Source organism: Duganella vulcania (assembly GCF_009857655.1).
In the GTDB taxonomy this organism is placed as follows: Bacteria; Pseudomonadota; Gammaproteobacteria; order Burkholderiales; family Burkholderiaceae_D; genus Rugamonas; species Rugamonas vulcania.
The window spans coordinates 1-42,031 of the sequence record NZ_WWCX01000055.1; the positions used below are offsets into that span (position 1 = coordinate 1).

The 42,031-nt window shown below is 65.3% G+C and carries 38 protein-coding genes; 6 read left to right on the forward strand and 32 right to left on the reverse strand.

All coding sequences use genetic code 11. From position 1 onward, the window contains the following. The 3 genes from GTP90_RS23480 to GTP90_RS23490 form a co-directional block, all read right to left on the reverse strand. Nucleotides 1-6,085, reverse strand: a 6,085-nt coding sequence (locus tag GTP90_RS23480; protein ID WP_161085813.1) for a YDG domain-containing protein, incomplete at its 3' end; no start/stop codon positions are given. Nucleotides 6,086-6,331: 246 nt separating this feature from the next. Beyond that, complete coding sequence (locus GTP90_RS23485; protein WP_161085814.1) at nt 6,332-8,611, reverse strand: CHASE2 domain-containing protein; 2,280 nt, start codon at nt 8,609-8,611, stop codon at nt 6,332-6,334. A gap of 9 nt (nt 8,612-8,620) precedes the next feature. Beyond that, nucleotides 8,621-10,240 carry an HD family phosphohydrolase gene (locus GTP90_RS23490; RefSeq protein ID WP_161085815.1) on the reverse strand — a complete coding sequence of 540 codons (1,620 nt, stop codon included), beginning with the start codon at nt 10,238-10,240 and terminating at the stop codon, nt 8,621-8,623. 193 nt (nt 10,241-10,433) lie between these two features. Between GTP90_RS23490 and GTP90_RS23495 the strand changes: the two genes are divergently transcribed. Together GTP90_RS23495 and GTP90_RS23500 are read left to right on the forward strand one after the other, a co-directional pair. Then, nucleotides 10,434-11,330, forward strand: a complete 897-nt coding sequence (locus GTP90_RS23495; protein WP_161085816.1) for an MBL fold metallo-hydrolase — start codon at nt 10,434-10,436, stop codon at nt 11,328-11,330. 10 nt (nt 11,331-11,340) lie between these two features. After that, nucleotides 11,341-13,698 carry a GspE/PulE family protein gene (locus GTP90_RS23500; RefSeq protein WP_161085817.1) on the forward strand — a complete coding sequence of 786 codons (2,358 nt, stop codon included), beginning with the start codon at nt 11,341-11,343 and terminating at the stop codon, nt 13,696-13,698. Here the strand turns inward: GTP90_RS23500 and GTP90_RS23505 are convergent. From GTP90_RS23505 to GTP90_RS23530, 6 genes are all read right to left on the reverse strand, one after another. Next, nucleotides 13,581-14,174, reverse strand: coding sequence for a hypothetical protein (locus GTP90_RS23505; protein WP_161085818.1), 594 nt, complete (start codon nt 14,172-14,174; stop codon nt 13,581-13,583). The genes GTP90_RS23500 and GTP90_RS23505 overlap by 118 nt on opposite strands. Before the next feature lie 130 nt (nt 14,175-14,304). Further along, entirely contained in the window at nt 14,305-14,763 is a 459-nt protein-coding gene (locus GTP90_RS23510; RefSeq protein WP_161085819.1) for a GNAT family N-acetyltransferase, read from the reverse strand. 10 nt (nt 14,764-14,773) lie between these two features. Further along, nucleotides 14,774-15,631 (reverse strand): metallophosphoesterase, encoded by an 858-nt coding sequence (locus GTP90_RS23515; RefSeq protein WP_161085820.1) that lies wholly within the window; start codon nt 15,629-15,631, stop codon nt 14,774-14,776. A gap of 86 nt (nt 15,632-15,717) precedes the next feature. Further along, the gene (locus GTP90_RS23520) at nt 15,718-18,213 is read right to left on the reverse strand and encodes an MASE4 domain-containing protein (protein WP_161085821.1); all 2,496 of its coding nucleotides are present in this window, start codon (nt 18,211-18,213) and stop codon (nt 15,718-15,720) included. 79 nt (nt 18,214-18,292) lie between these two features. Next, nucleotides 18,293-19,069 carry a LytR/AlgR family response regulator transcription factor gene (locus GTP90_RS23525; RefSeq protein ID WP_161085822.1) on the reverse strand — a complete coding sequence of 259 codons (777 nt, stop codon included), beginning with the start codon at nt 19,067-19,069 and terminating at the stop codon, nt 18,293-18,295. Continuing rightward, complete coding sequence (locus GTP90_RS23530; protein WP_161085823.1) at nt 19,066-20,148, reverse strand: sensor histidine kinase; 1,083 nt, start codon at nt 20,146-20,148, stop codon at nt 19,066-19,068. The genes GTP90_RS23525 and GTP90_RS23530 overlap by 4 nt, the downstream gene beginning before the upstream one ends. 211 nt (nt 20,149-20,359) lie before the next feature. Here GTP90_RS23530 and GTP90_RS23535 point away from each other — a divergent pair, with 211 nt between their 5' ends. Beyond that, complete coding sequence (locus GTP90_RS23535) at nt 20,360-21,208, forward strand: DUF2306 domain-containing protein (protein ID WP_217432028.1); 849 nt, start codon at nt 20,360-20,362, stop codon at nt 21,206-21,208. On the opposite strand, the gene GTP90_RS37330 is transcribed toward GTP90_RS23535, so the two are convergent. Together GTP90_RS37330 and GTP90_RS23545 are read right to left on the reverse strand one after the other, a co-directional pair. After that, nucleotides 21,205-21,333: a hypothetical protein gene (locus GTP90_RS37330; protein ID WP_256369117.1), complete on the reverse strand. Its 129-nt coding sequence runs from the start codon at nt 21,331-21,333 to the stop codon at nt 21,205-21,207. The genes GTP90_RS23535 and GTP90_RS37330 overlap by 4 nt on opposite strands. Nucleotides 21,334-21,369: 36 nt before the next feature. Then, entirely contained in the window at nt 21,370-21,756 is a 387-nt protein-coding gene (locus GTP90_RS23545) for a hypothetical protein (RefSeq protein ID WP_161085824.1), read from the reverse strand. Between the two features lie 102 nt (nt 21,757-21,858). Here GTP90_RS23545 and GTP90_RS37335 point away from each other — a divergent pair, with 102 nt between their 5' ends. Further along, nucleotides 21,859-21,987, forward strand: a complete 129-nt coding sequence (locus GTP90_RS37335; RefSeq protein ID WP_256369118.1) for a hypothetical protein — start codon at nt 21,859-21,861, stop codon at nt 21,985-21,987. 201 nt (nt 21,988-22,188) lie between these two features. Further along, entirely contained in the window at nt 22,189-22,452 is a 264-nt protein-coding gene (locus GTP90_RS23550; protein ID WP_161085825.1) for a hypothetical protein, read from the forward strand. Nucleotides 22,453-22,479: 27 nt separating this feature from the next. Here GTP90_RS23550 and GTP90_RS23555 read toward each other — a convergent pair whose 3' ends face one another. The 7 genes from GTP90_RS23555 to rpsF all read right to left on the reverse strand — a co-directional run bounded on the left by GTP90_RS23555 (nt 22,480) and on the right by rpsF (nt 27,230). Next, entirely contained in the window at nt 22,480-23,490 is a 1,011-nt protein-coding gene (locus GTP90_RS23555; RefSeq protein WP_161085826.1) for an inorganic phosphate transporter, read from the reverse strand. A gap of 28 nt (nt 23,491-23,518) precedes the next feature. Beyond that, nucleotides 23,519-24,145 carry a DUF47 domain-containing protein gene (locus GTP90_RS23560; protein WP_028819630.1) on the reverse strand — a complete coding sequence of 209 codons (627 nt, stop codon included), beginning with the start codon at nt 24,143-24,145 and terminating at the stop codon, nt 23,519-23,521. A 73-nt stretch (nt 24,146-24,218) separates the two neighbouring features. Then, nucleotides 24,219-25,604, reverse strand: a complete 1,386-nt coding sequence (locus tag GTP90_RS23565) for a replicative DNA helicase (RefSeq protein ID WP_161085827.1) — start codon at nt 25,602-25,604, stop codon at nt 24,219-24,221. 122 nt (nt 25,605-25,726) lie between these two features. After that, complete coding sequence (rplI, locus tag GTP90_RS23570; protein ID WP_028819628.1) at nt 25,727-26,179, reverse strand: 50S ribosomal protein L9; 453 nt, start codon at nt 26,177-26,179, stop codon at nt 25,727-25,729. Between the two features lie 34 nt (nt 26,180-26,213). Further along, a complete protein-coding gene (rpsR, locus tag GTP90_RS23575; RefSeq protein WP_008450941.1) occupies nt 26,214-26,504 on the reverse strand; it encodes a 30S ribosomal protein S18 in 291 nt (96 codons plus the stop codon). A gap of 15 nt (nt 26,505-26,519) precedes the next feature. Beyond that, nucleotides 26,520-26,825, reverse strand: a complete 306-nt coding sequence (gene priB / locus GTP90_RS23580; RefSeq protein ID WP_161085840.1) for a primosomal replication protein N — start codon at nt 26,823-26,825, stop codon at nt 26,520-26,522. 18 nt (nt 26,826-26,843) lie between these two features. Beyond that, a complete protein-coding gene (gene rpsF, locus GTP90_RS23585; protein WP_028819549.1) occupies nt 26,844-27,230 on the reverse strand; it encodes a 30S ribosomal protein S6 in 387 nt (128 codons plus the stop codon). A gap of 211 nt (nt 27,231-27,441) precedes the next feature. Here rpsF and lexA point away from each other — a divergent pair, with 211 nt between their 5' ends. Beyond that, the gene (gene lexA, locus GTP90_RS23590; RefSeq protein WP_028819547.1) at nt 27,442-28,080 is read left to right on the forward strand and encodes a transcriptional repressor LexA; all 639 of its coding nucleotides are present in this window, start codon (nt 27,442-27,444) and stop codon (nt 28,078-28,080) included. A gap of 40 nt (nt 28,081-28,120) precedes the next feature. Here lexA and GTP90_RS23595 read toward each other — a convergent pair whose 3' ends face one another. The 14 genes from GTP90_RS23595 to GTP90_RS23660 all read right to left on the reverse strand — a co-directional run. After that, nucleotides 28,121-28,615 carry a hypothetical protein gene (locus GTP90_RS23595; protein WP_161085828.1) on the reverse strand — a complete coding sequence of 165 codons (495 nt, stop codon included), beginning with the start codon at nt 28,613-28,615 and terminating at the stop codon, nt 28,121-28,123. Between the two features lie 57 nt (nt 28,616-28,672). Beyond that, nucleotides 28,673-29,917: a cystathionine gamma-synthase family protein gene (locus GTP90_RS23600; protein WP_161085829.1), complete on the reverse strand. Its 1,245-nt coding sequence runs from the start codon at nt 29,915-29,917 to the stop codon at nt 28,673-28,675. 55 nt (nt 29,918-29,972) lie between these two features. Then, nucleotides 29,973-31,496, reverse strand: a complete 1,524-nt coding sequence (purF, locus tag GTP90_RS23605) for an amidophosphoribosyltransferase (RefSeq protein WP_161085830.1) — start codon at nt 31,494-31,496, stop codon at nt 29,973-29,975. 38 nt (nt 31,497-31,534) lie between these two features. Further along, entirely contained in the window at nt 31,535-32,023 is a 489-nt protein-coding gene (locus GTP90_RS23610; protein ID WP_161085831.1) for a CvpA family protein, read from the reverse strand. A gap of 17 nt (nt 32,024-32,040) precedes the next feature. Then, nucleotides 32,041-33,087: an SPOR domain-containing protein gene (locus GTP90_RS23615; RefSeq protein WP_161085832.1), complete on the reverse strand. Its 1,047-nt coding sequence runs from the start codon at nt 33,085-33,087 to the stop codon at nt 32,041-32,043. 22 nt (nt 33,088-33,109) lie between these two features. Continuing rightward, entirely contained in the window at nt 33,110-34,399 is a 1,290-nt protein-coding gene (gene folC / locus GTP90_RS23620) for a bifunctional tetrahydrofolate synthase/dihydrofolate synthase (protein ID WP_161085833.1), read from the reverse strand. An 84-nt stretch (nt 34,400-34,483) separates the two neighbouring features. Beyond that, nucleotides 34,484-35,356 carry an acetyl-CoA carboxylase, carboxyltransferase subunit beta gene (gene accD, locus GTP90_RS23625; RefSeq protein WP_020701805.1) on the reverse strand — a complete coding sequence of 291 codons (873 nt, stop codon included), beginning with the start codon at nt 35,354-35,356 and terminating at the stop codon, nt 34,484-34,486. A 122-nt stretch (nt 35,357-35,478) separates the two neighbouring features. Next, nucleotides 35,479-35,757: an antitoxin gene (locus GTP90_RS23630; protein ID WP_161085834.1), complete on the reverse strand. Its 279-nt coding sequence runs from the start codon at nt 35,755-35,757 to the stop codon at nt 35,479-35,481. Between the two features lie 3 nt (nt 35,758-35,760). Then, nucleotides 35,761-36,039 carry a BrnT family toxin gene (locus GTP90_RS23635; protein ID WP_161085835.1) on the reverse strand — a complete coding sequence of 93 codons (279 nt, stop codon included), beginning with the start codon at nt 36,037-36,039 and terminating at the stop codon, nt 35,761-35,763. Between the two features lie 89 nt (nt 36,040-36,128). Further along, nucleotides 36,129-36,926 (reverse strand): tryptophan synthase subunit alpha, encoded by a 798-nt coding sequence (gene trpA / locus GTP90_RS23640; RefSeq protein WP_161085836.1) that lies wholly within the window; start codon nt 36,924-36,926, stop codon nt 36,129-36,131. A gap of 92 nt (nt 36,927-37,018) precedes the next feature. Continuing rightward, a complete protein-coding gene (gene trpB, locus GTP90_RS23645) occupies nt 37,019-38,272 on the reverse strand; it encodes a tryptophan synthase subunit beta (RefSeq protein ID WP_254452015.1) in 1,254 nt (417 codons plus the stop codon). Continuing rightward, nucleotides 38,217-38,930 (reverse strand): phosphoribosylanthranilate isomerase, encoded by a 714-nt coding sequence (locus tag GTP90_RS23650; protein WP_161085841.1) that lies wholly within the window; start codon nt 38,928-38,930, stop codon nt 38,217-38,219. The genes trpB and GTP90_RS23650 overlap by 56 nt, the downstream gene beginning before the upstream one ends. 6 nt (nt 38,931-38,936) lie before the next feature. Beyond that, the gene (gene truA, locus GTP90_RS23655) at nt 38,937-39,740 is read right to left on the reverse strand and encodes a tRNA pseudouridine(38-40) synthase TruA (RefSeq protein WP_161085837.1); all 804 of its coding nucleotides are present in this window, start codon (nt 39,738-39,740) and stop codon (nt 38,937-38,939) included. Nucleotides 39,741-39,788: 48 nt separating this feature from the next. Then, nucleotides 39,789-42,031 (reverse strand): motility hub landmark protein FimV (locus tag GTP90_RS23660; RefSeq protein ID WP_161085838.1); only part of this gene is annotated, 2,243 nt, incomplete at its 5' end.

The window sequence follows — 42,031 nt, forward strand, 5'->3', positions numbered from 1 at the left end:
CCTGGGCGGCCGCGGCGGCGGCGGTGCCCGAACCGGAATCGATGACCGGCACCGTGCCGCTTCCCAGCGAGATCGAGCCCGCGCTCACCGAGCCGAACGGCGCGGCCAGCGACACCGGCGCGCCGTGGCTGTTGATGGTGGTGGCGCTGCCGACGCTGATGCTGCCGTTGGTGGCCAGCGCCGAGATGCTGCCGGTCGGCGAGGTCACGCTGAGCAGGCCGCCCAGCACGATGTTATTGGTCGCGGTCATCTTGATCGAATTGGTCGCGTTCAGCTGCGCCCCCGACTGCAAGGTGATGTCGGTGCTGGCCGACAGCGCGATATCGTCGCCAAACACCTGGTCGCTGATGGTGATCGGGCTGTGCGCGGTGATCGACACCCCGCCGTTGTAGGCATGGATGGTGCCGCCGGTGTGGATGCCGCCGTGGTTGTCGATGACGATATTGCCGTTGGTGGTGGTCAAGGCGCCCAGCGCCAGCTCGCCGCTGGACACGGTGTTGGTGAGCGCGACATTGCCGTGCCCGTTGCTGGCGCTGAAGCCGTTCACGCGGTTGCCGGTGTTGGTCAGGTCGATGCCGCTGGTGGCGGTCGTGTGCAGGCTGTCGGTCTGCAACGCGCCGGTCTGGCTGATGGCGCCGCTGCCCTCGCCCGCGACCAGCGTGATGCCGCTCTGCGCCCGCGCGTTGCCGATCGAGAGGTTGCCGGTGCTGTAGACGGTGAGCGTGCCGCTCATGTCGATGCTGCCGGCGCCCGCTTGCGTCAGGTTGGACGTGGTCACGCTGGCGGCGCTGTTGGTGCCGCTCAGCACGCCGTTGGTCAACGCCAGGTTGGAGACCGACATCGCGCCGTTCTGCACCATGTTGCCGCCATTGAGCGTGAGCGTGGCGCCGGTCAGGCTGGAAGCGCCGTTGACGATCAGCGTGCCGGCCGTCAGCGCCAGCTGGCTGCCGCTGCCGACGGTCAGCGTGTCCAGCTTGACGTTGCCGGCGCTGGCGTCGTAGGTGATGGTGCCAGCGCTGCTGCCGATGACGGCGGCCAGCACATTGGCGCCGTCCGGCGCGATGCTGTCGGTCCAGTTGCCGGCCGCGCTCCACAGGCCGCCGCCGCTGCCGCTCCAGGTCGACGTTGGACGGGCCGTGATCGTGCCCCGTGCGCCGGCATTGAGCGTGTAGTCGCCGGCGCCGGAGCCGGTGAGGCTAGGCTGGCTGCCGATGATGTTGACGACCTTGTTGACGCCGACGTTCTTGTCGACGTAGCTGAGGGTGCTGCCCTCGCCGATCAGCAGCGACACCGCGTCGAGCGGGCCGTTCGGCACGCCCAGCAAGCCGGTCAGCGTGGCGCCGGAGTAGGTGGCGTTGGTGGTGTTGTTGTACTCGCGGCTGGCCAGGTTCAGCGTCAGCGGCGCCGGCGTGATGTTGGCGGTCAGTCCGGTCGGCAAACCGGTCACCACGTAGTTGCCGGCGTCGGCGCCGCCCAGTGTGAAGCCGTCGACCGTCACGCTCTTGCCGGTGCCGGCATGGCGGTCGGCGAAGCTGCCGCTGCCGGCCGACAGCGTGACCGCGTCGCTGCCGATCACGCCGCTGATGGCGCCGTTGGCGACGTTCAGCGTGGCCGCCGTGCCGTACTGGCTGGTGGCCGGGTTCAGGTCCATATTGTAGACGCGGCTGTTGGCGGTCACGCCGCTCACGCTCAGCTGCGCGGGCGCGATCTCCGTCATCAGGCTGGACGGCGACACCAGCGTGTAGTTGCCGGCGTCGCCGCCGGACAAGCTGTAACTATTCAAGTCCAGCAGCACCAGCTTGCTGGCGCCGGCGTTCTTGTTCTCCAGCCTGGCGCTGTTGGAACCGCTCAGTGTCACGACGTCGCCGGAGATCGGCGTGACCGACGCGGTGCCGTTCACCGTGATGCTGGTGGTGCCGTCGTAGGTGCGGCCGGGCGCGCTCAGTCCGCTGATCTGCAGCGTGGCCTTGTTGATCGTGCCGGTGCCGGTCACGGCGCCGTCCAGCACGTAGTTGCCGTACGGGTTGTTGGTCAGCGACGGGCTGGCGACCGTGACGGTCTTGCCGGAGCCGGCGGTCTTGTCGGCAAAGCTCAGGGTGCCGCTGATGCCGGGCTTGTCGGTGCCGACGACGTTGCCGTAGCTGAAGTCGTAGCTGCCGTCGGAGGTGGCCAGCACCAGGTCGGCCAGCCGGTCGTAGGTCTTGCTGGCGCCGGTGACGGTGGCGGTGATGTGGCGCGGCGTGATGACCATCTGCGGCGCGGCGTCGTAGCTGATGTCGTACCGGTGCGAATACAGGCCGCCCAGGTTGTAGGTGCCGACGTTGACCGCGCCGTCGAAACCCAGCGTGCCGCTGACGTCCGCGTGCGTGTAGGTCTGGCCGAACGTCGCCGCCGTGCCGTCGTAGATCTTGGTGCCGCCGGTGCCGGTCACTTGCACCGTCAGCGGCGTCAGGAAGCCGCGCAGCAGCGGCGTCGTGTGGCCCGCGTAGAGGCGCCACACCGACGTGCCGCCGGTGAAATCGAAACCGCTGAAGCCGGCCTGCTGCAACATCTGCGCCGAAGTCAGGCCGACCGCGCCGGCGCTGTCGCTGCCGGCGCCCGTCGCGCTGTAGTAGCTGGACGTCACCGCGCCGCCGTTGGCGCCGGCGCCGACCAAAGCGTGGACGGCGTCGTTGGTGCTGGTCTTGACGTCGCCGCTGCTGTAGGTGGTGGCCAGGGTGCCGTACATGCCGTTACCGCCCAGCAGGCCGCCGGTGCTGCCGACGCTGTAGGCGTTCTTGCCGATCACGTTGCCCACCACGTAGGAGGTGCCGATGGCGCCGTTGGAGTAGCCGGCCAGCCCGCCGAGATTGGTGCCGTTGCCGTAGACGTTGGATTCGATCGCCACGCCGCTGACGGTGCCGCCCATCTGGATGCTGCCCGCCAGTACGCCGGTGTAGCTGTTGCCCTCGACCGTCGCGCCGGCGATGCGGACGTCGCGGATGGTGCCCGCTCCCAACACCGAGAACAGGCCGATCTGGTTGGTGGTCGGCAGGTTGATGTAGAGGCCGTTGATGCTCTTGTGGTTGCCGTCGAACACGCCGGTGTAGGCATGATCGAGATCGCCGATCGGCTTGAAGCCCTTGTAGTTACTGCCGCCCATGGAATTCCAGTGCGCGGTCGTGCTGGCGTCGATGTCGTTGTCGAGCACATAGTTGCGCGTGGCCGGCAAGGAACCCATGCCTTGCAGGCCGTAGACATCGACCAGATGGTAAGGCGCCGTCGCGCCGTCGCCGCTGGCGGCGCGCACGAAGGTGCCGCCGGCGATGCGGAAATCGGTGGCGCTGAAGCTCGGCAGGGTCCCGACCTGGCTCCAGGCGCCGGCCTGCAGGTTGAAGATGCCGTTGACGGTCACGCTGCCGGTGGCGGTGATGCTGGAGCTGGTGCCGGCGCTCAGCGTCAGGCCGCCCGTGGTGACGGGCGCCTGCAGCGCGATGCTGCCGGTAGCGGTCAGGGCCAGGCTGTTGGCCAGCGTCAGCGGCTGGCCGACGACGATATTGCCGGCTGCGCTCTGGTTGTTGTTGTCCACCGTCAGCCAGCTCGAGTTGGTGCTGGCCAGGTCGGCGTTGGTCAGCGCCAGCACGTTGGCCGGATTGCCGGTGGCGCCGATTTCCACGGCGTTGGTCGAACCCAGGCTGACCGAGCCGCTGTTGAGCGAGCCGCCGGCCAGCGTCATCTTGCCGGCGTACAGGTTGATGCCGGAGCTGGACGTGAGGCTGCCCGCGTTGGTGATGCGGTAGTCGCCGCTCGAATGCGTGACCAGGCTGAGCGCACCGGTGTTGTTGACGGCCGCGCCGCTGGCGACGCTGATGTTGCCGCCCTGGCTGTACAAGGTCAGCGTGCCGGCGTTCTGGCCGCCGGTCAGATCCAGGTTGCCGACCACGGACAGGTTGCCGGTGCCGCTGCCATAGCCGCTGCCGCCGGCGGCGTCGCCGATGCTCAGCCAGCCGTTGGCCGGCAGCTGGACGTGCTTCAGTTCGGCATCGGTCAGGCCCAGCACGCCGGCGGCGTCGGTGGCGCCGGCGCCGACCTGGATGGCGGTGGCGTCGGAATATGGCGTCAGCCGCACGCCATGCGCCGTGGTCGCGGACAGCGTGCCGTTGAGCGTCATGTTATCGGCCTGCACGATCACATTGCCGCCGCTGGACAGGACGGACATGCCGCTGTCGACCGTCGCCACGCCATTGGTCTTGGCCGAGGTCAGCGTCATGTTGCCGGTGCTGGTCACGTTGCCGCTGACGCGGACATCGCCATTTTGGGCCGTGGCCGTCAGCGAGCCGCCCGCCAGGCTGTTGGCCAGGTTGATGCTGGTCCCGGTCAGCACGACATTGCCGTTGGTGGCCTGCAGCGACGCGTAGCCACCGATGGCGTTGCTGTCGTTGGCCAGCGTGATGTTGGTGGCCGCCATCGCGTTGATGTTGTGGACCGTAAGCGCCGAGATCGGCTCCGTGACCTGCACGATGGAGCGGCCCGAGGTCAGCACCAGGTTGCTGTTGCCGCCGGTGACCGCGGCCTTCAGGTTGATGTCGCGGTCGGCCGTCAGCGACAGCGTGCGGCCCGACGGCAGCAGGATCTCGCTCAGCACCGAAATGTCGCCGCCGCCGCTGCCGTTGGGATTGCCCGTGCTGACCGTCACGTCATTGGCCAACAGCGCCGTGTGCAGCGTATTGGTCAGCAGCAGCGAATCCTGCACGCTGCCCGATTCCAGGAAGGTCGAGCCGCCGCTCACCAGGTTGAGGTTGCCCACCGAGCTGGGCACGCCGGACACGCCGCTGTTGTCGGCGATATAAACGTCGCTCGGATCGAGCAGCAACTTGCCGGTGGCGCCCTTGGGCGCGCGGGTATCGACCGTGCCGCGCATGTCGAGGTAATGGCCGGAGGTTTCCACGAAGCCGCCGTTGCCGCCGTTGGCGCCGCCGCGCGCGGAGATGGCGCCGAACATCTGCGTGGCCTGGTCGCTCCAGACGATGACCTTGCCGCCGTCGCCGTTTTGCGTGGCGTCGGCCCGGATCACGCTGTCCTTGCCCACATACGATTGCTGCGCGTTCTGCACCGCCGCGTTCTTGCCCTGGTAGTCGCCGCCCACCAGCACCGTGCCGCCGCCGGCCGCGCCGCTGGCGTCCACCACGGCGTTGCCGGTCACGCCCACCCGGGCGCCCAGCAGACGGATGTCGCCGCCGGTGTTGAGGTTGCTGCCGGTGGCGGTGGTCGTGCTGCCCGCCTCCAGCAGCGTGGTGCCGCTGGCCTTGAGGATGATCTGGCCGTTGGCGCCGCGCACCGCGCTGTTGGCGTTGATGCCGCCGCGCTGGTTGACCAGCGCGCCATACACGCCGACCCGTCCGCCCTGCGCCACGATCTGGCCCAGGTTGAGCGCCTGGTCGGCCGGGGCCGACACCACCACCTGCACGTTCGGGTCCTTGGAGTCGAACAGCTGCACGCTGTGGCCGGCCGCCAGCACCACGTCGCCGTTGGGCGCCGAGATGACGCCGCTATTTTCCACCGCCGGCGCGACCAGGAAGATCTGGCCGCCGGACGGCGTGGTGATCGTGCCCGCGTTGCTGACCTTGCCCGCCGAGGCGTCGCCGCTGAAGTTGTTTTTGCCGGCCAGGAAGTCGGCGTTGGAGATCGCCAGGCTCGACGCCACCAGGCCGTTGACATCCACCCGCGAACCGGCGCCGAAGATCACGCCGTTCGGGTTAATCAGGAACACCTTGCCGTTCGATTGCAGCGAGCCGAGGATCTGGGTCGGGTTCTGGCCGGTGATGCGGTTCAAAACCTTGCTGTCCGCGCTTTGCTGGATGAAACGGGTGATCTCGTCCGGCGCCACCGAAAAACTCTGCCAGTTGATGATGGTGTTGGGCGTGTTGGTGATCGAATAGGTCTTGCCCTGCAGGTTGAAGCTGGCCTGGCCCGCCACCACGGTCGGGTTGCTCGGGCCCGCCTGCGCGGTGGAATAGCAGGCGGCCACCATGACGGCGATCAGTTTGCGGCGCAAGGGCGCGGCGGGCGCGCGGCGTTGCGTGGAGCGGCTGGTATCGGCTTTCATAACGGCATCCTCTATCCGGTGGGGAGTGACGTCCGCGCGCCCCGGAATGCCGCGAACCAGTTATTCGGAGTGTGATCGGGAGGAGAATCAGGCCCGCAAAGCATATCCGCAAGGAAACTAATATTCCTCTAAGTGTAGCCTTCTTTGCCGAGGCCGCCACGTCTTTTTCCTGCCGGGCGACAGATTTTTCCGCGCGTGGCGAGATTGCGCCGCGTTATTTCACCGTCATGTCTACGCTTTTTCCCACTATTTGGTCTCGAAAGTGGTCACGCCGTCCCAATCCGCACCGGGAGGATGAGCTCGATAATAAGTGATGCGCTCAGTATACAGCGAGTACAGACTGCGCTCAGGAAATATTTCCTGCAATTTAACGATAATCTGCATCGCCAGATCCCACTGTTGCATGCGAACAGCAGCGAGCGCCGCGTGCCAGCGTTCCAGCTCGTCGCGTGTGGCCGGATCGACATCTTTGTCCAGAACAATCGGCTCGAAAATCGCCACCGGCTCGTGCTTGCCCTTGACCCGCACCAGGTCCAGCTCGCGGTAGGCGTACTCCGGCGCGGCGGCGCGCGTGGCCTCGCCCACCGCGATGCCCACGCCGTAGACCTTGGTGATGCCCTCCAGCCGCGAGCCCAGGTTCACGGCGTCGCCCATGACGGTGTAGGCGCGGCGGATCTTCGAGCCCATGTCGCCCACGTGCATCAGGCCGGTGTTCAGGCCGATGCCGATCTTCAGCGGCGGCCAGCCGCGCGCGATGAAGTCCTCGTTGAGCCGGCGCGCGCTGGCCTGCATCAGCAGCGAGGTGGCGACCGCGCGGCTGGCGTGGTCGGGGAAGGCCACCGGCGCGCCCCAGAAGGCCATGACAGCGTCGCCGATGTACTTGTCGAGCGTGCCGCGATGGCTGTCGCGGATGTCCTCCGACATCGCCGTCAGGTACAGGTTGATGTATTCGCGCAGCTGCCTGGGCGTGAGCCCCTCGGAAATCGTGGTGAAGCCGCGCACGTCGACAAACAGCACGGTCAGCTCGCGGCTCTCGCCGTCCATATTGTATTTTTCCGGGTCGTCGGCCATCTCGGCGACCAGCTCGGGGGCCACGTATTCGCCGAAGCGCGACACCAGCGCCTGCCCCTTCCTCACCTCGAAGAAATAACCCCACGCCACGTTGAGCACGAACACCGAGGCGATCACGATCAGCTGCATGGCCAGGTTGTAGATCAGGTCGAGCGAGGTGTATTCGTAGTAGTTCAGGCCGAAGCTGGCGGCCAGCACCAGCACGCCCAGCAGGATGGAACGCAGCGGCGACAGCGCGGCCAGCGCAAAGCTCAGCAGCAGGCCGATCGCCAGGATCTGCCCGGCCTCGATCACGAACGCCGCGTAGGGCCGCGACTTGAAGCGGTTGTCGAGGATGGACTTGATGATGTTGGCGTGGATCTCCACGCCCGGATACTCGGCCTTGACCGGCGTGGCGCGCAGGTCGACCAGGCCGGGCGCGGTGGTGCCGATCAGCACGGCCGTGCCCTTCAACAGCTCGACCGGCGCCCGGCCGGTCAGCACGTCGGCCGCCGACACGTAGCGGAAGGCGCCGCCCGCGCGCCCGCCAGTGCCGCGGAACTGCACCACCGTCGACATCGCCTCGCCGACCGGGATCACGCGCTGCTTGTGGTCCGGCAGCAGGATGGTCAGCGCGTCGTAGCCGCCGCTCTCGAGCTGGCTCTGCGACAACTGGTCCACCGATTCGGTCAGCAGCGGCTTGACCGCCAGCGCGCCCAGGTACAGCCCGGCCGTGGCCACCGACAGCGAGGGATAGTAGTTGTCGCCCACTTGCTGGATCAGGTAGGCCGAGCGGACGATGCCGTCCGGATCGGTGGACACGGAAAAACTGCCGCCGCCGGCCGCCGCCCGCTGCAGCACCGGCACGTTGGCCTCGAAGCCGGGGGCGTTGTAGGCGGTCAGCTCGCGTCCGTTCAGGTCGCGCTCGGAGAACAGCGGCTTGGGCAGCTCGCCCTTGACCTGGTCCGGCGACAGGTTGAAGCCCAGGATCACCGGCTGCCCTTTCAGCGCGGCGGCGAACAGGCCATCGTAGTCCAGCGAGGGCTTGAGCTGCTCCAGTTTCTGTTTCAATGCCGGCACGTCGCTCAGTTCCTTGCTGGACAGCTTCTCCAGCACGCCGTAGCCGGAACTGGTGTCCGGCTCGGGGAAGGAGATATCGTAGCCGACCGCCTTGACCTGGTAGTGCCCGGTCAGCTGCGAGATCAGCCGCGCCTGCACGTTGCGGCTCCACGGGAAGCGGCCGAATTCGGTCAGCGCCTGGCCGTCGATGTCGACGATGACGATGCGCGGGTCCAGCACAGGCTGCTCCAGCTTCATGCGCTCGCCGGCCAGCAGGTTGTCGAGGCGGGCCACGGCCTCGCTCTCCCAGATGTTGAGCGAGTACAGCACGCCGGCCGCCGTGATCAGCACGCCCAGCAGCCAGCGCGGTCCGTACTTCAGCAGGACCTTGGTCCACTTGGCGGGGATCAGGCGCACGCGCGCTCCTTACGGTGTGTAGCCGGGAATCAGGGACTCGTCGATGACGTCGATCTGCTTCTCGTCCATGTTCTTGTGGGCGAACTGCAGATAGATCTTGCTGCGGATGAAGATGTCGAACAGGTCGGGGTCGATGTGGCCGTCGAGCGAGAAGTTGCCCAGGATGCGCAGCGACTCGGACAGCATCTTGCCCTTCTTATACGGCCGGTCCTTGGCGGTCAGCGCCTCGAAGATGTCGGCGATCGCCATCAGCCGCGCCGGCACCGACATCTGGTCCTTGGTCAGCCCGCGCGGATAACCCTTGCCGTCCATGCGCTCGTGGTGGCCGCCGGCGTATTCCGGCACGTTCTTCAGGTGCTTGGGCCACGGCAGCGCCTCCAGCATGCGGATCGTCATCGAGATGTGGTTGTTGATCTGCTTGCGCTCGGGCTCGGTCAAGGTGCCGAACTTGATGGTCAAATTCATCACCTCGTCGGCGTCGAGGAAGTCGCGCTCGGCGCCGTCCGGGCCGGTCCAGCGGTACTGGGCGATGGCGCGCACACGGTCCTGGTCGGCCGCCGCCATGCCCTCGCCGCCGACGTTGGCGGCGCGGATGAAGTCGCGGTCGGCGCGCAGCGTGGCCAGCTGCGCGGCCAGCCCGGCGTCGATGGCGGCGTGGTCGCTGCCGGGCGCCAGCTTGCGCTTGAGCGCGGCGATCTCGGCATCGCGCAGCAGCACCTCGAAGCGGGTGTCGATCAGGGCGATGCGGTCGAAAATGGTTTCCAGCTTGGTGGCCTTGTCCACCACGTGCACCGGCGTGGTGATCTTGCCGCAATCGTGCAGCAGGCCGGCCAGCCACAATTCCTTGCGGTCGGCGTCGGTCATGCGGAACTCGGCCATGGGGCCGGTCTCGGTGGCGTGCACGGCCTCGGCCAGCATCATCGTCAGTTCCGGCACGAACTGGCAGTGGCGGCCGGTGTACGGCGATTTTTCATCGATGCCGATGTTGATCAGGTTGACCAGGGCTTCCAGCAGCTCTTCCAACTGGGCGATCAGGCGCTGGTGCGTGAGCGCCACCGCGCCCTGCGCCGCCAGCGCCTCGATGAAGCGCTGGTCGGTCTGGGTGAAGGCGCGGATGGCGCCGGTGTCCTTGTCCTTGGCGTTGATCAGTTGCAGCACGCCGACCAGTTCGCCCTCGTGGTCGCTCATCGGCACCGTCAGGAACGATTGCGAATGGTAGTGGCGCAGCTGGTCGAACTTGACCATGCCGGAAAAATTGAACACGTCGGCCTTGTACACGTCCTCGATGTTGACCGACAGGCCGAAGTGCGCCGCGTAGGCCGCCACCGAGGCCAGGTTCTTCTCGCCGTTGTCGTCGAACAGCGGCACGCCCGGCGCCGAGATCGGCTGGCCGCTGACGCCGCCCTGGTGGGTCTGCAGCGTGTCGTTGATCAGGATGGCGAAATCGAGGTGACGCTTGTCCTCGCTGGGGCGGTACAGGGTGCCGCCGTCGGCGTTGGTCATGCTCTTGGCCACGATCAGGATGCGCTCCAACAGCGTATCGGTATCGTGGCTGCTGCCCAGCTGGACGCTCAACTCGGTCAACTGGTCGAGCCGTTGTGCGATCTGGGTTTGATTCAACTCTTGCATGGTTGCTTTTTCACTAGCGGTTGAATGGACTGGCGTCAAGCGCACTAACAAAGTGTAGCCGCAGCGCAAGCTGTTGTACATCAACAAATGCTCGACAAGACAAAATTACCATGGGGAGTGTCGGCTTTTTCCCTGTTGCCGGGAAAAAAAGTTATCATCAATTGGCGTATCGAGCTAAAAAACAGGATTGCGTATGAAATTTATTTTTTGGGGAGTGCGCGGTTCCATTCCCTCCCCCGGACCGCGCACCGCGCGCTACGGCGGCAACACCACGTGTATCGAGGTACGCACCGATGACAACACCCTGATAGTCATCGACGGCGGCACCGGCATTTTTTCGCTGGCGCAATCGCTGTTGCAAAACAAGACCACGCCGATCCACGCCAACATCTTCATCACCCACAGCCACTGGGACCACATCCACGGCCTGCCCTTCTTCACGCCGCTGTTTGTGCGCGACAGCCGCGTGCGCCTGCATGGCGTGACCGACCCGGTGACCGGCAACGGCATCGAACATGTGATGGGCGTGCAGCTGCAAAACAGTTATTTCCCGGTCAGCGAAACGCAGATGGACGCCACCATCGAATACCGCACGCTCACCGTCGGCGAGCCGATCCAGGTGGGCGACGCCACCGTGCACAACGTCGTGATGAACCATCCGGTGACCGACCTCGGCTATCGTATCGTATGCAACGGAAAATCGCTGTTCTTCACGGGCGACCATGAGCCGCACTACAACATCCACCCGCCCGGCCACCCGGAGCACGCGGCCTACCAGCAGTGGATGGACCAGCGCAACGCCGCCATCGACGCCACCGTGCAGGGGGTGGACGCGCTGATCGTCGACTGCTCCTACACCCGCGAGGAATATCCGGCCAAGCAGGGCTGGGGCCACGGCACCTTCGATTCGGCGTTCTCGCTGGCGCTGCGCACCGGCGCCAAAGCGCTATACTGCACCCATCATGAACCGACCCGCAGCGACGACGAACTCGAAGCCGTGTTCGCCGACGTGATGGCGCGCCATGCGCCGCTGCTGGGCGACCTGAAGGTCTTCCTCGCTTACGAAGGCATGGAAGTCCACCTGACCTAGCGAGGGCACCATGAACGACGCCGGCCTCCCCAGTCCACACCCCAGCGATGTCGACCTGCGGCTGGCGTTCTTCCAGAAGCTGCAAACCGTCACCACCAAGATCCACGCCACCAGCAACCTGGACGAGATTATGCTCGACCTGGGCATGGAGTTCTGCGACCTGTTCAACTGCGACCGCTTCACGCTGTACGCGATGGACCACGAGAAGGACTACATCGTCTCCAAGGTCAAGACCGGGCTGACCTCGTTCCGCGACCTCAAGCTGGCGGTCACGCCGGCCTCCATCGCCGGCTACGTGGCGCTGACCCGCAAGACCGTCAACATCGCCGACGTCTACGACCAGGCCGAGCTGGCGCGCTACTCGCCGGAGCTGCGCTTCCAGCAGGGCGTGGACCAGCGCACCGGCTACCGCACCAGGCAGATGCTGGTGGCGCCGCTGATCGCGGTGCAGTCGCGCGAGCTGCTGGGCGTGGTCCAGTTCATCAACAACCGCGACCGCGCGCCCTTCTCCGCCATCGCCGAGGCCGGCGTGAAGGAGTTGTGCGAGACGCTGTCGGTGGCCTTCAGCCAGCGCATGAAGCCGCCACAAATGGTCAGGACCAAATATGACGGGCTGGTGACGGACGCGGTGCTGTCGGCGCCCGAGCTGGAGCTGGCCACGCGCGCGGCGCGCAAGAAGGACGTCGATGTCGAGGAAGTGCTGATCGACGAATTCCAGGTCAAGCCGGCGGCCATCGGCGCCTCGCTGCAGCGCCACTTCGGCGTGCCGTACGAACACTTCCGCGCCGACCGCATCAAGCCGGTGGAACTGCTGCGCAACCTCAAGCGCCAGTACATCGAGGAATCGGGTTGGATGCCGCTGGAGGACAACAAGGACGGCATGCTGGTGGTGGCGCTGGACCCCGAACGGGTGGCCAACACCCACATCGTCAACCAGATCTTCCCCAAGGCCAAGCCTGTGTTCCGCGTGACCAGCAACCGCGAGTTCCGCCAGATGATCGAGCACTTCTTCGGCGCGGCCGGCGACAGCGGCAGCGTCGGCGAGCTGCTGTCGGGCATGGACGACGACGACGGCGATGCCGAGGGCGGCTCGGCCGAGGTGTCGGAGGCGGTCGAGAACGAGCTGGTCAAGCTGCTCAACAAGATCATCGTCGACGCCTACCGCCAGGGCGTGTCGGACATCCACATCGAGCCGCTGCCGGGCAAGGGCAAGACCGGCATCCGCTTCCGCAAGGACGGCACACTGGTGCCCTACATCGAGATCCCCGCCGCCTACCGCAGCGCGCTGGTGGCGCGCGTGAAGATCATGTGCGACCTCGATATCTCCGAGCGGCGCAAGCCGCAGGATGGCAAGATCAAGTTCAAGAAATACGGCCCGCTGGACATCGAACTGCGGGTGGCCACCATTCCCTCGGCCGGCGGCGTCGAGGACATCGTGATGCGCATCCTGGCGGCCGGCGAGCCGATCCCGCTCGACAAGCTGGGCGTGCTGCCGTTTAACCTGGAGCGCCTGCGCGCCACCATCGAGAAACCGTATGGCCTGTTTTTCGTCTGCGGCCCGACCGGCTCCGGCAAGACCACCACGCTGCACTCGGTGCTGAACTACCTGAACACGCCGGACACCAAGATCTGGACCGCCGAGGATCCGGTCGAGATCACGCAGAAAGGCTTGCGCCAGGTGCAGGTCAACCGCAAGGCCGGGCTGGACTTCGCCACCGTGATGCGCGCCTTCCTGCGCGCCGACCCGGACATCATCATGGTCGGCGAGATGCGCGACAAGGAAACCGTCGGCATGGGCATCGAGGCCTCATTGACGGGCCACCTGGTGTTCGCCACGCTGCACACCAACAGCGCGCCGGAATCGATCGTGCGGCTGCTGGACATGGGCATGGACCCGTTCAACTTCGCCGACGCGCTGCTGGGCATCCTGGCGCAGCGGCTGGCCAAGCGCCTGTGCGGCAAGTGCAAGCAGGCCTACCAGCCGAGCGAGGAGGAACTGAACCTGCTGCTGACGGAGTTCTGCGAAGAGCTGCAGAGCACGGAAGGTTTCCTCAAGGACGCCGCAGCCGGCCGCGCCGCCGTACTGGCGGGCTGGCGCCAGCGCTACGCCAGGGATGGCAAGTTCACGCTGTACCGCGCCATCGGCTGCGACGAATGCAACAAGGGCTACAAGGGACGCGTCGGCCTGCACGAACTGATGATCGGCACCGACAAGGTCAAGAAGCTGCTACAGGAACATGCGCGCGTGGCTCAGCTGCTGGCGGCCGCGCTGGAGGACGGCATGCTGACGTTGAAGATGGACGGCATCGAGAAGGTCCTGCTGGGCATCACCGACATCAAGATGGTGCGGGCGGTCTGCATCAAGTAGGCGCGCTTGCCGTTGCGCGGCACGGCGCGGCGGTCGGCCAGCGCGCGCAGACGCGACAGGCCGGCCTTCAGGTTGAACGAGCGGCCGGCCAGCAATGCGTCCACAAGTTGGGTGGCCATCGACAACGCCGGCGCGACGGCGCCCCTGGCGGAATATGGCAGCACCAGGCGGTAGCGGTCGCGCATGCGCGGCACCACGCCGACGAATCCCAGCGTCACCTCGTTGCAGGCCAGCCGGCGCAATTCCAGCGCCACCTGCTGCACCAGCGGGACCAATGGCGGCAGGTCGTCGCAACGCTTGCCCACCAGGCCGCGCTGGCGCCGCAGGCCAGGCAGGGCCGCCAGCAAGCGGCGCTCCAGCGCCTTCATGGCGGCGGGCGTGGGCGGGTCGCGGTCCAGTTCGAGAATGCCGAGCAGGCAGGGTTGTGAGGAATAACGGTTGCCGCTGGCAAGGTAGCGCTGATCGATGATACGCATAATCGGCCATCTCCTTTTTATGAAACGAGCAACATGATGGCAGACTACGCGCCGGCGCGGAAGCGGCGCACTTGCCATCTGCATGTAAGACCATGCCGACAGCTAACGTGCGCTTAAGCCGCCCGTGTTATTACAATTGTTTTTCGAAGCAGACCGCCAGCGGGTTGCCGATGTATTTGCCGTAGTTGGCGATGCGCTGGTAGCCGCGCGCTTCGTAGAAGTCGACGGCGCGGCGGTTGACCAGGCGCGTCTCCAGCCACAGGGCCTGGTAGCCCAGCGCCTGCGCCTGCTCTTCCAGGAAACGCAGCACGGCGCTGCCTACGCCGCTGGTGCCGTGGCGCGCGTACATGCGCTTGATCTCGGCCACGCCAGGCTCCAGCGGCCGCAGCGCGCCGCAGCCCAGCGCCACGCCGGCGCCGTCGCGCGCCACCACGAAGCAGCCCGCCGGGCCGCACACGTCTTCAATGCTGAACGAGGCGTTGCCGCTGTCGCCGGTGATCGCTTCCAGCGCGGTCGACAACTCCTCCATCAACAGCAGGGAGTCGCGGGCGGTGGGGTCTTCGGCTTGGAGTTGGATGTCGGTATGCATGGTGTGCAGATTATTGCACAGTACAGATCACCAGTTCGGGATCGGCGTTGATGCGCACCGGAATGCGGCTGCAACCCACGCCGCGACTGACGATCAGGTCGCCGTTGCCGCGCACCGGGAAGCGTCCATAGTGATAGGGACGCGACAGCGGACCGTCCGGCAGCACCAGTGGCGTGCCGCCGGGCAGCGCGATCTGGCCGCCGTGCGTGTGGCCGGCGAAAGCCACGTCGTAGCGCCCCCCCTCCAGGAACAGCAGGCCGTCCGGCGCATGCATCAGCAGCACGCGCACCTTGCCGGCATCGGCGCCGGCAAAGGTGGAGGCGCCGTCGGGCTCGCCGGTCCAGGGATCGTCCATGCCGCAGATGGCGACGTCGCCGAACGGCGCCGGCAGCGCCAGCGCGCGATTGACCAGCATGCGCACGCCGGCCGCCTCGAAGCGGCGGCAGATGTCGCCGTCGTCGGTGGACAGGTCGTGATTGCCCAGCACGGCGAACTTGCCCAGCGGCGGCCGGCACGCCGCCAGCGCCGGACACAGCACCTCGGCGTTAGCGGCCGGGCCGGACACGTAGTCGCCGCCCATCAGCAGCACATCGGGCTGCTCGGCGGCGATGCGCTCGAACAGGTCGCGGAAAATGCCGGCGTGGGTGGGCGGGCCGGCGTGGAAATCGGAAGCAAACGCGATCTTGAGCGGACGCGGCAGACGTTTGGCGGCCGGCAGCGTGATCGCATGCCGGGTCACGCCCAGGCGGCCGTGCAGGCGGCAATGGTAGCTCAGCGCGCTCACCACGCCGCCCATCAGGACGACGTTGACCAGCGCTTCCAGCCTGCTCCGGCGCGGTGAGAAATGCTTGCTGCGGGGGACTATCATGGGAAAGACGATCGAACGGGTAAAGAGGCGGCATGATAGCCTATTTGCGACGGCGCGGCGCAGCCCGCATCGCCGCCGGCGCCGCGTCAGACCGGTGCGCTTCCGGGGAAGGCCGCCTGCGGCGCCACGCTGCCCAGCGCGGTGTCGAGCGCCGCGTTGAACTCGTCCAGGCCCAGCGGCTTGGTCAGATAGCACAGGAAGCCCTCCTGCCGGCTGCGCGCGACGTCCTGCGGCATGGCGTTGGCCGACAGCGCGATGACCGGGATGTCGCGCGTGGCGGGATCGGCGCGCAACAGCGCCATGGCTTCGTTGCCGCTCATGCCGGGCAGGTTGATGTCCAGCAGGATCACGTCCGGCCGCTGTTCGCGCGCCAGCCGCAGGCCGGTGGCCGCCTCGCTGGCGCTCAGCAGCGTGAGGCCGCCGCGGAAACCAACCAGCTCGCGGACCAGGGTCAGGTTGGCCGGATTGTCCTCCACATACAGCAAGGTGCGCTGCCCGTCCTGCGTGGCCAGCGCCGGAACGGCCTGCTGCGGCGGGCTGAACGCGGGCCGTGCGGCGCGCGGCGCCGCGTTCAGTTCGATCCAGAACATGCTGCCCACGCCCACCGTGCTGCTCACGCCGATGGTGCCGCCCATCATTTCGACCAGGCGCCGCGTCATCACCAGGCCGATGCCGGTGCCCTCCTCGCTGAGCGCCTCGCGCCCCAACCGGTTGAAGGGCTGGAACAGCTGGCCCAACTGGGCCTGGGTCAGGCCTTCGCCGCCGTCCTGGATCGCGATCTGCGTGCGCTCCGGAGAGAGCGCGGTGCAGGTCACGCTCACCTGCCCGCCCTTGCGGTTGTACTTGACGGCGTTGGTCAGCAGGTTCAGCAGCACCTGCTTGAGCCGCGTGTGGTCGGCCTGCACATACATGTCGGGGTCGGCCACGAAACGCAGGCTCAGCTCGCGGCTGTCGGCCAGCGGGGCGATCATCTGCTGGCAGGCGACCATCATGTCCTGCAGCTCGACCGGTTCCAGCGACAGCGACAACGTGCCCGACTCGACCTTGGCCAGGTCCAGCACCTCGTTGATCAGCACCAGCAGGTGCTTGCCGGCCGTGAGGATGTGCTGGATGAATTCGCGGCGCTTCTCCGGCGACACCGGCATCTTGTCCGTCAGCAGGATCTGCGCGAAGCCGAGGATGGCGTTGAGCGGCGTGCGCAGCTCGTGGCTCATGTTGGCCAGGAAGGTCGACTTGGCCTGGTTGGCCTGCTCGGCCTTGACCTGCGCGCGCCGCAGCTCGGCCACGAACTGCTTGCGCTCGCTGATGTCGGCCAGCACCACCACCGAGCGCCGCGCGCCATGCATCTCGAAGTCGTTCATCGCCAGTTCCAGCGGCAGCTGGCGGCCGTCGCGGTGCAGGCCGCCGACCTCGCCGTCGCGGATGAAGGCGCGCTCGCTGTCGGCCGCCAGCTCCGGGATCAGCAGGGAGATGTGCTGCCCCACCACCTCCGCCGGGGTGTAGCCGAACACCTTGCCCAGCGCGGGATTGGCGCTGCGGACCACGCCGGCGGCGTCGGTGGTGAGCACGCAGTCGGCGATGTTGTGCACCACCGCGCGGATTTCCTCTTCCTTGAAATGCAGTTCCTCCAGCGCGTTCGCGTACTGCATGGCGCGTTGCTCGTTCTGCAGGTTCAGGCGATGCAGGTCGGCGCCGCGCTGCAGCGCGTGCTCGTGCGACACCACCAGGCGGGCGAACAGCTTGTTGCTCTCCAACAGAAGCACGATCAGCACGCAGCTGGCCGCCAGCAGGCCATAGATGCGGCCGGCGTACCAGCCGACGTCGTAGCGGCCGGCGTTGAGCACGGCCGACAGGCCGATGTCGCACAACCAGGCCGCCATCACCACGCCCAGCCACATGTCCAGCAGCGAGCGGCTGGAGTAGCGCCACAGCACGGCCAGCGCGACCAGGCTGCCGGCCCACGTGCTCCCCAGCGCGAGACGGCCGGCCAGCGTGTAGCGGCCGCCTTCCAGGATCGGCGGCAGCAATGCGTGGCCTGCCGTGGCCAGTGCGGTGAAGGCGCTGGCGGCCAGCAGCGCGGCAACGATCGCCCACAGCACGGCGCGCGCGGGCAGCGCCTGGGCGTGCGGCTGCCGCCGCTCGCGATGGCCCAGCAGCGCGTGGGCGATCACGCACAGGGGAAAACCGGCGTGCCAGAACACGTAAACCCAGGCGGTGGCCTGGCTGTGCCCGCCAAGCAGGCCGGCCGGCGAAAACAAGCCGGGAAAGGTCAGCATGTGCGGCACGGTCAGCAGCGCGGTGAACAGGTAGCCGCCGGCCAGCACCAGCAGCGACCTGGAGCGCAGCACGCTGAAATGCCCGAACAGCATCGCGGCGGTGATCAGGTCGTTGAGCAGCAGGCTCGATTCGTAGATGGGGATGAAGGCGGCCAGCGGCGCCAGCGGCACCTGGGTGTACGGCAGCAGCGCGCAGAACACCAACGCCGATACCAGCGTCAACGCCAGCGCGCGCCTGCGCGACTGCCGGTCCGCCGCCATCAATGGCAACAGTGGCAAGCTTGCTGCCGGCGATCTGTCTGTCATGCTTCCTCCGCCGTGGTCGCGGGCCTTGCAGCCTGCAATTCATTGTAGCATCTGCGGATAGGCTCGCCAGCCTGCCGTCTCACATCTGCCGGAACAGGTGCAGGTAGCTGCGGCTGACCGCCAGCACGTCCTGGCGATGTTTCAGGTGGATCTGGGCGGTTTCGTTTTCGCCACGGATCACCCGGCTGACCGCGCCGAGGTTGACCACCACCGAGCGGTGCACCTGGGCGAAACGCTCACCGTCCAGCTGCGCCAGCAATTCCTTCAGCGGCGTGCGGATCAGGGCCTCGGCCGGCTGGCCCTGCTCGCCGCGCCAGGCCACCACCGTGTACTTGTCGTCGGCGCGCAGGAAGTCGATCTCGTCGACGGCGATCATGCACAGCGCCTGCCCCACCTGGGCGCGGATCCAGCGCAACGGCGGCGGTTCCGGCTTGGCCAGCCGCGCCGACAACTGCTCCAGCAGGCGCGCCATGTCCGGCGCCGGCTCGCCGTGGCGGCGCTGCAGGCGCGCCACCGTTTCCGCCAGCCGCGCCGCCTCCACCGGCTTGACCAGGTAGTCGAGCGCGCCCTGCTCGAAGGCCTGCACCGCGTACTCGGTGTAGGCGGTGACGAACACCAGGTGCGCGCGGCCGCCGATCCGCATCGCCGCGTCGACGCCGGACAGGCCCGGCATGTGGACGTCGAGAAAACAGATGTCGGGCCGCAGCGCCTCGAACTGCTCGACCGCCTCGCGGCCGTTGCGCGCCTGCGCCACCACGTTCAACGCGGGCCACGCTTGCGCCAGCATGCGCGTGAGCGACTGGCGCAGCAGCGGCTCGTCGTCGGCGACCAGCGCGGTCGGGGCGCGGGCCGTCATGGCTTGCCCTCCGGCGCGGGGAGGTCCAGCTCGGCGCACACGCCGTGCGGCTGCACCGCGCCCAGGCGCAGGGAGGCGCCGGCGCCGAACACCAGCAGCAGGCGTTCGCGCAACGTCGCCAGGCCGGTGCCCAGGCCGTTGCCGGCCGCCTGGAGGCCGACGCCGGTGTCGACCACCTGTGCATGGCAGCGGCCGCCGCGCAGGCGCACGCTGACGTCGATGCGGCCGCCCTCCTCGCTCGGGTCGATGCCGTGGCGGATGGCGTTTTCGACCAGCGTCAGCAAGGTGGTCGGCGGACAGGGCAGCGCGAGTGCGGTGTCGTCGGCGGACAGCGTGAAGCGCAGGCGGTCGGGCATGCGCATGTGCATCAGCTCGAGGTAGGCGCGCACCAGTTGCAGCTCCTGTTCCATCGTGGTGGTGGCTTCGTGCAGGCGCGGCACCGCCGCCCGCAGGTAGGCGATCAGGCTGCCCAGCACGGGCGAGGCCTGCGGCGAACCGGAATCGACCAGCTCGCGCACATTGGCCAGCGTGTTGAACAGGAAGTGCGGCTCGACCTGCGCCTGCAGCAGGCGCAGGCGGGCGTCCAGCGCCTGGCGTTCCAGCTCGCTGCGTTGCAGTTCGAAGCTCAGCGCCTGGTGGCGGGCCAGCGCATCCTTTTGCCGCACCAGCGCGCCCAGCGCCATCCACGGCGCCAGCAGCATGCCGGCGACGGTGAGCATCCAGAAGCCGCTCAGGCGTTCGGAGTCCTGCCAGAACGCGGGCGCGCCGGGCGCGGTGGACCACACATAGATCGCGCACACGGCGGCCGGCATGATGAAGGCCACGCCCATCACCTGCAAGGCCCAGCGGGCCAGCCACGACGGCAGGCGGCGCGGCCACTGCTCGAACAGGCCGAACATCAGCATCGCCAGCAGGCCCAGCGTCACGGCGCGCACCATCAGCGACAGGAAGCCCGAATGCCAGCCGAGGGCCATCGGGAAGCCGATCACGAAGGAGGCGCACAGCGTGAAGCGCAGTCGCCGCCAGCCCAGCAGCAAGGCGAAACCGCGCGGCGGCGCGGCGGTCAAAGTAGTAGACATGCAGCGATTATAGCCACGGATTTGCCGGAAATCGTGGCGCGATGGCGGCTAATTTTCAGCCGCGCGGCGCGGTCGCCATTCGTCGGCGCCGGCCGTGCTTCGCGCCAAAAAGGCCGTCGTTCGTCGGATCGGGCTGGCGCGCGGTGCAGCGCGCGGCCATATTCCCGATGCGGCGCCGGCGTGCGGCGTCCCACAACCATGGAGGAGTCCGATGTCCGATACCCTGTTGATCAACGGCGCCCTGCCCCGCGCGCCTTCGATGCGCATGCGCGCCGGCCAGGCGCTGAAGGCCGCCGCCGCGTTCTGGTTCGCGGTGATGGTCGCCGGCCAGGCGATCTTCGCGGCGTATATCGCGTCGTTCTACGGCAGCGCGGCCGCGGCGGGCGACTGGCTGCGCTGGAACAAGGTGCTGCCGGTCGGCTACGTTCCCGGCGACCGCGCGGGCAACGCGGCGCTGGCCGCGCACCTGGCGATCGCCGCCTTCGTCACGCTGGCCGGACCGCTGCAGCTGAGCCCCGCGGTGCGCGCACGCTTCCCCGCTTTGCACCGCTGGAGCGGACGCGTCTACGTGGTGGTGGCCGTCGTCACCGCCATCGCCGGCATCTACATGATCTGGACCCGCAACGCGGCCGGCGACATGACCCAGCATTGGGGCACCACGCTGAACGGTGTGCTGATCATGCTGTGCGCCTTCATCGCGGTGCGCCATGCGATGGCGCGCCGGCTGGATCCGCACCGGCGCTGGGCGCTGCGGCTGTTCCTGGTGGTCAGTGGCAGCTGGTTCTTCCGCGTGGGTCTGCTGTTCTGGATACTGGTCAACGGCGGCCCGGTGGGCTTCGATCCCAAGACCTTCACCGGGCCGGCGCTCAACGTGCTGGTGTTCGGCGAATCGCTGCTACCGCTGGCGCTGCTGGAACTCTACCTGCGCGCCCGCGACGCCGGCGGCGCCCGCCGCAAGCTGGCCGTGGCGGGCGGCCTGGCGCTGCTGACGCTGGCAATGGGCGTGGGCATCTTCGGCGCCAGCATGGCGATGTGGCTGCCGCATATCCACGGCAACTAGGCCATCTGGATGGCGTCGCTGATCGGCGCGGCGGCCATGCTGTGGCAGTAGCTTTCCAGTTTGGCCGTGTCGCAATGGACCTCCAGCTTGTGCACGCGGCCCCAGCGCAGCTCGAACTCATGCACGCCCTGGCGCGCGCGATGGCGGCGCGGATGCTGGGCCTACAGGGCGGCGTCGACCAGTAGCTGCGGCTGTAAGGCGCGGATGCGCAGCTCGGTGAAGTAGCCGCCCGCCTCGTTGTAGCGCAGGTAGTGGCGGCCACAGTTCAGGCAGCGCGCGACCTGGCTCAGGTTGCATGGATAGTGGCGCGGCGAGATCGGCGCGTCATCGCTCTCGTAACGCGTGCCGTGCGGATGGTATTCGGCGAAGGTCGGCTCGTCGTAAGGATCGTCCATCAGCGTGCCGACTTCCTCGAAGCGGTCAAGCTCCAGCGTGGCCGGCAAACGCTGCCACGCCGCCAGCGAAACGGTACAGCAACTACACGGCACAGCCACATCGGCAGAGGCCCGCGCCAACAACATCAACTGCGCAAAATCGATTTTCTGCATGTCGCATCCATCAAGAGAATTTCCGATTCTAACGCAATCCAGATCAACTCGCCGATGGCCTAAACGACCTACATTGACTGCTCCAATTCTGGCGGTGATGACATGGAAACCAGACTTCTCAATTGGGTCATCGGGCCGACCGTCGGCGGTGCAGCCTTGGGCATGATGTTGCCATTTACGCGAGCCAGGGAGATTCAAGGCGATAAAAACAAAAGAGACTATTTCTTTTGATCGCAATGAAGACCGTTGGGCACAGCGCGCCAACCTCGTTGTATGGATCGGGTTGACGGCGTGGGCAGTTGCTCTCTATCTGAGCCTGAAACAGGACGGCGAGCCTTTTATTGTGGCGAGTAACGAGGCGACGTCCAATCTAGTCGGCGCTATACTTTGGCTAATCGCGGTGATCCTGGATATCTTGCGAGGACTCAAAAAATGGATTGGACAGACGTCATTGACGGCTTGCTGTACATCGGCGCATGGATGGGCGGCTCCATGGCGGTCGCAATCTTCTGCGCGTGGGCAATTCCCAGATTCTTCCCGCGCAAACCAGAGGACGATTACACCTACGTCATCAAAAGCAAAAGCGGCAAGAAGACCGTTGTGGTATTGCCGCCAGACCTGCCCGAGGCTGAACGGGAAAAAGTCATGGCCGAAGCCTACCAGCGGCTCGGCATCGCGCCGGAATCCGGGCATTAAAAAAGGGAGCCGAAGCTCCCTTGTTTCTTACATGATGTGGTGACCAACCCACCAGGCCAGCGCGGCGACGAACGCCGAGGCCGGGATGGTGAACACCCACGCCCACACGATGTTGCCCGCCACGCCCCAACGCACCGCCGACATCTTCTGCGCCGAGCCGACGCCGACGATCGCGCCGGTGATGGTGTGCGTGGTCGAGACCGGCACGCCGAAGTGCGAGGCGATCAGCAGGGTCAGCGCGCCGCCGGTTTCGGCGCAGAAGCCGCCCACCGGTTTGAGCTTGGTGATCTTCTGGCCCATGGTCTTGACGATGCGCCAGCCGCCGAACAGCGTGCCGAACGAGATCGCCGTGTAGCACGAAATCACCACCCACAGCGGCGGCGAGGCGTCGCCGGCCGGCACCTGGCCAACCGCGATCAGCAGCATCCAGATGATGCCGATGGTCTTTTGCGCGTCATTGCCGCCGTGGCCCAGGCTGTACGACGCGGCCGACACCAGCTGCAGGCGGCGGAACCATTTGTCGACCCGGCGCGGCGTCGAGCGCACGAAGATCCACGACACGATCAGCATGATGATGGAGCCGAACACAAAGCCCATCAGCGGCGACAGGATGATCCACTGCACCGTCTTGAGCAGGCCGCCGCCGACCAGCGCGCCGGTGCCGGACTTGGCCACCGCGGCGCCAACCAGGCCGCCGATCAGCGCGTGCGAGGACGACGAGGGAATGCCGTAGTACCAGGTGAACAGGTTCCACACGATGGCGCCGACCAGCGCGCCGAAGATCACGTACTGGTCGACGATGCCGGGATCGATGGTGCCCTTGCCCACCGTGGACGCCACGTGCAGGCCGACCACGAAGATGGCGGTGAAGTTGAACAGCGCGGCCATGGCCACCGCCGTCTGCGGCTTGAGCACGCCGGTCGACACCACGGTCGCGATCGCGTTGGCGGCGTCGTGGAAGCCGTTCATGAAGTCAAACACCAGCGCCAGGGCGATCAGGACGCCCAGCACGTAGATGCTGATTTGTAGGGTATGCATATTGGACGTTTCTTTTTGTAGTTATGCGTTACGCGTTTTCAACGATGATGCCTTCGATGATGTTGGCCACATCTTCGCAACGGTCGGTCACGGTTTCCAGGATCTCGTAGATGGCCTTCATCTTGATCAGGTTGCGCACGTCCGGTTCGTCGCGGAACAGCTTGGACATGGCGGCGCGCATCACGTGGTCGGCGTCCGATTCCAGGCGGTCGATCTCTTCGCAGATGGCGACGATCTGGCGCGAGTTGTCCATGTTGTGCAGCAGGGCCACGGCGTCGCGGACCTTCTCGGTGCAGGCCAGCACCAGCTCGGCCAGGCGCTTGGCTTCCGGCGTGACCGAATGCAGGTCGTACAGCGAGACGGTCTGGGCCGCGTCTTCCAGCAGGTCGAGGATGTCGTCCATGCGGGTGATCAGCTTGTGGATGTCGTCGCGGTCGATCGGCGTGATGAAGGTCTTGTGCAACAGGTCGACGGTGGCGTAGGTGATCTTGTCGGCCTGCTTTTCGATGCTCTCGATCGCGTGCACGCGATTTTCCAGATCGTCGAAATTGGACATCAGGCCCAGCATTTCTTTTGCACCTTTGACGCACAGATCGGCGTGCTGGTTAAACAGGTCAAAAAATTTGCCCTCGGTGGGCATCAAACGTCCAAACATTTTATTCTCCGGTTCATGTTTACTGCAGATCGCCGCCCGGGGTAAGGACGGCTTAAAGATTAATCGCCCTGGCTTAATCGCCTTGATACAGCGCCAGGTTACCGACGTAGTTGCCAAACTTGGTGTACTGGCCGATCCAGGTCAGGCGTACCGAGCCGATCGGGCCGTTACGCTGCTTACCGATAATGATCTCGGCCGTTCCCTTATCGGGCGAGTCCGGGTTGTAGACCTCGTCGCGATACAGGAAGATGATCACGTCCGCATCCTGCTCGATAGCGCCGGATTCGCGCAGGTCGGACATGACGGGACGTTTGTTGGGGCGTTGCTCCAGCGAGCGGTTCAGCTGCGACAGCGCGATCACCGGGCACTGCAGCTCCTTGGCCAGGCCTTTCAGCGATCGGGAAATCTCGGAAATCTCCGAGGCGCGGTTGTCGCCCGGCGTGGAGCCCTGCATCAGCTGCAGGTAGTCGACCACGATCAGGCCCAGCTTGCCGCACTGGCGCGACAGGCGGCGCGCGCGGGCGCGCATCTCGATCGGGTTCAGCGCCGGGGTCTCGTCGATGTAGACCTGGGCGTCGTTCATTTTCTGGATGGCGTGCGTCAGGCGCGGCCAATCCTCGTCGTTCAGCTTGCCGGTACGCAGGCGGTGCTGGTCCAGCTGGCCGACCGAGCCCAGCATACGCATGGCCAGCTGCACGCCGCCCATCTCCATCGAGAACACGGCCACCGGCAGGCCCTCTTCCACCGCGACGTTCTCGGCGATGTTCATCGAGAACGCGGTCTTGCCCATCGACGGACGGCCGGCCACCACCACCATGTCGCCCGGCTGCAGGCCGGAGGTCATGCGGTCGAGGTCGATCCAGCCGGTCGGCACGCCGGTGATCTCGGAGCCGGAATCGCGCGAGTACAGCTCGTCGATGCGCTCGACCACCTGGGTCAGCAGCGGCTGCACCGGCAGCCAGCCGGCCGCACCGCGCGCGCCCTGCTCGGCGATGGCGAAGATCTTGGACTCGGCCTCGTCGAGCATCTGCTTGACTTCCTTGCCCTGGGGCGTGAACGCCTGGCCGGAAATTTCGTCGGCCACCGTGATCAGCTGGCGCAGGATGGAGCGATCGCGCACGATCTCGGCGTAACGGCGGATGTTGGCGGCAGATGGCGTGTTTTGCGCCATCGCGTTCAGGTAGGCCAGGCCGCCCACGTCCTCCGCCTTGCCCAGCTGGGTCAGGGTCTCGAACACCGTGATGACGTCGGCCGGCTTCGAGCCGTTGATCATCTTGACGATCTGCTCGTAGATGATGCGGTGGTCGTAGCGGTAGAAGTCTTCGGGGTGCATCATGTCCGCAATGCGGTCGAACGCCGCATTATCGCGCAGCAGGCCGCCGATGACGGACTGTTCTGCTTCGATGGAATGCGGCGGGACGCGGAGTGAATCGACTTGCGGATCGGAGGGGGCGTTCATGGCGCGAATTATACCTGCTTGCTTGAGCCGTATTACAAATTTATGACGAGAAAAAAGCCGGGCAAGCCCGGCTTTTTCAATGGTGTTGCAACACTGATCAGACGTTTCCGCCTGAAAAAGTATTAGGCAGCTTCGCCCACGACAGCAACGGTCACTTCCACCACCACGTCGGTGTGCAGAGCAACGCTTACTGGGTGCTCGCCAACGGTCTTCAGAGGACCGGTAGGCATGCGCACGGCAGCTTTTTCAACAGCGAAACCAGCTTTGCTCAGGGCTTCAGCGATGTCGAAGTTGGTCACGGAACCGAACAGACGGCCGTCTACACCAGCTTTTTGCGAAACGTTCACGGTCATGCCGTTCAGTTTCTCGCCTTGGGCTTGAGCGGCAGCCAGTTTCTCGGCAGCGGCTTTTTCCAGTTCAGCGCGCTTGACTTCGAATTCAGCAACGGCGGACGCGGTAGCGCGGCGAGCCATTTTTTGCGGAATCAGGAAGTTACGTGCGTAACCGTCTTTGACTTTAACGACTTCACCCAGGTTGCCCAGGTTGACGACTTTTTCTAACAGAATGATTTGCATAGTTCTTCTCCAGGATCTTATCTAGACGACGCAATTAAGCGTGGTGCAGATCGGTGTAAGGCAGCAGCGCGAGGTAGCGAGCGCGCTTGATTGCGGTGTCAACTTGACGCTGGTAGTGCGCCTTGGTACCGGTCAGACGTGCTGGCATGATTTTGCCGTTTTCCTGGACGAAGTCTTTCAGGGTGTCGACGTCTTTGTAGTCAACTTGTTCTACGTTTGCTGCGGTGAAGCGGCAGAACTTCTTGCGCTTGAACAGTGGGTTTTGTTGCTTGCGCTTTTCTTTCAGCTTGAGCTTGTTTTTGTCGAACTTTTTACCGAATGCCATTTTAGGCTCCTGTATCTAAATTGAGCTGTCTGGGACAGCACTAAAATCAATGATGTGAAACACCAGGCTTTTGCTATTGCGATTCTTCTTGTTCAGGAAACCGGTGAACTGATACATGCCTGCCAGTGGCGCCTGACTGAAGCGGCCTGAAATCTCGCCAGCGGCAACCGCGGCAACTTCAAACTCGCTCAATCGGGCGATGCCTGCCTCGACCTGCTGCGACCGGTGCTGGAGTACAGCGTTCACGATCGGCATGCCGGCCGGGGTGTAGCGCAAGGCGTCCCGTTCGGCGATCAAGGCAATCAACTGGAGCTGATTCAGCTCGGTTCCCGGTAACAATTAGGCCGCAGGAGCAGCAGCGGCTGCTGGAGCTTCGGTGCGATGCGATTTCGCTGCATCTTCACGTTGTACCGACTTCATCATCGGCGAAGGAGCGGTTTCCGCTTTCTTCATCTTGACGGTCAGGTGACGCAGCACGGCATCATTGAATTTGAAGGCGGTTTCCAGCTCGACCAGGGTCTCGTTGTCGCATTCGATGTTCAGGCAGATGTAGTGTGCTTTAGCCAGTTTCTGGATCGAGTAAGCCATCTGACGACGGCCCCAATCTTCAACACGGTGCACGGCGCCGCCGCGGGTCGTTACGGTGGTTTTGTAACGCTCGATCATGGCGGGCACTTGCTCGCTCTGGTCCGGGTGGACGATAAATACTATTTCATAGTGACGCATGCAAACTCCCTTAAGGACTGTGAATATAGCCCACCCTGGCGTCAAGACAGGTGTGGGAAGAGGTAAGCCCGCGACTATATCAGCTTTCCCTGCAAAAGACAATCTGCCCGCCACATGAATTTATTTCGCTCAAAGCAACAAATTCCCTTGCTTTTCGCTTCACACTGTACAAAAATACAGACTGTCTATATACACAGGCCTAAAGCACTCTATGATCAAGCTCACCGCAAGACAGGAACAAATTCTCAATCTGATCAAGGATGCCATCGAGAACACCGGCTTCCCGCCGACCCGTGCCGAGATCGCCAATGAACTGGGCTTCAAGTCCGCCAACGCGGCCGAGGAGCATTTGCAGGCGCTGGCGCGCAAGGGCGCGATCGAGATCGCCGCCGGCACCTCGCGCGGCATCCGCCTGCTGGGCGTGCATGCCGAACCGGCCACGCCCAAGGTGCCGGTGTCGCTGATGATGTCGCTGCCGCTGATCGGCCGCGTGGCCGCCGGCTCGCCCATCCTGGCGCAGGAAAACCTGGAGACCAGCTACAGCGTCGATCCGGCCATGTTCTCTTCCAAGCCGGACTACCTGCTGAAGGTGCGCGGCGAGTCGATGCGCGACGCCGGCATCATGGACGGCGACCTGCTGGCGGTCAAGAAGGTGGACAGCGCCAAGAACGGCCAGATCGTCGTGGCCCGCATCGGCAACGATGTCACGGTCAAGCGCTACCGCAAGACCGGCTCCACCGTCGAGCTGCTGCCGGAAAACCCGGACTTCAAGATCATCAAGGTCGATCCCGAAGCCGACGAGTTCGCGCTGGAAGGCCTGGCGGTCGGCCTGATGCGCAGCTGGCACTAAAGACCACGCAAACATCGGCCTCGGGTTACGCATCAGGCGCCTAGCGCTTGCCCGCTGTCTCCGGCTGATGCGACAGGTCGCGCGCGCTCAGGGCAAGGTCGCCTTGACGGCCTTCCCACGCGCTCTGCGCCAGGGCGACAGCGTCGGCCTGGCGCTTGGCCTCGTCCGCCACTTGCACGAACACCTGGCTCATCAAGGCCTGGGCGGCGCCCATCTCATCGTCCGTCATCAGGTCGGCCAGGTCGGCGGGGATGCTCTTGCCGACCGGGAGCGCGGCGTTGTAGTTGGCCAGGAATTGATCGTAACAGTCGTGCCAGGCGGCCAGCGCCTGCGTGAGCGCCGGCCCGCCCGCCGTGGCCGGGCGCATCGGGATGTTGGGCTGCTTGCAATTGAAACGGGCCAGCGCAATGTCGGCGCCGTCGTAGCGGCTGGTGTAGTACTCGATCTCGGCTTGCCGCGCCAGGCGGCTGGCCTGGTCGCCGGCGAAGGCGCTACTCGACAGCACGGTCAATGCCAGAACCCATGCTGCCCTCATATCGCCTCCGCGCTTAGCAAAATTGAAAGCCTAGGTTATCACAGCTTGAGGCTGCGCTCAGCAAGCTTCCAGTGCGCAGGTGAAATCGTCCAGCAGATCGTCGGTGTCCTCGATGCCGACCGACACCCGTATCAGCGACTCGGCGATGCCCATCGAGGCGCGGCGCTCGGCGCCCATCTCGTAGAAAATCGTGTGCGCCACCGGGATGATCAGCGTGCGCGTGTCGCCCAGGTTGGAGGCCGGAATCGCCAGCTTCAGGCGATTGAGGAAATCGAAGCAGTCGATGCCGTCCTTCAGTTCAAAGCTCAACAGCGAACCAAAACTGCGGAACAGCTCGCTGGAGATCGCGTGCTGCGGGTGCGACGCCAGCCCAGGATAATAGACAGCGGCCACGCGCTCGTCGCTTTCCAGCAGGCGGGCCAAGGCCAGCGCGTTCGCGCTGGTGCGTTCCATGCGCAGCGCCAGCGTCTCGGCGCCGACAGCGATGTGGTGCGCCGCTTCCGGCGCCAGCGAGGCGCCGAAGTCGCGCAGGCCCTTGGCGCGGATCTGCGCCAGCCCCCATTGCAGCGGCGCGGCTTTCTTGTAGTTCTCGTAGATGTTGGCGAACCGGGTCCAGTCGTAGACGCCGGTGTCGGTCAGGCTGCCGCCCAGCGCGTTGCCGTGGCCGCCGATCGACTTGGTCAGCGCGTTGACCACCAGCCCGGCGCCCACCGCTTTCGGGCGGAACAGGTAAGGCGTGGTCATCGTGTTGTCGACGATGTAGAGGATGCCGCGCTCCTTGCACAGCTCGCCGATGCGCTTCAGGTCCGCCACTTGCGTGCGCGGATTGGCAATGGTTTCGACGAACACCACGCGGGTCTGCTCGGTGATGGCGGCGGCCACGTTGGCGACATCGGTGGCGTCGACGAAGGACACGCCCACGCCCTGCGCCATGGTGGTCTGCCACAGGCTGTTGGTGTTACCGAACAAGAACGACGACGACACCACATGGTCGCCCGCGCGCAGCAGCGACTGGAACACGGCGCCGATCGCGCCCATGCCGGTGGCGAAGCAGATCGTGCCGACGCCCTGCTCCATCTTGGTGACCTTGTCTTCCAGCGCGGAGATGGTCGGGTTGCCCTGGCGGCCGTAGCGGAAGCCCGGCTCCTTGCCCTGGAACACAGACGCCAGCTGGCGCGCGTCGCCGTAACCGAAGGCGACCGAGGTGTGGATGGGCTTGTGCAGCGAACCGTGCTCGATGCCTTTCTGGCGATCGTTGTGCAGGATGGTGGTGGTGAAGCCGTAATTCTTCTTGTCGTTCATATTCGCGTATTCAAAAAAAAAGCCCGGTGCGGCGTGAACCGCACCGGGCGCGACATCAGCCTTCGGCGGTCGCGAGATTCAGGTTCAGTTGCGAGCGGCCCGCATCCTCGGGGGCGGAGGCCTTCGGATGGTGGCGCGCGTATTCCAGCTTGTCCAGGTAGTCCTTGGAGATGTCGCCGGTGACGTACACGCCGTCAAAGCACGACGCCTCGAAGTTCTTCAACGCCGGATTGACGTCGGAGATGGCGCGCTTCAGCGCGTCGATGTCCTGGTAGACCAGGTGATCGGCGGTGATTTCGCGGCATACTTCCTCGGTGCTGCGGCCGTAGGCGATCAGCTCGTCGCGGGTAGGCATGTCGATGCCGTACACGTTAGGGAAGATCACCGGTGGCGCCGCCGAAGCGAAGATCACTTTCTTGGCGCCGGCTTCGCGCGCCATCTGCACGATCTCGCGGCTGGTGGTGCCGCGCACGATGGAGTCATCCACCAGCAGCACGACCTTGTCCTTGAACTCGGAAGCGATGGCGTTGAGCTTCTGGCGCACGGACTTCTTGCGCGCGGCCTGGCCCGGCATGATGAAGGTACGGCCGATGTAGCGGTTCTTGATGAAGCCTTCGCGGTATTCCACGTTCAGCGCCAGCGCCAGCTGGATCGCGGCCGGACGCGACGAGTCCGGAATCGGCATGACGACGTCGATCGCGCCATCCTTGAATTCGCGCTTGATCTTCTCGGCCAGGTACTCGCCCATCTTCAGGCGGGTGGCGTACACGGAAGCGCCGTCGATCACGGAATCCGGACGGGCCAGGTAGACGAACTCGAACACGCAAGGATTGAGCGAGGGATTGTCGGCGCACTGGCGCGAATGCAGTTGCTTGTCGGCGTCGATGAAGACGGCCTCGCCCGGCGCGATGTCGCGCACGAAGCGGAAGCCCATGCCTTCCAGCGCCACGGACTCGGAAGCGATCAGGTACTCGGTGCCCTGCTCGCTCTCGTTGATGCCCAGGCACAGCGGACGGATGCCGAACGGATCGCGGAAGGCCAGCAGGCCGACGCCGGCGATCTGCGCCACGGCAGCGTAACCGCCGCGCACGCGGCGATGCAGCACGGTCACGGCGTCGAAGATGGTGTCGGCGTCGATCGAGATGCCGGTGGTGGCTTTCTGGATCTCGTGGGCCAGCACGTTGAGCAGCACTTCCGAGTCGGAATCGGTGTTGATGTGGCGGCGGTCGTTCTGGAACATTTCCTTCTTGAGCTGTTCCCAGTTGGTCAGGTTGCCATTGTGCGCCAGCGTGATGCCGAACGGCGCGTTGACGTAGAACGGCTGCGCCTCTTCCTCGCTCGACGAGCCGGCGGTTGGATAGCGGCAGTGACCGATGCCGGAATTGCCTTGCAGCGTACGCATGTTACGGGTACGGAAAACGTCACGCACCAGGCCGTTGGCCTTGTGCATGGCGAACATGCTGCTGTGATTGGTCGCGATACCTGCCGCATCCTGGCCGCGGTGCTGCAGCAGCAGCAATGCGTCATACAGCAGTTGGTTGACAGGTTGATGAGAAACGACGCCGACGATGCCACACATGATGTTGCTCCTGGACTGGTGCTACTGATTTAAAGAATTCAAAAATTCACATGCTGCGCCATGGCAGCGGGAAGGAAGGCTTTCACCGTATGCGCTCCGGTCTCCGCGAGCGGACTCAATCGCGCATCCTTCCAGAATGCTTGTTGCGGTATCGACGTCATCCCGCACAGGATGACGCCCGCCAAAACGATGACCAGGCCGCGGCCGAAGCCGAACACCATACCCAGCGCGCGGTCCACGATGCTGAGACCGCCGGCGTCGAGCAAGGCGCCCAGCGCCATGCCCAGCAGGCCCGTCAAAATCTTCACCCCGACAAACAGTGCGATAAAGGCAAGGATCAGCCGCAGCACCTCGCCCGGCACCACCGGCGGCAGCATCGGCGCCAGCGCGGCGGCGTAGGCGTTGGCAACCACGAAGGCCACCACCCAGCCCGCCAGCGACAACACTTCCTTCACCAGACCCCGCATCATGCTGATGATGACCGACGCGACCAACACAAAAATCACCAGGTAATCGAATATCGTCACGTCGGGCGCCTGCTGGATCAGACGGTTTCGAGGCGGCCGTTCAGGCCCATGGCGCTCAGCTTGGCCCGCACTTTTTCGGCCTCATCCTTGTTGGTGAACGGTCCCACGCGCACGCGGGTGATGTCACCGGACGGCGTCTTCTGGGTGTAGGAGCTGATGCCGGCTTTCTTCAGTTTGTCGCGCAGCTCGTCGACCTTGGCCTGGTCGCTCAGCGCGGCCACCTGCAGCACGAACTTCTGGGCGGATTCGGCGGCCGGCTTGGCGGCGGGCTTGCCTTCCAGGATGGCCAGGGCGCGCGCGTCTTCCGAGGTCGCGGCCGGCTTGGCGCTGTCGGCCTGCTTGGCGGCCTTGGCTTCGGCCAGCTTGCGCTCGGCTTCGGCCTTGGCCTTGGCTTCGGCTTTCGCCTCGGCCTGCTTGCGTTCGACTTCCTGCTTGTAGTCGGCGTCCTGGCGGGCCTTGGCTTCGTTGTCGGCCTTGTTCTTGGCGATGGTGTCGGCCTTGGCCTTGGCTTCGGCTTTCAGTTCGGCTTCGTGCTTGGCGGTGTCGACCTTGACGGGGGCTACCGGCGGCGGCGTGACGGGTGCGGCGACGACGGGTGCGGCGGCTGGCTTCGGTGCTGCTGCCACGGCGGCGGGCTTTGATGGCTTGACGTCGTCGACGATCTCTTCGCGGCTGTCCAGCGCAGCGCTTTGCGGCACCGGCGCGGCTGGCGCCGGCGCAGGCGCGGCCTCGGCCGGCTTGTCCTTGGCCGGGATCTTGATATCGATGTCGGACGCCAGCGGCTTCGGTTCGGAATCGAGCACCATCGGCAGGCCGATGGCCACGCCCAGCGCCAGCGCGATGGCGCCGACCAGGCGGCGGCGCGCGCGTTTCTTTTCCGGCAATACAGGATCGTCCGCTTCGCGGTCTTTGCCGCGGCGGGATTTGGCGGAACCATCCGCCGACGAGGCACGCTTGGAGCGTGCGCGCTCCGTCGCGGCCTGGTCATCTGCGCTGGTGTAATAGCCGCTATCCTGACCAGCGGCCTCTTGCTTGTTTTTACCGAGTTTCGAGAACAAGCCCATGCGTGATTTCAGTCCTGTGCGTTCAATGGAATGCGGATTTTCGCGCCGCCATGACGCCGGCGACCGTGAGGAAAGATCCAAAGACCACAATTCTATCATTCTCCCCGGCTCGGCTGATCGCATTTGCGTACGCCGCGGCCGGATCGTCGAAGATATTGATGGTGCGTTCGGCCTTTTCAGGCTGGACGATCTGCACCTTGGCCGCCAGTTCCGAGGCGGTTGCCGAGCGCGGCGACGGCAGCGTGGCCAGGCACCAGTGGTCCACGTGCTCGGACATGGCGGCGATCACGCCGTCGATATCCTTGTCGTGCATGGAGCCGAACACGGCGTACGTGTACGGGTGGAAGCCCATATTGCCCAGGTTCTGGTTCAGCGCCGCGGCGGCGTGCGGATTGTGCGCCACGTCCAGGATCACGGTCGGGCGGCCAGGCAGCACCTGGAAGCGGCCCGGCAGCTCCACCGTCACCAGGCCGGTGCGCACTTCCTGCGCGCCGACCGGCAGTTCCAGCTTCAAGGCCTCCAGCGCGGCCAGCGCGGCCGAGGCATTGAGAAGCTGGTTGGCGCCGCGCAGGCTCGGGTAGGCCAGCGAGTTGCGGCGCTGCGAGCGGCCGCCGTAGTTCCACTGCTGCTTGTCGCCGGAATAGTTGAAATCGCGGCCCATCAGCCAGAGGTCGGCGCCGATGGCGTTGGCGTGGTCGATCAGCGATTGCGGCGGCACCGGGTCCGAGCAGATCGCGGTCTTGCCGGCGCGGAAAATGCCGGCCTTCTCGAAGCCGATCGCCTCGCGGGTGTCGCCCAGGTAGTCGGTGTGGTCGATATCGACGCTGGTGACGATGGACACGTCGGCATCGACGATGTTGACCGCGTCCAGGCGTCCGCCCAGGCCCACTTCGAGGATCACGACATCCATGCCGGCGCCGCTCAGCAGGTGCATGATGGCTAGCGTGGTGAATTCGAAATACGTCAGCGGCGTATCGCCGCGCACCGCTTCGACCGCGTTGAAGGCGGCCACCAGAACGTCATCGCTGGCCAGCTCGCCGTTGATGCGGGCGCGCTCGTTAAAGTCGAGGAAGTGCGGCTTGATGTACAGGCCCACCTTGTAGCCGGCGCGCATCAGCACCGATTCCAGCATGGCGCAGGTCGACCCCTTGCCGTTGGTGCCGGCCACCATGATGACGGGGCAGCTAAAGGCCAGCTTCAGGCGCTCCTTGACGGCGAGCACACGGTCCAGGCCCATGTTGATGACGGTTTCGGCGTGGCGCGATTCAAGCAGCGCAAGCCAGGCGGGCAAAGTAGTGGGGAGGTTCGACATAATGATGGCTCAGAAATGGAAAACGGCGCGCAGGCCGGCATGATAGCCGATTGCGCGCCGCAGCGTGAGGGAGTGGCTGCTTTTTTAAGCGAGCACTTCGACCGCCTGATTTTGCAGCAGTGCCATCAGACGGGCGATTTCTTCGCGCATCTTGCGGCGGTCGACGATCATGTCGACGGCACCCTTGGTGACCAGGAACTCGGCACGTTGGAAGCCTTCCGGCAGTTTCTCGCGCACGGTGTTTTCGATCACGCGCGGGCCGGCAAAGCCGATCAGCGCTTTCGGTTCGGCGATGACCACGTCGCCCATGAAGGCGAACGAGGCGGACACGCCGCCCATGGTCGGATCGGTCAGCACGCTGATGAACGGCAGCTTCTTCTCGGACAGCTTGGTCAGCATGGCGGTGGTTTTCGCCATTTGCATCAGCGACAGCAGGCCTTCCTGCATGCGGGCGCCGCCGGTGGCGGTGATGCAGATGAACGGTACTTTCTGTTCCAGGGCCACTTGCGCGCCGCGCACGAAGCGCTCGCCGACCACGGAGCCCATCGAGCCGCCCATGAATTCGAATTCGAAGCACGCCACCACGCATGGCAGGCTCATGATGGCGCCGCCCATGACGATCAGCGCATCGGTCTCGCCGGTGGCTTCCATGGCTTGCTTGAGGCGGTCGGGGTATTTTTTGCTGTCTTTGAACTTCAGCGTATCGACCGGCAGGGTATCCATGCCGATTTCATAACGGCCGCCGGCATCGAACAGGCTGTCGAGGCGTTCGCGTGCGCGGATGCGCATGTGGTGGTCGCACTTGGGGCAAACATGCAGGTTCGATTCCAGATCGGTGCGGTACAGGACGGCTTCGCAGGATGGGCATTTGACCCACAGGCCCTCGGGCATGGTCTTGCGTGCGGCAGCGTCGGAACGCTGGATTCGTGGGGGCAGCAGTTTTTCCAACCAACTCATAAATTCTCCTTGCAGCTAACTCGTGGCCGAAGTGTAGCCGTTTCTCGCCCCCCTGTCGAACTTTGCTGTACAACAATTTTTACACTTCGTCATGGAATTGGCGGGTTTTTAGAGGGAATCACCTACGCCTTCGTCTCTCGCTCGATCTGCCGCTCAATGTATGCATCCAGATCCTTCCGCTCTTCCAGGGTCGGAAAACCAATGTTGAGCACCTTGTCAGCGCTCGCCAGTTTCTGTAAATAGAGCTGCATTACCTTTTCTGCAGGAAAGCCATAGGCGTCGCCAACTTTTTGAAAATAGTCCAGCGAATCGAAGTCCAATCTAAACGTGATTTCCTTACTCAGCTTTTCGAAAAGGTTTGGTACGCGCTTCATTTTAGAAAAATCATACTCTTTACGCATTTCTCAGTCCTCCAAATACTGTTTCTTCTCTGATTTAGATGCTCGTCTAGCTGAAATGATGCGAACCCGGTCGTCGCTTGGGAAGCAGTAACTAATCAACAATAGAATATTGCGACGTCGACTTTGGGCTAATAGCTGGTAACGGTCTTCGAAAACAGCATGCTCAGAATCGAACCACGATTTGGCATGCGGATCTCGGAACGCGTCTTGAGCGTCCTCGAAACTCACCCCATGCTTGCGCAGGTTGGCGGTGGCTTTGCGGGGATCCCATTCGAAACGCACGACCGCTCCCCTTCAACATAGTCAGTACTTAACTATGTATCAAGGTGAGCGGTCGGGATTTGAGGCCAGCCAAGACGGCCGGCGGGGGATTACGCGTCGAGGGCGGCGCGGATGCCGCTGACGAAGGTTTGCACGGCGGCCACGGCGCCGTCCTTGCCGGCGCTCTCGATTTCCTGGATGACGCGGCTGCCGATGACCACCGCGTCAGCCACCTCGGCCACGGCGCGCGCGGTGGCGCCGTCGCGGATGCCGAAGCCTACGCCGATCGGCAACTGCACGTGCTTGCGGATCGCCGTCAGACGCTCCGCCACTTCCACCGTGTCGATGTTGCCGGCGCCCGTCACACCCTTCAGCGAGACGTAGTAGCTGAAGCCGCCACCCACCTTGGCCACTTGCGCGATGCGCTGCTCGGTCGAGGTCGGCGCCAGCAGGAAGATCAGGTCCAGTTCGGCGGCGCGCATGGCGGCCGCGAACGCTTCACACTCTTCCGGCGGGTAGTCGACCACGATGGCGCCGTCCGCCCCCACCGCCTTGGACTCCGCGATGAAAGCGGCCACGCCGATGCGCTCGATCGGATTGGCATAGCCCATCAGCACCACCGGCGTGGTCTGGTTGGTCTTGCGGAATTCCGCCACGTAGCCGAACACGTCGTGGATGCCGACGCCGTTGGCCAGCGCCCGCTCGCAGGCGCGCTGGATCACCGGGCCTTCGGCCATCGGATCGGAAAACGGCACGCCGAGTTCCAAGATATCGGCGCCGCCCGCCACCAGGGCGTGCATCAGCGGCACCGTCAGTTCCGGCGACGGATCGCCGGCGGTGATGAAAGTGATGAGCGCGGTTTTTTTGTGCGCCTTCAGGGCGCTGAAAGTTGCTGCGATTTTGGACATGGATTTTCCCTAAGTTGAATGTCGAACCGTCGTTCCCGCGCAGGCGGGAACCCATACTCAGCATGGATCCCCGCTTGCGCGGGGACGACGCGTCAGCTGAAATTCAGCCCCATACGTTCTGCCACCGTATGCATGTCCTTGTCGCCCCGGCCCGACAGGTTGGCCAAAATGATTTTATCCTTGGGCAAAGTCGCCGCCAGCTTGGCCGCGTACGCCAGCGCGTGCGACGATTCCAGCGCCGGGATGATGCCTTCGATATGGCAGCAGTCGTGGAAGGCCTTGAGCGCCTCCTCGTCCGTGATCGACACGTACTCGGCCCGGCCGCTGTCCTTCAGGTAGGCATGCTCCGGCCCGACGCCCGGATAGTCCAGGCCGGCCGACACCGAATGCGTCTCGATGATCTGGCCGTTCTGGTCCTGCAGCAGATAGGTGCGGTTGCCGTGCAGGACGCCCGGATAGCCCTTGGTCAGCGACGCCGCATGCTTATCGCCGTCCAGCCCCTCGCCCGCCGCCTCGACGCCGATCAGGCGCACCTGCTTCTGGTCGATATAAGGATAGAAAATGCCCATGGCGTTGGAACCGCCGCCGATGCAGGCCACCACGCAGTCCGGCTGGCGACCGGTCATCTCGGGCATCTGCACCAGGCACTCCTCGCCGATCACCGACTGGAAGTCGCGCACCAGCATCGGGTAAGGATGCGGCCCGGCCACGGTGCCGATGATGTAGAAGGTGTTTTCAATGTTGGTGACCCAGTCGCGCATCGCCTCGTTGAGCGCGTCCTTCAAGGTCTTGGAACCGGACTCCACCGGCACCACGGTCGCGCCCAGCAGCTTCATGCGGTAGACGTTCTGCGCCTGGCGCTTGACGTCCTCGCTGCCCATGTAGACCACGCACTCCAGCCCGAAGCGGGCGCAGATGGTGGCGGTGGCGACGCCGTGCTGGCCGGCGCCGGTCTCGGCGATGATGCGCGGCTTGCCCATGCGCTTGGCCAGCAGGGCCTGGCCGATGACGTTGTTGATCTTGTGGGCGCCGGTGTGGTTCAGGTCTTCGCGCTTGAAGTAGATCTGCGCGCCGCCTGCCAGGTCGGACCAGCGCTTGGCGTGGTAGATCGGCGAAGGACGGCCGACAAAGTGCTTGAGCTCGTAACGAAACTCGTCGAGGAACTCGGGATCCTTGCTGTAGCGCTCGTAGGCTGCGTTGAGCTCGGCCAGCGCGTAGGTCAGGGTTTCGGCGACAAAGGCGCCGCCGTAGGGGCCGAAGTGGCCCTTGGTGTCGGGAAGGTTGTAGTCTTTAGCGTGGAACAGCGGCTTCGCCGGGGCGTTCATCATGGTGGGTCTCGCTTTCATTCATGGTATCTCCGGCCCGCACCGCCGCGACAAAGTCGGCGATCTTGCGGGCGTCCTTGATGCCCTTGGCCGCTTCGACACCACTGCTGATGTCCACGGCGTAGGGGCGTACACGTGCCACCGCGTCAGTCGCGTTGTGTACGCTCAAGCCACCACTTAAAACGACCCGAGGCGCGAGATCTTTTGGAATGAGAGACCAATCAAAACCCTTTCCTGCACCGCCATAGGCATCCACATAGGTATCCAGCAACAGGCTGGTGAACAAGGGACTGGCGGCGCGGTATCGCTGCTCGTATTCTAGCAAATCGGACGGATGTGTGTCAGGTTTGACGCGGAACACGCGCATGAACTGTCGCCCGGCCGCCGCGGCGATGGCGGCGGACTGCGCCACCGTCTCGTCGCCGTGCAGCTGGATCAGCGAAATCGGCGCCACCTTGCACGTGGCCGCCACCTCTTCCGGCGTGGCGTTGACGAACAGGCCGGTGCAGGTGACGAACGGCGGCACCGCGCGGATCAGCTCGGCTGCCTGCCCAGGCGTCACGTAGCGCGGGCTCTTGGGATAGAACACGAAGCCGATCGCGTCGGCGCCCGCCGCGACGGCGGCTTGCACATCTTCCACACGGGTCAGGCCGCAGATTTTGATACGGGTGCGCATGATGCTCCTTTAGAACCAGGGGAGCGCGCTGGTGGTTTCCAGCGGCAATTCCCATTTGGGGTCATAGTCGATCTTGGCCAGGTACAGGCCGTCCGGCATGAAGGTCGGCGCGGCGGCGTGGCGGTCCCTGGTTTCCAGCAGGTGGCCCAGCCACTCCGGCTTCTCGCGGCCGGTGCCGATGTAGACCAGCGAGCCGACCAGGTTGCGCACCATATGGTGCAGGAAGGCGTTGGCGGTGATGGTGAACACCACCAGTTCGCCGTGGCGCTTGATCTGGATGTCGTGCATCAGCTTGACCGGCGACTTGGCCTGGCACTGCGCGGCGCGGAAGGCGGTGAAGTCGTGCCAGCCGATCAGCGGCGGGATGGCCTGGCGCATCAGCTCCACGTCCAGCGGGCGGAAGCAGAAGCCGGCCCGCCCTTCCAGCAGCGGCGAGCGGGTCGGATTGTTGTACAGCACGTAGTGATAGGTGCGGGCGCGGGCGCTGAAGCGGGCGTGGAAGAAATCATTGACGCCGGGGTCGCCCTCCAGCTCCTTGGCCCAGCGCACGGCGATCGACGGCGGCAGGAAGGCGTTGACGCCACGCACCCAGGAATGGGTGTCGCGGTTCAGGTCGGTGTCGAAGTGGACCACCTGTTCCAGCGCGTGCACGCCGGTGTCGGTGCGGCCGGCGCACGTGGTGGCCAGCGGCACCCTGGCGAATTTCTCCAGCGCCTGTTCCAGCTTGTCCTGGACCGTGTGGCCGTCCGCCTGTTTCTGGTAGCCGTTCCACGCGGTTCCGTCGTACTGGACGCCGATTGCTATCCGTTTCAATTGCTGCCCGATGTAATGTCAGAGTCAGCCATTATATACGGAGCGGGATTACCCCAATTGGGCGCGCATCGCGTTGGCCTTGGCGATCTGGTCGTCGCTGCCGCCGCGCAGCACTTCGTCCAGCAGCTCGCGCGCGCCTTCCTTGTCGCCGATTTCCTGGTAGGCCACCGCCAGGTCCAGCTTGGTGTCCATTTCCATGTGGTGGGCCGACAGGGTGTCGTCGCGCACGTGGGCGGGCGCGGCATCGGCAGCAGGGGCAGCGGCGCCGCCCAGCGCGCTGTCCAGGTCGAGGTCGATGCCGGAGAGGTCGAACTCCTGCGCGGCCGGGGCTGGCGCGGGGGTGACTTCTTCCGTAGCGTGCAGCGCGTCGGCGAAGTCGCCGGCATCCAGCTCGGTTTCGGGCGCCGGCGCGGGGACGGCCGGCACTTCCGGAATTTCAAAATTCATCAGGTCCAGGTCCAGCGGATCGCTGCTGGCCGATGGCAGTGCCGGCGCGACCGTCTCGGCCGGCAGGTCCAGGCCGAAGTCCATGCCCAGGTCTTCCGCCGGAGCTGGAGCTGGAGCCGGGGCCGGGGCCGGGGGCGCGGCAGGTGCGTCGAAGGCCAGGTTGAAGTCGTCTTCCGGCATCGCGGCCGGCTCGGCCGGGGCCGGTGCCGGAGCGGGCGCGGCGGCAGGCTCGAAGCTCAGGCCGCCCAGGTCGAAGTCCATCAGGTTGTCGGATTCCGCCGCCACCGAGGCTGGCGACACGGCGGCGTCGGCCGCCTGCGGCAAGGCCGTTTCCATGTCGCTGCCGAAGTCCATCAGGTTGCTGTCGCTGGCGGCGGCGGCAGGCGCGTCGAAGCCCAGGTCCAGGTCGAGGCCGCCGGAGGCGGAAACGGGAGCGGGCGCGGGCGCCGGGGCGTTGAAGTCGTTGGTGAAGTCGGCGGCGCTGAACGCCGCCGCGCCGGCCGCAGCCGCCGCAACGGCAGGCGCGACAGCGAAGGAGGATGCGGCGTCGGCCTCGCCCGGGGACGCATGGCCTTCGGCGTACAACGGATTGCCCGGGTCCAGCGTCTGGCCCATGGCGGCCGCTTGCGCCCATTCGTCGCCTTGGCCGCGCGTCATCGAATACAGCTCGGATGCCTGGCTCTCGAAGGAGCGCGCGTCCTTGCGGGCAACGTAGATTTCCAGCAGCTTCAGGCGCACGGCATGGCGTTCCGGATGGCTGCGCAATGCTTCCTTGAGGATTTCTTCGGCCTGGGCGTCGCGGCCGTAGGCGATGTAGACGTCGGCTTCCGCCACCGGATCGACCTCATTGGTGTCGAGCTGGCTGGCCGACGGCGCGAAGTTGGAATTGAATACGCTGTTGTTGGTGTCGACGCTCTGGCCGCCGGCATCGGCGATCAGCGCCTGCGATGGAATCGCGGTGTCGCCCAGGATGCTGGTCTCTTCCTTCGGCACGGCGAACTGCTTGCGGCGGCGCGAGGCGATCAGCGCGCCGGCGCCGGCCAGCAGGGCCGCGGCGGCCAGACCCACGTATTGCAGGTTGTCCATCAGCGTCTCAAACAGGCTCGGCTCCAGTTTCTTCGGCGGGATCACCAGCGTGCGCTTGGGCTTGGGCGGCGCCGAGGCCTCGACCGGGGCCGATGCCTGCATCGATGCCGAGGCGGAAGCCGGGGCGTTCGCCGTCTGCGCGGCCGCCTTGTTCTTGACCGCCATCAGGTTTTCCAGGTCGCGGGTGTTCTTCTCCAGCTCCTTGATGCGGGCCGCGGACTCTTCCTGCTCCTTCTGGCGCGCGATCTTGTCCTCCACCGCCATGCCGGTCTTGCCCTCCACCGGCGTGCTGGCGGTTGATTTCGACAGCGTCAGCTTGTCCTTGGCGGTGTTGGCCGCGTTCGGCTTTTCCTCGACCTTGGCGGTGATCTTGCCCGACGCGTTCTGTGCAACTTCCGGCTCCTTGGCCGGCGTGCTGTTGGCCACCTGCCCGGCCAGCTTGGCGCGGTAGGCGTTGAAGTCGACCGCGTGCGCCACCACCACGCCGCGCGCCTCGCCTTCCGGCGCGGTGCTGCGGATGGTGTCGGCGTCCGGCACGGCCAGGATGTGGCCCGACTTCAGGCGGTTCATATTGTTGCCGGAGAAGGCTTCCGGATTGGCGCGGTACAGCGCCACCAGCATCATGTCCAGCGACACGTCGACCGGCTTGACCTGGCTGGCGATGCGGGTCAGGTTGTCGCCGGCCTTGACGGTGTACTCGGTGGCAGCCTGCCTGGCCGGCGCGCGCTGCGCCACCGGTGCGGATGGCGCAGCGCGCG

What these genes read in the sequence shown, in the direction of transcription:
- GTP90_RS23515 (WP_161085820.1), bottom strand. Translation starts at nt 15,631, where the DNA reads ATGATAGTCCCCCGCAGCAAGCATTTCTCACCGCGCCGGAGCAGGCTG.
- GTP90_RS23490 (WP_161085815.1), bottom strand. Translation starts at nt 10,240, where the DNA reads ATGCAAGAGTTGAATCAAACCCAGATCGCACAACGGCTCGACCAGTTG.
- GTP90_RS23520 (WP_161085821.1), bottom strand. Translation starts at nt 18,213, where the DNA reads ATGACAGACAGATCGCCGGCAGCAAGCTTGCCACTGTTGCCATTGATG.
- trpA (WP_161085836.1), bottom strand. Translation starts at nt 36,926, where the DNA reads ATGTCCAAAATCGCAGCAACTTTCAGCGCCCTGAAGGCGCACAAAAAA.
- rpsR (WP_008450941.1), bottom strand. Translation starts at nt 26,504, where the DNA reads ATGGCATTCGGTAAAAAGTTCGACAAAAACAAGCTCAAGCTGAAAGAA.
- GTP90_RS23525 (WP_161085822.1), bottom strand. Translation starts at nt 19,069, where the DNA reads ATGACGGCCCGCGCCCCGACCGCGCTGGTCGCCGACGACGAGCCGCTG.
- rpsF (WP_028819549.1), bottom strand. Translation starts at nt 27,230, where the DNA reads ATGCGTCACTATGAAATAGTATTTATCGTCCACCCGGACCAGAGCGAG.
- GTP90_RS23550 (WP_161085825.1), top strand. Translation starts at nt 22,189, where the DNA reads ATGGATTGGACAGACGTCATTGACGGCTTGCTGTACATCGGCGCATGG.
- GTP90_RS23615 (WP_161085832.1), bottom strand. Translation starts at nt 33,087, where the DNA reads ATGGGCTTGTTCTCGAAACTCGGTAAAAACAAGCAAGAGGCCGCTGGT.
- GTP90_RS23505 (WP_161085818.1), bottom strand. Translation starts at nt 14,174, where the DNA reads ATGCGTATCATCGATCAGCGCTACCTTGCCAGCGGCAACCGTTATTCC.
- GTP90_RS23555 (WP_161085826.1), bottom strand. Translation starts at nt 23,490, where the DNA reads ATGCATACCCTACAAATCAGCATCTACGTGCTGGGCGTCCTGATCGCC.
- lexA (WP_028819547.1), top strand. Translation starts at nt 27,442, where the DNA reads ATGATCAAGCTCACCGCAAGACAGGAACAAATTCTCAATCTGATCAAG.
- GTP90_RS23560 (WP_028819630.1), bottom strand. Translation starts at nt 24,145, where the DNA reads ATGTTTGGACGTTTGATGCCCACCGAGGGCAAATTTTTTGACCTGTTT.
- GTP90_RS23530 (WP_161085823.1), bottom strand. Translation starts at nt 20,148, where the DNA reads ATGTCTACTACTTTGACCGCCGCGCCGCCGCGCGGTTTCGCCTTGCTG.
- GTP90_RS23595 (WP_161085828.1), bottom strand. Translation starts at nt 28,615, where the DNA reads ATGAGGGCAGCATGGGTTCTGGCATTGACCGTGCTGTCGAGTAGCGCC.
- GTP90_RS23510 (WP_161085819.1), bottom strand. Translation starts at nt 14,763, where the DNA reads ATGCATACCGACATCCAACTCCAAGCCGAAGACCCCACCGCCCGCGAC.
- GTP90_RS23495 (WP_161085816.1), top strand. Translation starts at nt 10,434, where the DNA reads ATGAAATTTATTTTTTGGGGAGTGCGCGGTTCCATTCCCTCCCCCGGA.
- purF (WP_161085830.1), bottom strand. Translation starts at nt 31,496, where the DNA reads ATGTGTGGCATCGTCGGCGTCGTTTCTCATCAACCTGTCAACCAACTG.
- GTP90_RS23500 (WP_161085817.1), top strand. Translation starts at nt 11,341, where the DNA reads ATGAACGACGCCGGCCTCCCCAGTCCACACCCCAGCGATGTCGACCTG.
- GTP90_RS37335 (WP_256369118.1), top strand. Translation starts at nt 21,859, where the DNA reads ATGGAAACCAGACTTCTCAATTGGGTCATCGGGCCGACCGTCGGCGGT.
- GTP90_RS23535 (WP_217432028.1), top strand. Translation starts at nt 20,360, where the DNA reads ATGTCCGATACCCTGTTGATCAACGGCGCCCTGCCCCGCGCGCCTTCG.
- GTP90_RS23630 (WP_161085834.1), bottom strand. Translation starts at nt 35,757, where the DNA reads ATGCGTAAAGAGTATGATTTTTCTAAAATGAAGCGCGTACCAAACCTT.
- GTP90_RS23565 (WP_161085827.1), bottom strand. Translation starts at nt 25,604, where the DNA reads ATGAACGCCCCCTCCGATCCGCAAGTCGATTCACTCCGCGTCCCGCCG.
- GTP90_RS23600 (WP_161085829.1), bottom strand. Translation starts at nt 29,917, where the DNA reads ATGAACGACAAGAAGAATTACGGCTTCACCACCACCATCCTGCACAAC.
- accD (WP_020701805.1), bottom strand. Translation starts at nt 35,356, where the DNA reads ATGAGTTGGTTGGAAAAACTGCTGCCCCCACGAATCCAGCGTTCCGAC.
- GTP90_RS23545 (WP_161085824.1), bottom strand. Translation starts at nt 21,756, where the DNA reads ATGCAGAAAATCGATTTTGCGCAGTTGATGTTGTTGGCGCGGGCCTCT.
- trpB (WP_254452015.1), bottom strand. Translation starts at nt 38,272, where the DNA reads ATGAAAGCGAGACCCACCATGATGAACGCCCCGGCGAAGCCGCTGTTC.
- folC (WP_161085833.1), bottom strand. Translation starts at nt 34,399, where the DNA reads ATGTCGAACCTCCCCACTACTTTGCCCGCCTGGCTTGCGCTGCTTGAA.
- rplI (WP_028819628.1), bottom strand. Translation starts at nt 26,179, where the DNA reads ATGCAAATCATTCTGTTAGAAAAAGTCGTCAACCTGGGCAACCTGGGT.